Source organism: Castellaniella sp. GW247-6E4 (genome assembly GCF_040276065.1).
Taxonomy (GTDB): Bacteria; Pseudomonadota; Gammaproteobacteria; order Burkholderiales; family Burkholderiaceae_B; genus Castellaniella.
In genome coordinates, this window is sequence record NZ_JBELOI010000003.1 from 1 (window position 1) to 57120 (window position 57120).

53 protein-coding genes (1 of these 53 only partly in view) are annotated in these 57120 nt (G+C 67.3%); 18 read left to right on the forward strand and 35 right to left on the reverse strand.

What is annotated here, in order from left to right:
• The first annotated feature begins 198 nt into the window (after nt 1–198).
• Nucleotides 199–1668, forward strand: a complete 1470-nt coding sequence (gene rng / locus ABS761_RS05220; protein WP_350407061.1) for a ribonuclease G — start codon at nt 199–201, stop codon at nt 1666–1668.
• A 21-nt stretch (nt 1669–1689) separates the two neighbouring features.
• Here the strand turns inward: rng and ABS761_RS05225 are convergent, their stop codons facing one another.
• Together ABS761_RS05225 and msbA are read right to left on the reverse strand one after the other, a co-directional pair.
• Nucleotides 1690–2121, reverse strand: coding sequence for a hypothetical protein (locus ABS761_RS05225; protein WP_350407063.1), 432 nt, complete (start codon nt 2119–2121; stop codon nt 1690–1692).
• A 78-nt stretch (nt 2122–2199) separates the two neighbouring features.
• Nucleotides 2200–3972, reverse strand: coding sequence for a lipid A export permease/ATP-binding protein MsbA (msbA, locus tag ABS761_RS05230; RefSeq protein ID WP_350407064.1), 1773 nt, complete (start codon nt 3970–3972; stop codon nt 2200–2202).
• A gap of 74 nt (nt 3973–4046) precedes the next feature.
• Between msbA and ABS761_RS05235 the strand changes: the two genes are divergently transcribed.
• A complete protein-coding gene (locus ABS761_RS05235) occupies nt 4047–5033 on the forward strand; it encodes a glycosyltransferase family 9 protein (RefSeq protein WP_350407065.1) in 987 nt (328 codons plus the stop codon).
• Nucleotides 5030–5794, forward strand: a complete 765-nt coding sequence (locus ABS761_RS05240; protein WP_350407066.1) for a YdcF family protein — start codon at nt 5030–5032, stop codon at nt 5792–5794. The genes ABS761_RS05235 and ABS761_RS05240 overlap by 4 nt, the downstream gene beginning before the upstream one ends.
• Here ABS761_RS05240 and ABS761_RS05245 read toward each other — a convergent pair.
• From ABS761_RS05245 to hrpA, 8 genes are all read right to left on the reverse strand, one after another.
• Nucleotides 5770–6960 carry a glycosyltransferase family 4 protein gene (locus tag ABS761_RS05245; RefSeq protein WP_350407067.1) on the reverse strand — a complete coding sequence of 397 codons (1191 nt, stop codon included), beginning with the start codon at nt 6958–6960 and terminating at the stop codon, nt 5770–5772. The two genes, ABS761_RS05240 and ABS761_RS05245, sit on opposite strands and share 25 nt — an antisense overlap.
• A gap of 71 nt (nt 6961–7031) precedes the next feature.
• The gene (locus tag ABS761_RS05250) at nt 7032–8138 is read right to left on the reverse strand and encodes a glycosyltransferase (protein WP_350407068.1); all 1107 of its coding nucleotides are present in this window, start codon (nt 8136–8138) and stop codon (nt 7032–7034) included.
• Between the two features lie 24 nt (nt 8139–8162).
• Nucleotides 8163–8957, reverse strand: a complete 795-nt coding sequence (locus ABS761_RS05255) for a polysaccharide deacetylase family protein (RefSeq protein ID WP_350407069.1) — start codon at nt 8955–8957, stop codon at nt 8163–8165.
• On the reverse strand, nt 8954–9706 hold the full coding sequence (locus tag ABS761_RS05260; RefSeq protein WP_350407070.1) for a glycosyltransferase family 2 protein: 753 nt from the start codon (nt 9704–9706) through the stop codon (nt 8954–8956). The genes ABS761_RS05255 and ABS761_RS05260 overlap by 4 nt, the downstream gene beginning before the upstream one ends.
• 41 nt (nt 9707–9747) lie before the next feature.
• On the reverse strand, nt 9748–10584 hold the full coding sequence (locus tag ABS761_RS05265; RefSeq protein ID WP_350407071.1) for a polysaccharide deacetylase family protein: 837 nt from the start codon (nt 10582–10584) through the stop codon (nt 9748–9750).
• Entirely contained in the window at nt 10572–11678 is a 1107-nt protein-coding gene (locus ABS761_RS05270; protein WP_350407072.1) for a glycosyltransferase family 4 protein, read from the reverse strand. The genes ABS761_RS05265 and ABS761_RS05270 overlap by 13 nt, the downstream gene beginning before the upstream one ends.
• Nucleotides 11675–15151: a DNA polymerase III subunit alpha gene (gene dnaE / locus ABS761_RS05275; RefSeq protein WP_350407073.1), complete on the reverse strand. Its 3477-nt coding sequence runs from the start codon at nt 15149–15151 to the stop codon at nt 11675–11677. Before dnaE ends, ABS761_RS05270 begins: the two co-directional genes overlap by 4 nt.
• 62 nt (nt 15152–15213) lie before the next feature.
• Complete coding sequence (gene hrpA / locus ABS761_RS05280; RefSeq protein ID WP_350407074.1) at nt 15214–19026, reverse strand: ATP-dependent RNA helicase HrpA; 3813 nt, start codon at nt 19024–19026, stop codon at nt 15214–15216.
• A 121-nt stretch (nt 19027–19147) separates the two neighbouring features.
• Between hrpA and argA the strand changes: the two genes are divergently transcribed.
• Genes argA through ABS761_RS05305 form a run of 5 tightly spaced genes read left to right on the forward strand, consistent with a single transcriptional unit; the run spans nt 19148 to nt 23623 of the window.
• On the forward strand, nt 19148–20503 hold the full coding sequence (argA, locus tag ABS761_RS05285) for an amino-acid N-acetyltransferase (protein WP_350407075.1): 1356 nt from the start codon (nt 19148–19150) through the stop codon (nt 20501–20503).
• Between the two features lie 16 nt (nt 20504–20519).
• Entirely contained in the window at nt 20520–21299 is a 780-nt protein-coding gene (locus ABS761_RS05290) for a glycosyltransferase family 25 protein (RefSeq protein ID WP_350407076.1), read from the forward strand.
• Complete coding sequence (gene rfbB / locus ABS761_RS05295) at nt 21296–22381, forward strand: dTDP-glucose 4,6-dehydratase (RefSeq protein ID WP_350407077.1); 1086 nt, start codon at nt 21296–21298, stop codon at nt 22379–22381. Before ABS761_RS05290 ends, rfbB begins: the two co-directional genes overlap by 4 nt.
• Nucleotides 22378–23319 carry a dTDP-4-dehydrorhamnose reductase gene (rfbD, locus tag ABS761_RS05300; RefSeq protein ID WP_350407078.1) on the forward strand — a complete coding sequence of 314 codons (942 nt, stop codon included), beginning with the start codon at nt 22378–22380 and terminating at the stop codon, nt 23317–23319. The genes rfbB and rfbD overlap by 4 nt, the downstream gene beginning before the upstream one ends.
• A 31-nt stretch (nt 23320–23350) precedes the next feature.
• Nucleotides 23351–23623: an oxidative damage protection protein gene (locus ABS761_RS05305; RefSeq protein ID WP_350407079.1), complete on the forward strand. Its 273-nt coding sequence runs from the start codon at nt 23351–23353 to the stop codon at nt 23621–23623.
• 1 nt (nt 23624) lies between these two features.
• On the opposite strand, the gene phoU is transcribed toward ABS761_RS05305, so the two are convergent.
• From phoU to alr, 10 genes are all read right to left on the reverse strand, one after another.
• Nucleotides 23625–24347, reverse strand: coding sequence for a phosphate signaling complex protein PhoU (gene phoU, locus ABS761_RS05310; protein ID WP_350407080.1), 723 nt, complete (start codon nt 24345–24347; stop codon nt 23625–23627).
• A 147-nt stretch (nt 24348–24494) separates the two neighbouring features.
• Nucleotides 24495–25175, reverse strand: coding sequence for a ribose-5-phosphate isomerase RpiA (gene rpiA / locus ABS761_RS05315; protein ID WP_350407081.1), 681 nt, complete (start codon nt 25173–25175; stop codon nt 24495–24497).
• Nucleotides 25176–25226: 51 nt separating this feature from the next.
• The gene (locus ABS761_RS05320; protein ID WP_350407082.1) at nt 25227–26021 is read right to left on the reverse strand and encodes an ABC transporter permease subunit; all 795 of its coding nucleotides are present in this window, start codon (nt 26019–26021) and stop codon (nt 25227–25229) included.
• A complete protein-coding gene (locus tag ABS761_RS05325) occupies nt 26018–26932 on the reverse strand; it encodes an ABC transporter permease subunit (RefSeq protein WP_350407083.1) in 915 nt (304 codons plus the stop codon). The genes ABS761_RS05320 and ABS761_RS05325 overlap by 4 nt, the downstream gene beginning before the upstream one ends.
• Entirely contained in the window at nt 26929–28053 is a 1125-nt protein-coding gene (locus tag ABS761_RS05330) for an ABC transporter ATP-binding protein (RefSeq protein ID WP_350407084.1), read from the reverse strand. The genes ABS761_RS05325 and ABS761_RS05330 overlap by 4 nt, the downstream gene beginning before the upstream one ends.
• A gap of 4 nt (nt 28054–28057) precedes the next feature.
• A complete protein-coding gene (locus ABS761_RS05335) occupies nt 28058–29155 on the reverse strand; it encodes a polyamine ABC transporter substrate-binding protein (protein ID WP_350407085.1) in 1098 nt (365 codons plus the stop codon).
• 66 nt (nt 29156–29221) lie between these two features.
• Entirely contained in the window at nt 29222–29974 is a 753-nt protein-coding gene (locus tag ABS761_RS05340; RefSeq protein ID WP_350407086.1) for a 3-deoxy-D-manno-octulosonic acid kinase, read from the reverse strand.
• Nucleotides 29975–29999: 25 nt separating this feature from the next.
• Complete coding sequence (gene radA / locus ABS761_RS05345) at nt 30000–31364, reverse strand: DNA repair protein RadA (RefSeq protein ID WP_350407087.1); 1365 nt, start codon at nt 31362–31364, stop codon at nt 30000–30002.
• 2 nt (nt 31365–31366) lie between these two features.
• Nucleotides 31367–32083 (reverse strand): SDR family oxidoreductase, encoded by a 717-nt coding sequence (locus tag ABS761_RS05350; RefSeq protein ID WP_350407088.1) that lies wholly within the window; start codon nt 32081–32083, stop codon nt 31367–31369.
• Nucleotides 32084–33235, reverse strand: coding sequence for an alanine racemase (alr, locus tag ABS761_RS05355; RefSeq protein ID WP_350407089.1), 1152 nt, complete (start codon nt 33233–33235; stop codon nt 32084–32086).
• Nucleotides 33236–33300: 65 nt separating this feature from the next.
• Here alr and hpnC point away from each other — a divergent pair, with 65 nt between their 5' ends.
• From hpnC to hpnE, 3 genes are read left to right on the forward strand one after another with little or no spacing between them, the layout of a single operon-like run.
• The gene (gene hpnC, locus ABS761_RS05360; RefSeq protein ID WP_350407090.1) at nt 33301–34188 is read left to right on the forward strand and encodes a squalene synthase HpnC; all 888 of its coding nucleotides are present in this window, start codon (nt 33301–33303) and stop codon (nt 34186–34188) included.
• On the forward strand, nt 34185–35051 hold the full coding sequence (gene hpnD / locus ABS761_RS05365; RefSeq protein ID WP_350407091.1) for a presqualene diphosphate synthase HpnD: 867 nt from the start codon (nt 34185–34187) through the stop codon (nt 35049–35051). Before hpnC ends, hpnD begins: the two co-directional genes overlap by 4 nt.
• Nucleotides 35048–36340 (forward strand): hydroxysqualene dehydroxylase HpnE, encoded by a 1293-nt coding sequence (gene hpnE / locus ABS761_RS05370; protein WP_350407092.1) that lies wholly within the window; start codon nt 35048–35050, stop codon nt 36338–36340. Before hpnD ends, hpnE begins: the two co-directional genes overlap by 4 nt.
• Before the next feature lie 62 nt (nt 36341–36402).
• Here hpnE and thrC read toward each other — a convergent pair whose 3' ends face one another.
• The 3 genes from thrC to alaC are packed head-to-tail and all read right to left on the reverse strand — an operon-like array spanning nt 36403 to nt 40288.
• On the reverse strand, nt 36403–37803 hold the full coding sequence (gene thrC, locus ABS761_RS05375; protein WP_350407093.1) for a threonine synthase: 1401 nt from the start codon (nt 37801–37803) through the stop codon (nt 36403–36405).
• Nucleotides 37800–39104: a homoserine dehydrogenase gene (locus ABS761_RS05380; RefSeq protein ID WP_350407094.1), complete on the reverse strand. Its 1305-nt coding sequence runs from the start codon at nt 39102–39104 to the stop codon at nt 37800–37802. Before ABS761_RS05380 ends, thrC begins: the two co-directional genes overlap by 4 nt.
• Entirely contained in the window at nt 39101–40288 is a 1188-nt protein-coding gene (gene alaC, locus ABS761_RS05385; protein WP_350407095.1) for an alanine transaminase, read from the reverse strand. The genes ABS761_RS05380 and alaC overlap by 4 nt, the downstream gene beginning before the upstream one ends.
• Before the next feature lie 194 nt (nt 40289–40482).
• Here alaC and ABS761_RS05390 point away from each other — a divergent pair, with 194 nt between their 5' ends.
• Genes ABS761_RS05390 through pdxA form a run of 4 tightly spaced genes read left to right on the forward strand, consistent with a single transcriptional unit; the run spans nt 40483 to nt 44128 of the window.
• On the forward strand, nt 40483–40929 hold the full coding sequence (locus ABS761_RS05390) for an Mth938-like domain-containing protein (RefSeq protein ID WP_350407096.1): 447 nt from the start codon (nt 40483–40485) through the stop codon (nt 40927–40929).
• Complete coding sequence (locus ABS761_RS05395; RefSeq protein ID WP_350407097.1) at nt 40926–41396, forward strand: peroxiredoxin; 471 nt, start codon at nt 40926–40928, stop codon at nt 41394–41396. The genes ABS761_RS05390 and ABS761_RS05395 overlap by 4 nt, the downstream gene beginning before the upstream one ends.
• Before the next feature lie 24 nt (nt 41397–41420).
• Complete coding sequence (locus ABS761_RS05400; RefSeq protein ID WP_350407098.1) at nt 41421–43106, forward strand: PhoH family protein; 1686 nt, start codon at nt 41421–41423, stop codon at nt 43104–43106.
• A 14-nt stretch (nt 43107–43120) separates the two neighbouring features.
• Nucleotides 43121–44128, forward strand: a complete 1008-nt coding sequence (pdxA, locus tag ABS761_RS05405; RefSeq protein ID WP_350407099.1) for a 4-hydroxythreonine-4-phosphate dehydrogenase PdxA — start codon at nt 43121–43123, stop codon at nt 44126–44128.
• Between the two features lie 32 nt (nt 44129–44160).
• Here the strand turns inward: pdxA and ABS761_RS05410 are convergent, their stop codons facing one another.
• The 9 genes from ABS761_RS05410 to ABS761_RS05450 form a co-directional block, all read right to left on the reverse strand.
• Nucleotides 44161–45534 (reverse strand): replicative DNA helicase, encoded by a 1374-nt coding sequence (locus ABS761_RS05410; RefSeq protein ID WP_350407100.1) that lies wholly within the window; start codon nt 45532–45534, stop codon nt 44161–44163.
• 143 nt (nt 45535–45677) lie between these two features.
• Entirely contained in the window at nt 45678–46133 is a 456-nt protein-coding gene (rplI, locus tag ABS761_RS05415) for a 50S ribosomal protein L9 (protein ID WP_350407101.1), read from the reverse strand.
• Nucleotides 46134–46149: 16 nt separating this feature from the next.
• The gene (gene rpsR, locus ABS761_RS05420; RefSeq protein ID WP_013741556.1) at nt 46150–46422 is read right to left on the reverse strand and encodes a 30S ribosomal protein S18; all 273 of its coding nucleotides are present in this window, start codon (nt 46420–46422) and stop codon (nt 46150–46152) included.
• Nucleotides 46423–46468: 46 nt separating this feature from the next.
• Nucleotides 46469–46762, reverse strand: a complete 294-nt coding sequence (gene priB / locus ABS761_RS05425) for a primosomal replication protein N (RefSeq protein WP_350407102.1) — start codon at nt 46760–46762, stop codon at nt 46469–46471.
• Between the two features lie 25 nt (nt 46763–46787).
• Nucleotides 46788–47171 carry a 30S ribosomal protein S6 gene (gene rpsF, locus ABS761_RS05430; RefSeq protein ID WP_350407103.1) on the reverse strand — a complete coding sequence of 128 codons (384 nt, stop codon included), beginning with the start codon at nt 47169–47171 and terminating at the stop codon, nt 46788–46790.
• A 110-nt stretch (nt 47172–47281) separates the two neighbouring features.
• The gene (gene folE2, locus ABS761_RS05435; protein ID WP_350407104.1) at nt 47282–48094 is read right to left on the reverse strand and encodes a GTP cyclohydrolase FolE2; all 813 of its coding nucleotides are present in this window, start codon (nt 48092–48094) and stop codon (nt 47282–47284) included.
• Nucleotides 48091–49953, reverse strand: coding sequence for a 1-deoxy-D-xylulose-5-phosphate synthase (gene dxs, locus ABS761_RS05440; protein ID WP_350407105.1), 1863 nt, complete (start codon nt 49951–49953; stop codon nt 48091–48093). Before dxs ends, folE2 begins: the two co-directional genes overlap by 4 nt.
• Nucleotides 49954–50005: 52 nt before the next feature.
• Nucleotides 50006–50920, reverse strand: coding sequence for a polyprenyl synthetase family protein (locus tag ABS761_RS05445; RefSeq protein WP_350407106.1), 915 nt, complete (start codon nt 50918–50920; stop codon nt 50006–50008).
• Entirely contained in the window at nt 50917–51192 is a 276-nt protein-coding gene (locus ABS761_RS05450; protein WP_350407266.1) for an exodeoxyribonuclease VII small subunit, read from the reverse strand. The genes ABS761_RS05445 and ABS761_RS05450 overlap by 4 nt, the downstream gene beginning before the upstream one ends.
• Nucleotides 51193–51392: 200 nt before the next feature.
• Between ABS761_RS05450 and ABS761_RS05455 the strand changes: the two genes are divergently transcribed.
• Complete coding sequence (locus tag ABS761_RS05455) at nt 51393–52526, forward strand: aromatic ring-hydroxylating oxygenase subunit alpha (protein ID WP_350407107.1); 1134 nt, start codon at nt 51393–51395, stop codon at nt 52524–52526.
• Nucleotides 52527–52533: 7 nt separating this feature from the next.
• Here ABS761_RS05455 and ABS761_RS05460 read toward each other — a convergent pair whose 3' ends face one another.
• Nucleotides 52534–53400, reverse strand: a complete 867-nt coding sequence (locus tag ABS761_RS05460) for a sulfurtransferase (protein WP_350407108.1) — start codon at nt 53398–53400, stop codon at nt 52534–52536.
• A gap of 2 nt (nt 53401–53402) precedes the next feature.
• A complete protein-coding gene (locus ABS761_RS05465) occupies nt 53403–54302 on the reverse strand; it encodes a DMT family transporter (RefSeq protein WP_350407109.1) in 900 nt (299 codons plus the stop codon).
• Nucleotides 54303–54393: 91 nt separating this feature from the next.
• Between ABS761_RS05465 and htpX the strand changes: the two genes are divergently transcribed.
• Together htpX and ABS761_RS05475 are read left to right on the forward strand one after the other, a co-directional pair.
• The gene (gene htpX, locus ABS761_RS05470) at nt 54394–55272 is read left to right on the forward strand and encodes a protease HtpX (RefSeq protein ID WP_350407110.1); all 879 of its coding nucleotides are present in this window, start codon (nt 54394–54396) and stop codon (nt 55270–55272) included.
• Between the two features lie 39 nt (nt 55273–55311).
• Nucleotides 55312–56973, forward strand: a complete 1662-nt coding sequence (locus ABS761_RS05475) for a Na/Pi cotransporter family protein (RefSeq protein ID WP_350407111.1) — start codon at nt 55312–55314, stop codon at nt 56971–56973.
• Between the two features lie 10 nt (nt 56974–56983).
• Here the strand turns inward: ABS761_RS05475 and polA are convergent, their stop codons facing one another.
• Nucleotides 56984–57120, reverse strand: partial view of a DNA polymerase I gene (gene polA / locus ABS761_RS05480; protein WP_350407112.1) — the 3' end only. The gene runs 2584 nt beyond the window's last position; the window shows 137 of its 2721 coding nt (coding positions 2585–2721); its start codon lies off the right edge, out of view; its stop codon occupies nt 56984–56986.

Consider the following 57120-nt stretch of genomic DNA (forward strand, 5'->3'; position numbering starts at 1 on the left):
TGACCGGGTTAACCCGAGGGGCCGGGCAGCAAAGAAGCGTGACTATACCATAGCCGGAAAACAGCTCGCAAACGGACCATGAAAAAATGCGGTGGGCGCGCCGGAAGGCCATAATATGGGCCAAGGCCGTCGCCACTACATTTCGCGGGCCCGCCCTTTCGCAAACCCGCGCGGGCGCTCGGCAAGCACACCCAAACCATGACCGAAGACATCCTCATCAACATCACCCCCTTTGAAACCCGCGTGGCGATCACCGCCAACGGCATCGCCCAGGAGCTGCACATCGAGCGCAGCATCCAGCGCGGCCATGTCGGCAACCTGTACCTGGGGCGCGTCGCCCGGGTGCTGCCGGGAATGCAAAGCGCTTTCGTCGACATCGGCCAAGAGCGCGCCGCCTTCATACACGTCTCGGATCTCAGGCAAAACCGCCTTGGCCGCGCCGGCACCGAGGCGATCGCGCCGACCCCCATCGAAAAACTGCTGTTCGAGGGCCAGTCGCTGCTCGTTCAAGTCATCAAGGACCCCTTGGGCACCAAGGGCGCGAGGCTCTCCACCCACATCAGTATCGCCGGGCGCATGCTGGTCTACTTGCCGCACGAGCCGCACATTGGCGTGTCCCAGCGCATCGGCTCCGAGGACGAGCGCAACGCACTACGCGACCGCCTCCAGGCCCTGCGGCCAACCGACGAGACCGGGGGATTCATCGTCCGCACCCAGGCCGAGGGCGCCACCGACGAGGAGCTCGCCGCGGACATCGCCTACCTGCGCATCCTGTGGGCCGAGATACAAGCCCGGATCAAGCGCCAGCCGGCGCCCTCCACCGTCTACACCGACCTGACCCTGGCACAGCGTGTCCTGCGCGACATGGCCTCGCCCGACACGTGTTCGATTTCAGTCGATTCCCGCGCCGTCACCCAAGAGCTGATCGACTGGGCGGGCCGCTATACCCCATCGATTGTCGATCGCATCCACCACTACGGCGGCAACCGCCCGCTGTTCGACACTGCCAACGTGGACGAGGAAATCGCCCGCGCCCTGTCGCGCCGCGTCGAACTGAAATCAGGCGGCTACCTGATCATCGACCAGACCGAGGCCCTGACCACCGTGGACGTCAACACGGGCGGTTATGTCGGCGGCCGGAACTTCGACGATACGATTTTCAAGACCAACCTCGAAGCCGCGGTCGCCATCGCCCGGCAATTGCGGCTGCGCAACCTGGGCGGCATCATCATCCTGGATTTCATCGATATGGACGACGAGGGCCACAAGGCCTCGGTCCTCGACGAGCTCAACAAGGCGCTGAGCCGCGACCGCACCCGCATGACCGTGAGCGGGTTCAGCCAGCTCGGCCTGGTCGAGATGACGCGCAAGCGCACGCGGGATTCGCTCGCCCACCAGCTCTGCGAGCCCTGCCCCACCTGCGCCTCGCGGGGCAGCGTGCGCACACCGCGCACGCTGTGCTACGAAATTCTGCGCGAGATCCTGCGCGAAGCCCGCCAGTTCAATCCCAAAGAGTTTCGGATCGTCGCCGCGCAGGCCGTGATCGATCTGTTCCTCGAGGAGGAAAGCCAGCACATGGCGATGCTGGGGGATTTCGTGGGCAAGCCGATCTCGCTGCAGGTCGAGGCCGCGTACGCCCAGGAACACTACGACATCGTCCTGCTGTAGCGCAGCGGCGCACGCCCCACCTCAGTGACTGAATGAGTTTTCCCAACCCTCGGCGATGCCGCACACCTCGGGTTTCATCATGGCGCTGAACATGCGATAGACGATGTCGAGCTGGCCAGCATAGTAGCTGTACGCCTTGGCATTGACGCTGCGATTATGCAGCAGGACCAGGCTGATCACGACGCTCTGTTCCCAGCCGGCACCGGGCGTCGGCCGGTACACCACCCGCCCGTACGAGGAGGCGTCGGGCTCCATCTCGAACACGAAGGTCTCTCCGCACAGTGCCTGATGCTTGAACAGGGCCTGCTGGACCGCGGCGAAATCGACCGGCAGGCGCCGCCGCTCGGTGACCAGATGCTGGGGTGTCTCAAGCTCGCGAAGCGTCAGCGCGCCGGGCTGGGTCGCGCAGCCCGCGAGGCCGGCCATGAGGATCGAGGCAATCAGGACTTTCATGAAGACTCCGTATCCGCGGACCGGCCGCGAACAATAAAGAGGGGCCACCCGGGGCATTGGGCGGCATGCAAGGCATTCCTAGGCATCCTGGAACTGCAAGCGGTAGAGGGACGCGTACAGCCCGCCGCGCGCCAACAGAGCATCGTGCGTGCCCTGCTCGACAATGCAGCCTCGGTCCAGGACCACGATGACGTCCGCCTTTTGCACGGTGCTGAGGCGATGGGCGATCACCAGCGTGGTGCGTCCCGCCATCAGCCGCTCGAGCGAGGCCTGCACCTGACGCTCGGATTCGTTGTCCAGGGCCGAGGTGGCCTCGTCCAGGATCAGAATGGGCGCGTCCTTGATCAGCGCGCGCGCGATCGCCAGCCGCTGGCGCTGGCCGCCCGACAGCATGCTGGCATTGCTGCCGACCTGCGTGTGCAGGCCCTCGGGCAGGCCATCGACGAAATCAAGCAAATTAGCGGCCTCGAGCGCGGCCCGGATCTGGCGGTCATCGACGTTGCTCAGCGCCCCGTAGGCCACGTTCTCGGCGATCGTGCCATCGAACAGCACGACATCCTGGCTGACGAGCGAGAGCTGCGCCCGCAGCGAGCGCAAACACAGCTCGGCGATGTCGATGCCGTCGATCCGGACGGATCCGGCGCAGGGCTCCACGAAGCGCGGCAGCATGTTGACCAGGGTCGTCTTGCCGCTGCCGGAGCGGCCCACCAGTGCGACGGTCTGTCCCGGCGTGACTTCGAGGGACACCCCGCAAAGCGTATCCGTGGCGGCATCGGGAAAGCGATGGCTCACCTCGCGAAAACTCACGCGCCCGCTCGCGCGCCCCTCGAAGCGCCGCGTGCCGGACTCGGCCTCGACCGGCTCGTCGATCAGGGTGAAGACGCTCTCGGCGGCCACCAGCATGCGCTGCATGGCGCCCGCGATGTTGGTCAGGCGCTTCATGGGATCGAAAATCTGGCCCAGAGCCGCCATGAAAGCGGCGAAGCTGCCGACCGTCAGACTCTGGTGGTTGGCCTGGTAGAGCGCCATGGCCACCACAGCGGCGACCGACAGCGCGATGAAGAACTGTGAAATCGGCGACATGGCCGCATCCGAGCCGACTGCCCGCATGGCGAACCGGCGCAGGCGCCCATTGACGTAATCGAAGCGCGAGCGCTCGCGCTCGTACCCATCGAAGAGCTTGATGACCCGTTGTCCGGAAATGCCTTCGCCGACCACGCGGGTCAGCTCGGCGTTCATGTTGATGGTGTCGCGGTTGATGCGCCGCAGGCGGCGGATGAATATCCTCGCGGTCGCCACCGACAGCGGTAACATCACCAATACGATGAGGGTGAGCTGCCAGGACATGTACAGCAGGACGGCCAGCAGCGCGACTACAGTGAGCGATTCGCGCACGATCACCATGATGACCTCGGTCGCCAGGCCGCTGACGGTCCCGGCATCGATGGTGAAGCGGTTGAGCAGGCGGCCATGATCGCCGCGCCGGTAGGTCTCGTCGGACAGGCCCAGCAGGCGCTCGAACATGTCGCGCCGCAGGCCCAGCAGCATATTGTTGGCGATCCAGGACAACAGGTAGGTGCTGAAGAACGAGCAGAAGCCGCGCAGCAGCATCAGGCCGATGACGGCCAGCGGAATGGACCAGATGTAGGACGGTTTGGCCCCTGAAAAGCCGTCATCGAGCAGGGGCTTCATGATGACGGCCAGCACCGGCTGGGTGGCCGAGGCGACCGTCACCAGGAGCAGGGCCAGCAAGGCGGCCTTCCAGTCCTTGCCCAGGCGGCTGTAGATGCGCCGCCAAAGGAGAAACTTCGGGGGGTGGCCATCGGCCGCTTGCTCTCGATCGGACTTCACCCGACGCACTCTCTTATATACTTGTGAATCATGCATTTTAGCCTGCCGACCCGTTGGCTTCAGTGATACCGTCCATGCCCGCCTCCGCCGCGCCCACGCTCCACGCCATCTACGTCCGGTTGCCGAACTGGGTGGGGGACGTCTGCATGAGCCTGCCCTGCCTGGATACCCTCATCGCCACCGGCGCACCGGTGGTGGCCTGCGCCCGACCGTGGGCGCGGGACCTGCTCTCGGCCTACGAACTGGCCGGCTTCGTGCCCATGGCGGGGAACTGGCGCGCTGATCGCAGTGCGGTGCATGCCTGGCGCAAAAAATCCCACCACGCCCGCACCGTGGGTCTGCTGCTGCCCGACTCACTCTCCAGCGCGATGGTGTTCCGCTTTGCCGGCGTGCCCTGCGCGGGCTACCGCGACGACGGCCGCAGCCTGATCCTGCGCTGGCCCATGACCAAGCCGCGCGCCCCGATGCACGCGGTGCAGTCATGGTTCCACCTGACGCGCCTGGCCCTCGAGCGCTGGGGCCTGCCCGCCGGCTCCCCGACCCCGGAGGACGCGCTCGACTGGCGGCCGGCCGGCGAGCACATCCAGGCGGCGCGCGCGGCGGCCGAGGCGGCCGGCGTCGCGGACACGCCGTTCGTGCTGATCGCGCCCACGGCGGTTGGCCTGCACAAGGGCCGGATCAAGGTCTGGCAGGGCTTCGACTCACTGGCCCAATCGCTGCAGGCGCGGGGCTATCCGGTGCTCATGGCGCCGCCACCGGCCGAGCGCGACGCGGCGCTCGCGGCCGCGCCCACGGCACAGTGCCTGCCGCCCTTGCCGCTGGGGGCCTTTGCCGTCCTGACGCGCCTGGCCGCAATGACGGTCTGCAACGATTCCGGGGTTTCGCACATCGCCGCCGCCGCCGATGCGCGCCAGATCACTTTGTTCGGCGTCACCGATCCCGCGCGCACCGGCCCCTGGTCACCCCGAGCCATCCGGCTGGGCGGTCCGGGCGCCTGGCCCACCGCGCCCGAGGTGCTGTCCGCCGCCCTGTCCCTCCTGGAGCCTCCGCAAGCCGCATGAACGTCCCCAGCCTGCTGGCCAACCTGATCGTCCCGCTGAACCTGTCCGTCACGCTGCTGCTGCTGGCGGTCATCCTATCCATGGCGCGCTGGCGCAAAACAGCCGCCCTGATTGCGGCGACGTCCGTCGGCTGGGTGCTGTTCTGGTCGCTGCCGACCTCCTCGCTGTGGGCCGGGGGCCTGCTCGAGCAGCGCTACCCCTCCATCCAGGCCGACCGGCAGCCCACTGAGCAAGCGATCGTGGTCCTCGGCGGCAACACGGCCAACAACCGCGACAACTGGTTCGAGCCCTACGACCGGTCGACCGCCGTGCCGCGCACCGAGACGGCTCTGGCGCTCTACGAGGCAGGCCGCGCGCCCATGATCATTGTGTCGGGAGCCGCCCTGGACGGCGGCCAGAGCGAAGCGCACATGATGGCCATGGCCCTGCGCAACCGGGGCGTCCCGTCGTGGGCGATCATCCAAGAGGGCCGCAGCTTCACGACGCGCGAAAACGCCGTCTACACAGCCGAGCTGCTGCGCCGCCTGAAGATCGACCGGGTTCTGCTGGTGACCTCGGCCCTGCACATGCCGCGCGCCATGGCCAGCTTTCAGAAAATGGGAATCACGCCCGTCGCCGCCCCGTCCCCGCCCCAGATCGTGGTCCCCGAGCAGCCGGATTTCTCGTTCTGGGAACCCGACATGCGCACGCTCGACGCCAGCCGCTCGATCGTCAAGGAATACCTGGGTCTGCTGGTTTATTGGGTCCGCGGCTGGATCTGAGCCGCACGCTCATCCAGGATGCGCGCATACAGCGCCAAATACTGGCGCGCCACCTCGGGCCAGGCATGACGCTCCAACAATTGCTGGGCACCCGCGCCGAGGCGGCACCGCAGGCCGGCGTCGGTGCGCAGGCGCTCGATGGCCTCGGCCAGCTCGTCGGCGTGTTCGGGGTGCGAAATCACCAAGGCATCCTCGCCCGCGCGCACGTACTGGGCGAACCCGCACCACGGCGCGGGGCTGAGTACCACCGGCAGGCCAAAGGACATGGCCTCGAGCGGGGCCATCCCAAAGCTATCGTTCAAGGTGGGGTGCACGTAGCAGTCGGCCGCCTGGTAGTAGGATGACACATCCGAGGTTTCGCCCACCAGCCGCACGCGCGCGCGCACCGGCTCGGGCGCGCCCCGGACCTCGTCTCGGGCGGCGGCATTCGCCCCCACCACCAGCAGGTGGACGGCCGCGGGCAGGCGCGCGAGCGCCCGCAGCGCCGTGGGCAAGCCCTTGCGCATCGGATTGCGCGCGACCAGCAGGCAGACATGAGCATCCGCGTCCAGTTTCAACTCGTCCCGCGTCGCGGCACGCCGGTCGGGCGCGCGCGCGTCCGGACGTGAGACCCCAGGCGGAATCACCGGCACGCGCAGCCGCTCGCCGTACGCCTGCAGCAGCTGGTGGGCGATGAGGGCGGACACCGCCACCACCTGATGCCCAGGCCGTGTCGCGACCCGTCGCGCCTCGAGGCCCAGATAGGTCCGTACACGCGGACTGAGGTACGAGAGCGCGCGCTTGGCCACGGACATGGGCTGGACGCGCCAGCGGTAGCGCACCGGGGTGACGTGCACCACCTCGACGTCCCCGCACCAACCGTTCATATGGGAATGGACGATGTCGAAGCCCGAGCGCGTCGCCCGCGCTGCGCGCCGCGCAAACAGGAACACCCGGATCCAGCTCGGCCAATGGCGGCTCGTGACAATCGGCACGAAGGGCAGCGTCAGGCCACAAGCCTCGTCGTACTCACGGGCGAAAACGGTGATCCGATGACCCGCCGCGGCCAGCTCGCGCATCAGCGCCACCCCGTAGGCCTCGGCGCCGCCGAAGCGGGCGCCGAAACGATCGACGACAAAGGCGATCGCCAGTGGCCATGGGTCGGCGGCGGGTGCGGGCTCGGGCATTGGGCTCAGGCGCCCTGCTCTGGGCAGGCGGGGATGGGGCTCATGAGCGGATTATATCGGCCCGACTCGCATCAGGCGCAGACTTCACGGTAAAAATCCATCGTCCGTCGCGCAAAGACCGGCAGGGAGAACAACTCCAGCGCACGGGCGCGCGCCGCCTCGAGGAGGCCATGCCCAGCCGGCGCCGCCAGGCGCTCCAGCAGCCAGGCATGGGCGGCCTCGGCGCAGCCCTTCGGGATGACCCAGCCGTCCACCTCGTCGCGGACCAGTTCCGGCAGGCCGCCGGCATCGGAGACCAGCGTCGGCAGCCCCATCGCCAGGGCCTCGCAAACGGCATACGATCCCGCCTCATGCAGGGACAAGACGAAACTCATGTGGCAAGCCGCCAGCACTTGACGCGGATCGGCCACGAGCCCCGGAAACCGCACCGCCTGCTCCATGCCCAGTTCGCGAACCTCGCGCCGCAAGGATTCGGGGGGCGGATTGCCCGCCACCAGCAGGCGCAGGCGCGCGCGCGAATGCGGCGGCAGGCGGGCCGCCGCCCGCACGAGGAAGATCCAGCCCTTGTCGTGGTCCGTTCCCCCAACGCTGCCCAGCACCAGCGCATCGTCCGGGAGCTCGCCCAGCAATGCCCGGCGCGCACTCTGCGCGGCCTGTGGCGAGGCGGGCGCAAAATAGTCGGTATCGACCCCCAGGCGTATGGTGTGGATCGGACGGCGGCCGTAGGGCGAATCGCGCAACTGGCGGCTGACGAAATCACAGACGCCGATGGTGCCGTGCGTGCCAAGCCCGGCTCGGATCCAGTTGCCCGGGCTGCCCACCGGTTTGGTGTTGTGCTTGGTCCAGACGATGCGGGGCGCGTGACGCAGCCCCAGGCAGGCCAGCATCACCTGCCGGTGATCCGCCGATCCGTTGACGTGCACGAGGTCGAATTTGCCGTGGCGCAGCAGGCGCCGCATCCGACGGACCTCGCTCAGCATGGGCCACAGCCGCGTGCTGTAGATCGTGTCCAGGCAACGCACGCCGGGAATCCGTCCGGCCAGGGCGAATAGATGGCTGGTCCCCGGAGTCGCCAGCGCGACCTCATGCTCGCCCTGGAAGGTGCGGGCCAGATTGAGGATGTAGGGAGCATGACCGCCGCTGCCACGCGGATGGAAATTGGTGTAGAGGATCTTCATGCAGTCGCAAGGGCGCGGGCCGGGTCAGTAGGATGTCCTGTCAGGGTGGGATTCATCCGCGGCCGCCGGCAAGGTCCGCTCGGCGCGGATACGCTTGCCGTCCTCGAGGCGCGTCAAGCATTTCTGCAGGAAGCGCAGCAGCAAGGTGGACCGCACCACCGCGACGCGCGGCAAAACGAACGGATCGTCGTCCGGGCGGGCCAGCCCGCGGGCGGTGGTCGTGGCGCTGTCATAGCCGCTCTCGCGCACGCAGTCTGCCAGCGCCGGCGTGAATTTGCCGTAAGGGTAGCAGAACGCGGTCACGGGCGCTCCGGCGACCTGCTCGAGGGCGTCGCGCGAATCCCGGATTTCGTTGGCGGCCAACTCGGGGGAGAGTCGCGGCAAGACAGGATGGTTCAAGGTGTGGGAACCGGCCTCATGGCCAGCCGCCACCCAGGCCCGCACCCCCTGGGCATCCATCAGCGGCGAAGGCGGCACGCCTTCGTCGCGGTCCCAGATGTTCGAACCGCCCAATTGGCGGGCGACGAAATAATTGGTCGCGTGAAAGCCGCAGTCCTCGAGGATCGGCACGGCATGATCGAGCACATTGCAATAGCCGTCGTCGAAGGTGATGCCGATGACCTTGCCGTGCTTCTCACCCCGCAGATAGGGCATGAGTTGGGCCATCGACAGGCCCCGAAAGCCCAGGCGCCGCAACCACAGCATCTGCCGCCGAAAATCCCGCGGATGCACGGTCAGGCCCCGATAGGGCGTGCCCCGCGGGGCTGGTTCACCAATCTGGTGATACATGAGGATGGGAATCATGGACGGATTATTCATGAAGGCGGCCTGCGGCCGAGCCAGTATAGCTTCACATAGCGGTAGAAGCTGCCGGTCGCAGCCATTCCCGCCAGCACCAAGCCCTGCCAGCCGTCAAGAAATCCACGTCGCAAAACATAGTGGCGGATGAAGGTCCAGGCGCCATGCCCGAACGGCCCCAGAACGCTGGTGCGCCGGCCGCGCTCGAAGGCGGCGCGCGCCGCCTCGGTGGAATAGCGGTTGATCTTGTCGATGAAGATTTCCAGGCTGGCATAGGGATAGTGCAAGAAATGCCCGGGCAAGGTGCCGACCCGGCCTTGGACCTCGACGCGCTCGTGCACGGGCGCGTCGGTGAAGCGCCCCGCGCCGCGGCGAAACAGGCGGACGACATAATCGGGCCACCAGCCGCTGTGGCGAATCCAGCGGCCGCAAAAATTGGATAGCCGGGCGATCCGGTAGGCGTCGGCATCCGGCGCGCTCAGGATCCGCTGGATGGCCCGCGCCAGCTCGGGCGTGACCCGCTCGTCGGCATCGATCGACAGCACCCAGTCGCCCGTCGCCAGATCCAGGGCGAGGTTCTTCTGGGGACCGAAGCCCGGCCAGTCGGCCGAGGCCTCGACCCGCGCGCCGCGCGCGTGCGCGATGGCGCAGGTCCTGTCGGCGCTACCGGAGTCCAGGACGATGAGCTCGTCGGCAAAGGCCACGGAGTCGAGGCAATCTCCGATATGGGCTTCCTCGTCCCGGGTGATGACGATGACCGACAAGCGCATGCCAATCTCCTTGCGCGAGGTGGACGCCGCAACGCGCGACATCAGGCGCGCCGGCTGCGCTTCCAGCGCTTCCAGCGGTTGAACAGAGGGCCGATCACCGGGTGAGCCGCCACCTGGATGCGGCGTCCCACCGAGCTGCCCGTGGTATCGCGCACGGCGAAGCGGTAGATGTTCAGGGGATCGGCCCCAGGGAGGTTACGACCGAAAGCCTGTGTCGTATACAGGTAGCGAAAACCCGCGCGCTGCGCGATCTCGACATAATCGGCGTCGAAATAGCCTTGGGGCCAGCACAGGTGCGGCGAGGCCTCGCCCAGACGCCGGGCCAGGGTGGCGCGAGACTGGGCCAGTTCGTCGAGCATGCGCGGGTTCTTGCCAGCGGGATCGGTCTGATCCCAGCGGGTGTGCGTATGCGTGTGGCTGTGGAATTCGATCAGGCCCTGCGCGCGCATGGCCTCGATCTCGGACCAGCGCAGCATCACCTCATCCGCCCGGCCCTGGGCGATGCGCTCTTCGCAGTCCCGATGCGCCGGTGTCTCGGGCAGGGTCGCGCCCTGGCCCATGCAGGGCCGTGCGGGGCCATCGCCGATCCAGCCGGTGACGATGAATACCACGGCCTTCATGTCATAGCGGCGCAGCAAGGGGGCGGCATACACCCAATTGTCCAGATAGCCGTCGTCGAAGGTGATCAGCACCGAGCGGCGCGGGGCGCCGCCTTCGCGCAAGTGGCGCGCGAAGGCCTCGGTCCCCAATGCGGTATAGCCGCGCCGGGCCAGCCAGGCGAGCTGGTCCTCGAAATGCTCGGGCGTGGTGGCGATCATGCCGCCCTCCGGTCGAACGTGGTGGTACATCAGCACGGGAACGGTCACTATGGATGCCATGCGAGCTCCTCAAGCCAGCGCCGGTAGCAGGTCTCGGTCTCCCGCCCCAGAGCCTCGCGGGTGAAACGGTCGTCCTCGAGGCAATAGCGCCGGCCCGCCGCGCCCATGCGCGCGCGCAGCGCCGGGTCGAGGGTCAAGCGCTCCAAGGCCTGGGTCAGCGCCGGAATGTCGAACAGGGAAACCAGCAAGCCGCTGACGCCCTCCTCCATCATTTCGGGTACGCCGCCGACCCGCGTCCCCACGACAGGCAGGCCAGCCGCGCCAGCCTCCACAAAGGCCGTGCCCGACGCCTCGATATGGGTGGCCAGCGCAAAGATGTCGCAGTCCGGCAACAGGGCGGGCACATCCCCCCGGTAGCCGAGCAGGTGAATGCGCTCGCCCAAGCCCAGGCCCCGGACGTGGTCGCGCAATTGCTCGAGCGCCGGCGAGCCGCCGCCGACGATGACCAGATGCAGGTCCGGATGGCGCGCAAGCAGAGGCTGCATGGCCTCGATCATCTGGGCATGCCCTTTTTCCTTGCGCAACACCCCGACGCTGCCGACCACCACCGCCTGCGGTCCGAGGCCGAGCTCCGTCCGCAATACTGGGGCGGGCATGGGATCGGGAAAATCGACGGCCGGGTAGACCACGGCGACGTGTTCCGGCGATACGCCGCGCTCGATGAGATGGCGGCGCACGAACTGGCTGGCGGCGATCACCCGCCGGGGGACGCGGGTATAGGACAGGAGCGAGCCCACCGGCTTGGCCAGGTGCCGGGTGCGCACGATCAGCGGCACCCCGGCCAGACGCGCGGCGGCCCCCACCAGCAGGGTGTCGCGCCGGCTGTGGGTGTTGACCACATCGAACGCGCCGCGCCGCATCAGCCGCATCAAGTGTGGCAGGCCCCTGGCGTGATTCCAGGCCCCGTCCATGGGGAGGGTATCCACCTCGAAACCAGCCTCGCGCAAGGCCGGCACGAGGCGGGCGGTGGGCTGGCAGACGGCCCGCACCTGGTGCCCGCGCGCGCGCAAGGCATGCAGCAGGCGGAAAATGTATTGTTCCTGCCCGCCGAACCCCGTGGCCGCCTCGGCATGCAGGATGCGCAAAGGCCTCATCCGTAGTTCACCTGGACGTTGTCGGCGGACAGCCAGCGGCGCGCGCCGGCGATCAGTTCATCGTCCATGTGCACACGCCAGTCCTCGCCCAAGCGCAAGGCGCAGGAGAACGCGGGCCGGCTCAGCCGGATCTCGACCGGAACGCCTTCGCCGGACTGTGCGCGCCAGGGATCGAGCAAGACCCGCAGGGCGCGCGTATCGGCCGCCTCGGGCAGGACCAGTCGCAGCGACTGTGCACGCGATTCACGAATGCGCTGCAGGTCATACAGATCGTCGGCCGACACCCGCAGGCCCCCCGAATACTCGTCGTGGCTGACCCGGCCGTGAATCACCAGCAGGCGATCCTCTTTGAGACGCTGGCGATACTGCTCGTAGAGCTCATTGAAAATCGCCACCTCGATCTGGGCGGTGCCGTCGTCGAGCAGTGCATACAGCATGCGGCCCCGCCGCGTCATGCGCGGACGCACCGCCGCCAGCACGCCGGCAATCCACTGCGACCCTCGCGCTGGCGCCAGGCGGGCCAGCGGCGTGGGCGCGACGCGCCGGACCTCGTCGCGCCAGGCATCAAACAGGTGTCCGCTGAAATAAAAACCCAGGGCCGCCTTCTCCTCGGTCAGGCGGGTCTGCAGGTCCCAGGGCGCGACGCGGGCAAGCTCGCCCGCCACCACCTGGCCGGCGTCATCGTCAAACAAGGACACTTGGTTGGCGTTGCGCTCGGCTTGCTCGGCCGCCTCGACGGCGCTGCCCAGCGTCTCGATCAGGGCGGCCCGATTGGGTTCGAGCGTATCAAAGGCGCCCGCGCGGATCAGGGCCTCGATGCAGCGGCGATTGACGGCATGCCGATCGACGCGCGCGCAGAAATCGAACACGCTTGCGAACGGCCCGCCCTGCGCCCGCGCGCGCAGGATTTCCTCGACCGCGGATTGCCCCGTCCCCTTGACCGCCCCCAGCCCATAGCGGATGGTGCGCGGCGGCCGGCCGCGGGCGGTGTGCTCGTCCTCGACCGGCTCAAAGCGGTAGGCCGAGGCGTTGACATCGGGTGGCAGCACCGCCACATTGTTGACCAGGGCATCGCGCCAGAACACCTGAACCTTGTCGGTGTCATCCATGTCCGAGAGCATGGTCGCGGCCAGGAACTCGGCCGGATGATAGGCCTTGAGCCAGGCCGTCTGATAGGAAATCAGGGCGTAGGCGGCCGAGTGGCTCTTGTTGAAGCCATAGCCCGCGAACTTTTCCATGAGATCGAACAGGTGGGCCGCAAGGTCTGCGTCGTACCCCTTGGCGACTGCCCCCTCCTGGAAAGTGACCCGGTGCTTGGCCATTTCCTCGGGTTTTTTCTTGCCCATGGCGCGACGCAGCAGGTCTGCGCCGCCCAGCGAATACCCACCGATGATCTGCGAGATCAGCATCACCTGTTCCTGGTAGACGATGACCCCATACGTGCTCTTGAGGACGGGCTCGAGATCCGGGTGAAAATAATCGACCTCCGCGCGCCCGTGCTTGCGATTGACGAAGTCCACCACCATCCCGGATTCCAGTGGGCCCGGGCGGAACAGCGCCAGCAGAGCGATCACGTCCTCGAAGGTGTTCGGCCGCATGTCCTTGAGGAGCTCCTTCATCCCGCGCGATTCGAGCTGAAACACCGCCGTGGTGTTGGCTTCGGACAGCAAGGCGTAGGTCGCCGCGTCATCCAGCGGCAGGCTCATCAGGTCGAAGTCACGCTTGCTGGGATTGAACTGGCGCACGTAGCGCACGGCCCAGTCCAGGATCGTCAGGTTGCGCAGGCCCAGAAAGTCGAACTTGACCAGCCCCGCCGCCTCGACATCGTCCTTGTCGAATTGCGAGACCACGCTGGACTCGCTGCCCGGCTGGCAATACAGCGGACAGAAATCGGTCAGCTTGCCAGGCGCGATCAGCACGCCGCCGGCGTGCATGCCGATATTTCGCGTCAGCCCCTCGAGAGGCCGCGCCAAGTCGATCAGGGCGTGGATTTCCTCGTCATTGTCGTAGCGTTCCTTGAAGGCGGGCTCGTGCTCGAGCGTGCGATCCAGCGTCCAGGGGTCCGCCGGGCTGAAGGGAATCATCTTGGACAAGTGATCGCAGACGCTGTAGGGCATCTCGAGCACCCGGCCCACGTCGCGCACCACGGCCTTGGCGCCCAGCGTGCCGAAAGTCGCGATCTGGCTGACCGCCTCGCGGCCGTATTTTTCCTTGACATAGTCGATCACGCGCTCGCGGTTGTCCTGGCAGAAATCGACGTCGAAGTCCGGCATCGAGACCCGTTCCGGATTCAGGAAACGCTCGAACAGCAGGTCGTAGCGCAAGGGGTCCAGATCGGTGATGCCCAGGCTGTAAGCGACCAGCGAGCCCGCCCCCGAGCCGCGCCCAGGGCCCACGGGCACGCCGTGACTCTTGCCCCAGTTGATGAAGTCCTGCACGATCAGGAAATAGCCCGGAAAGCCCATGTCGATGATGGTCTTGCACTCGAGCTCGAGCCGCTCGCGATAGGCCGGCGCCTGGCGCAAACGCTCGGCCTCGTCGGGATAGAGCTGCGCCAGGCGCCTCTCGAGCCCCTGGCGCGCAAGCTCGTGCAGATAATCGTCCAGCGTCACACCGTCGGGCGTCGGAAAGCGTGGCAACTGCGGATGACCGAGATCCAGCGTGAGATTGCAGCGCTTGGCGATCTGCACGGTGTTGGCGAGCGCCGAGGGCACGTCGGCGAAACGCCGTGCCATGTCGGCGCTGTCGGGCATGTACTGGTCCGCCGTAAAGCGCCGCAGCCGCCGGGGATTGCCCAGCAACTCGCCCTCGGCAATACAGACGCGCGCCTCGTGCGCCCGGAAATCGGCCGGCTCGATGAACTGGATCGGATGCGTCGCCACGACCGGCAGGCCCTCGGCCGCCGCCAGGCGCAGGGCCGCCTGCACGTAGGCCTCGTCGCCCTCGAAACCCGCGCGCTGCAGTTCGATGAAATAACCGCCGGGGAAATCCGCCTCCCAGCGGCGCGCCAGCAGCGCCGCCTCGTCGGTGCGGCCGGCCTCGAGCGCCTGCCCCACGTCCCCGGCCCGACCGCCCGACAGGACGATCAAGCCGCTGGCGCCGCCGAGCCATTCGCGCCGCACCTCGGCGCGCCCCCGGTAGCCGTTCTCGGTCCAGGCCCGGGTCAGCAATTCACACAAGGCCAAATAGGCGTCGTGGCCGCTCGCGAGCAGGACGATCCGGTGGGGCTTGTCGCGGTCGGCCGGATTCTGCAGCCAGACATCACAACCCGCGATCGGCTTGATCCCCGCCTTGCGTGCGATCTTGTAGAACTTGATCAGGCCGAACAGATTACCCAAATCCGTCAGGGCCAGCGCGGGCTGCCCAAAGGCAACCGCGCGCCGGACCAGATCGGGGATGCGCGCAATGCCATCGACCACCGAGAATTCGGAATGGCTGCGCAGATGGACGAACGAGGGGGGGGCGGGGTTCATGATCATGGTCGAATTGTACCTAGTGTCCTGTCATCGCAGGCACCGGGCCAGGGGTCGCCGCGCTAGCGCGGCATGGCGGACCAGGCCTTCTGCAAGCGCTTGACCGACACCGGATAGGGCGTGCGCAGGGCCTGCGCGAACAGCGCCACGCGCAACTCCTCGAGCTGCCAGCGGAAGGTCTCGAGCCGCGAGTCCGGCGCCCCCTTCATGGCGGCGTGCGCGCGGCGCCAGGACAATGTGAGGGCCGCAACGTCCGCCATCGCGCGGGCGTCGCGCGCGGGGTCCTCACGTAGTTTGTCGATGCGCACCTGGGCGGCCTTGAGGTAGCGCGGAAAATGGCGGAGCTGCTCGTAGGGCGTATCGCGCAGGAACCCTTTGCCCATCAAGGCCGACTCCTGAGCGCGCAGATCCTCGAGGACCTCGGGCCAGGGCCTGGCCTGAGGCAGTTTTTTGTGCAAGGCGGCCCGCTCGGCAAGGATCTGCCCCGCCAGCCGGGCGATCTCCTGGGCGAGCAGGCTCAGCCGCCCCCTGCCCTGCTCGCGGCGCTGCTCGAAGGCATCGGCGTCCTCGGGCCAAGGCTCGGCCAGGCACGCCTGGTCCAGTGCACAATCGATGATCTGGTCGCGCAGCTCCTGCTGAGTCCCCAGATCCATGTACAGCATCCCCATGCGGGTCAGCTCCGGCAGGTTCTTTTCCAGGAACCTGACCTGTTCACGCAACGCGATCCGGAACAGGCGGCGCAGGCCGGCACGGTGCTCGCGTCGGGCCTCGCGCGGATCGTCGAAGACGTCCAGGTCGCAGGATTCCCCCCGGTCGCGCAGCGCCGGATAGCCGATGAAGGACTGGCCCTTGCGGTGGATCTCCAGCAGCTCGGGCAAGGGCCCGAAAGTCCAGGCCGTCAGCCCCTCGTGGCCGAGCGCCTGCGCCACCTCACGATCGCTGGCCGCGACCTGCTGAAACGAGGCCTGGGCTTGACGCCCGTGCTCGGCGCGTAACTGATCCAGATTGCGGCCGCCCGACAGCATGCGCCCATGCTCGTCGATCACCTTGAAGTTCATGAACAAGTGCGCAGGCAGGGTCTCGAGCTTGAAATCCCCCGTCTGGACACGGATTTTGCGCTGCGCCCAGATGTCCTGGATCAAGGCCGCGAGCAGGCTGATGTCCGGATCCGAGGCGCTCTCGAACCAGCGCTCGTGGAAGCCCGCCGCGTAATCAGGCAAGGGCACGCAATGGCGGCGCAGCTTCTGCGGCAGCGACTTCAGCAGCAGATGGACCTTTTCCTTGAGCATGCCCGGGACCAGCCACTCGCACCCCGCCGCGTCGATGCGGTTGAGGGCGAACAGCGGGACGGCCAGCGTCATGCCATCGCGCGGCGAACCGGGCTCGAAGTGGTAGTCCACCGCCATCTCGACACCCGCGCGCGCCAGGCGCCGTGGGAAGACGTCCGTCGTCACCCCGGCCGCATCGTGGCGCATCAGATCCTCGCGCGTCAGCATCAGCCGGGCGGCGGCCGGGGCGTCCAGCGCGCCGACCCACTTTTCCAGGCTCGCGGTCTGACAGACATCCGGCGGGATCTGCTGCTCGTAGAACGCCTGGATCAGCGCATCGTCGACCAGAATGTCCGGCCGGCGGCTCTGGTGCTCGAGCCGTTCGATCGAGGCGATCAGCTTGCGGTTGTGGACGACGAAAGGCAGTATGGTCTCGATGTCGCCGGGCACCAGCGCATCGCGAATGAAGATCTCGCGCGCGGCCGCCGGATCGACCCGGCCGTAGTGCACCCGCCGTCCCGAATACACCGGCAAGCCGTGGACCGTGCCGCGCTCGTTGGCAACCACCTGGCCCGACTTCTTTTCCCAGCGCGGGTCCGACCAGGCGCGCCGCAGCAGGTGGGCCCCCGCCCGCTCGATCCATGTGGGCTCGATACGCGCCACACAGCGCGCGTACAGGCGGGTGGTCTCGATCAGCTCGCCAGCCAGAATCCAGCGCCCGGCTTTTTTCTGCAAGGGCGAACCGGGATGGATGGCAAAGCGGATGTCGCGCGCCCCTTGGTACAGATTGGCCTCCTCGCCCTTCATGCCGATGTTGCCCAGCAAGCCGGCCAGCAGGGCCATATGGATTTGCTCGACCGTTGCCGGCGCCTGATTGAGCCGCCAGCCCTGCTCGCGCGCCAGCGTCAACAACTGCACCTGCGTATCGCGCCATTCCCGCAGGCGCACGGGGGACAGGAAACTGGCACGCAACCTCTCGACGAGCTTGCGTTGCGAGGCCTTGTGCGCCACCTGCTCGCCATACCACGCCCAGAGTTTGAGCCAGGCCATGAATTCGGACTGCTTGTCGTTGAACTTGGCATGGGCAGCCTCGGCCGCGTCGCGCGCCTGCAGGGGCCGGTCGCGCGGATCCTGCACCGAAAGGGCCGACGCGATGATGAGAATCTCGGTCAGGCACTGCTGCTCGTGGGCGGCCAGGATCATGCGCGCCACCCTGGGATCCACCGGCAGGCGGGCCAGCGACCGGCCGATGGGCGTCAGGCGGTTGCCCGCGTCCAGGGCCCCCAGCTCCTGCAGGAGCTGATAGCCATCGGCCACGGCACGGCCGGTCGGTGGATCGACGAATGGAAAGGCTTCGACATCGTCCAGCCGCAGGGCCTTCATGCGCAGGATCACCGAGGCGAGCGACGAACGCAGGATCTCGGGGTCGGTGAACGGCGGCCGGCCCTTGAAATCGTCCTCCGCATACAGCCGCAGGCAGACCCCGGAGCCGACACGCCCGCAGCGCCCGGCGCGCTGATTGGCCGAGGCCTGGCTGATAGGCTCGATGCGCAGCTGTTCGACCTTGCTGCGCCAGGAATAGCGCTTGATGCGCGCCAGGCCGCTGTCGACCACATAGCGGATCCCCGGCACCGTCAGCGAGGTCTCGGCCACGTTTGTGGCCAGCACGATGCGGCGCGCATTGCCGCGCGGGCGAAAGATCTGCTCCTGCTCGGCGCGCGACAGGCGCGCGTACAGAGGCAGGATGACAGCCCCGGCGGGATGGCGCTTGCGCAGCGCCTCGGCGCACTCGCGGATTTCGCGCTCGCCGGGCAGGAACACCAGCACGTCGCCCGGTCCGTGGCGCGCGCACTCGTCGACGCCGTCGGCCACGGCGTCTATCAGGTCGCGCTCCTCGTCACGCGCCTGCGGCGGTGCGCCGTCCTTGCCTTGCACCGCGGGCTCGGCCACCGGCCGATACAGGATCTCCACGGGGTAGAGCCGGCCCGAGACCTCGATGACCGGCGCCGGCCGCTCCTCTGTGCCGAAGTGCCGGGCGAAGCGCTGCGCATCGATCGTCGCCGAAGTGATGATCAGCTTCAGGTCCCGCCGTCGAGCGAGGAGCTGTTTCAGGAAACCGAGCAGGAAATCGATGTTCAGGCTGCGCTCGTGGGCCTCGTCGATGATGAGAGTGTCATAGCGGCGCAGCAGCGGATCGCGCTGGGACTCGGCCAGCAAAATTCCGTCGGTCATGAGCTTGATGGCCGTGGATGGCCCCGCCCGCTCGCTGAAGCGGATCTGATAGCCGACCCAGTCGCCCAGTTCGGTGTCCAATTCCTCGGCAATGCGCTGCGCCACCGAGGTTGCCGCCAGCCGCCGGGGCTGAGTGTGGCCGATCATGCCCCGGCGGCCGCGCCCCAGCTCGAGGCAGATCTTGGGCAGTTGCGTCGTCTTGCCCGAGCCAGTCTCGCCGCAGACGATCACCACCTGGTGCCCGGCAACCACGCGCGCGATGTCCTCGCGCCGGGCGCTGACGGGCAGCTCCTCGGGATAATTCAGGGCCGGCAGCGGCCGATCGGGGGCGGCGGCCGGAGCGGCGCGCCCTTGTGGTTTTTCAGACGAATTCATGACGTCCCGGATGTTACAGTCAGGAGAATGCCGTGGACGAGGATCGACACACGACACCGGGGATGATCGGTCATTATAATTTTGGCTCGACTCCCCCACGGCCACGACCTCACGCCCCCTCATGACGACGCCAGACACCGACACCTATTCCGCCCAGGACGCTCCCGAATTCGCCCCCGCGCAATTCGTGCGCTGGTTCCGCGAAGTCGCGCCCTATGTACACGACTTCAGGGGCAAGACCTTTGTGGTCGCCTTCGGCGGCGAGCTGATCAACGACGGCGCCCTCGAGCCCCTGGTGGCCGACCTGTCGCTGCTGTCGGCCCTGGGCATCCGCCTGGTGCTGGTCCATGGATCGCGCCCGCAGGTCAACGAGCAGCTCCGGCTCAAAGGCTTCCCCATCCAGTTCAGCCGCGGCGTCGAGCCCACTGGCGCCGAGGCCCTCGAGTGCGCCAAGGAGGCGGCCGGCGAGATCCGCCTGGACATCGAGGCCGCCTTCAGCCAGGGTTTGCCCAACACGCCAATGTCGCATGCCAAGATCCGCGTGATTTCCGGCAATTTCGTCACTGCACGCCCCGTCGGCATCATCGATGGCGTCGATTACAAGCGCACCGGCACGGTACGCAAGCTGGACGTGGACGCCATGCGCAGCATCATCGGCCAGGGCGCCATCGTGCTGCTCTCGCCCCTGGGCTTCTCGCCCACCGGCGAAGCCTTCAACCTGGCCATGGAGGATCTCGCCACCAGCGCAGCGGTCGCCCTGCGTGCCGAAAAGCTCATCTTCCTCACCCAGAACCGCACCATCACCGAGCAGGATGGCTCGGTGGATACGGAATTGGCCCGCAAGGACGCCGACGAGCTCCTGGCCCAGGACACGCTCGACGAGGACACCAGCGCGTTCCTGCGCCATGCCTCTCTGGCGATCAAACGCGGCGTGGCGCGCGCGCACTTGGTGCCCTACACGCTCGATGGCAGCATCCTGCTCGAGATTTTCACCCACGACGGCGTGGGCACCATGGTCGTCGAGGACACCCTCGAGGACCTGCGCCCGGCGGTCGCCGACGACGTGGGCGCCATCGTCCAGCTCATTGAGCCGCTCGAGGCCGACGGCACGCTGGTGCCGCGCGGGCGCGCCGCCATCGAACGCGAGGTCGAGCGCTTCACGGTGCTCGAGCACGATGGGGTGATCTATGGCTGCGTGGCGCTGATTCCCTACCTGGACGAGGGCATGGTCGAGATGGCCTGCCTGATCGTCCAGCAGGAATGGCAGGGCGCGGGCGACGGCGAGATGCTGCTGCGCCACGCCGAATCCAGCGCCCGCGCCATGGGTGCGCGCCGCCTGTTCGTGCTGACCACGCGCACCTCGCACTGGTTCATCAAACGCGGCTTCGCCCAGGGCGGGATTTCCGACCTGCCCAAAGGCAAACAAGCACACTACAATCGTTCGCGCAACAGCCTGGTCTTCATCAAACGGCTCTAAGAGCGATCGACACCGCATGACCGACGCCCGCATCCCGATCCACATCGTCAACCTGCCGTCACGCACCGACCGCCGTGCACGACTCGCCGCACAAATGGCGCTGATGGGCGATTATCCCTATAGCTTCTTTTCCGCGGTGCATGGCGCCCGGCAGCCGGATCACCCGCTGTTCCGGCACTACGACCCCGCTGCGCGCGAGCGCGTCAAAGGCCATGGCAGCCCGCTCAAGCCCTCCCAGCTCGGCTGCTTCGCCAGCCACTACCTGCTGTGGCAGGAATGCGTCGAATCCGGCGCCCCGCTGATCGTCATCGAGGACGACGCCATCCTCGGGCCCAATTTCGCCAAATTCCTCGAACATGCGCCCGCCATCGCGCGGCGCTGGCCGCTGGTGTGGCTGCATGGCAACGACAAGCCCGGGCGCGACCCCAGCATCGCGGTCGACCGCGAGGGGGCCTTCGTGCTGCACAAAAAACTCAAGGGCCACTTCCGCACCGTCGCCTACCTGATCACACCCGCGGGGGCTCAGGCCCTGCTGCGCCACTGCGAGACCTGGATCTATCCCGTGGACGACACCATGATCCGTTTCTATGAGCACGGCGTCGAATCAATCGCGCTGCGGCCCGCCTGCGTGACGCACGACGACGCCTCCGAATCCGACATCCGCGGCCCGGCCTCGCGCGCGCGCCGCGGCCTTGGCGACACGCTGCGGCGCGAGGCCTTCAGGCTGCGCGACAATCTGCGCAAGACGCTCCACAACACCGTGTTCCGCCTGCATCACAGGCGCCTGCGGACATGAGGATCCTCGTCACCGGCGGCGCCGGGTTCATCGGCTCCGCCCTGGTCCGCCACCTGATCCTGAACACCAGCCACTCGGTCATCAACGTCGACAAGCTGACCTACGCCGGCAATCTCGAATCCCTGCGTCCGATCGGGAACGATCCGCGCCACGTGTTCGAACACCTCGACATCTGCGATGCCGAGGGGATGGACCGAATCTTTGCACAGCACCGGCCGGACACCGTGATGCACTTGGCGGCGGAATCCCATGTGGACCGGTCGATCGATGGCCCAGCGGCCTTCATCCAGACCAATATGGTCGGCACCTATACGCTGCTTGAGGCCGCCCGCCGCCACTGGGGCACGCTGGACGCACCCGCGCGCGCGGCCTTCCGTTTTCACCATGTCTCGACCGACGAGGTCTACGGCGACCTCGGTGCGGACGGCGGGCTGTTCACCGAATCGACCCCCTATGCCCCCAGTTCGCCCTATTCCGCCAGCAAGGCGGGATCCGACCACTTGGTGCGCGCCTGGCACCGGACCTACGGCCTGCCGGTGCTGGTGAGCAACTGCTCCAACAACTACGGACCCTACCACTTCCCGGAAAAGCTCATCCCCCTGATGATTCTCAACGCTCTCGAGGGCAAGCCGCTGCCGGTGTACGGCGAAGGCCTGCAGGTGCGCGACTGGTTGTACGTCGAGGACCACGCACGGGCCTTGCTGCACGTGGTGGAGAACGGCACGCCTGGACGCACCTACAACATCGGCGGCCACAACGAACAGCGCAACATCGACGTGGTGCGGGCGATCTGCGCCTTGCTCGAGGAGCTGGCGCCCGCCGCCACACACGGCCGGCGCCCCTATGCCGAGCTCATCACCCACGTCACCGACCGGCCGGGCCACGATGTCCGCTACGCCATCGACGCCGAGCGAATCCACCGCGAATTGGGCTGGACGCCGCGCGAGACCTTTCAGACCGGGCTGCGCAAGACTGTCCGATGGTACCTGGACCACCTGGACTGGTGCCGCCACATCCAGAACGGTGGCTATCGGCGCGAGCGGCTGGGGGTGCATGAGGCGGCGGCGTCGCCACCGCAATGACCGGCACGGAACCACCGCGCGCGCCGCCGTCGGGCCCCTTGCGCATCCTGGTGACTGGCGCCGGCGGGCAACTGGGCAGATCGCTGCGCGCCCGGGTCGCCGAATCGCCACCGCCATCGGCCGCCGTGACCTTTGCCGACCGGACGGCGCTGGACGTGACACGTGCCGATCGCGTCGCCGCGTGGCTGGACCGGCACCCGGCGGACGTCGTCATCAATGCGGCCGCCTATACGGCCGTCGATCGAGCCGCCGCGGAATACGGGCGCGCCTTGGCCGCCAATGCCGAGGCGCCCGGCCTGCTGGCGCAGGCCTGCGCGCGGCGCGGCGCGCGCCTGGTGCACGTCTCGACCGACTATGTATTCGATGGGCGCGCCGGCCGCCCCTACACCGAGGACGACCCCGTCGGCCCCTTGAACGCTTACGGCCGCAGCAAGCTCGAGGGCGAGCGCCAGGTGCTCGAACTCGCGCCGACAAGCCTCGTGCTGCGCTGTGGCTGGATCTTCAGCGCCTACGGCGGCAATTTCGTCAAGACCATGCTGCGGCTGGGCCGCGAGCGCGATACGCTGCAAGTCGTCGACGACCAGATCGGCGGGCCCACCTGGGCCGGGGATCTGGCCCAGGTGCTGCTCGAGCTTGCCATGCAACGGCCGGCGCCGGCGGGCATCTATCATTTCAGCGGCGCGCCCTGGGTGAGCTGGCACGGCTTCGCCCACGAGATTCTCCGGCAGGCCATGGAGCGGGGCCTGCTCGAGCGTCCGCCCGTTCTGAGCGCCATCGCCACGCGGGACCGGCCCCCGGCCGAACCCCGGCCGGCTGACAGCCGGCTCGACGGATCGAAACTCGCCGAGCGTCTGGGCGGCCGCCCGGCCCCCGACTGGCGCATCGGCCTGGCGCGCACGCTGGACACCCTGGCACAGGCCCCCGACGGGCTACAATGACGGTTGTACAGCCACCCGGAGACCGACACCCATGGGCCGCATGATCCACTGCCGTAAATTGAAACGCGAGGCCGAGGGGCTGGACTACCCCCCCTACCCCGGGGACCTCGGCGTACGGATCTGGCGCGAAATCTCGAAGGATGCCTGGGCCAAGTGGCTGGACATCCAGACGCGCCTAGTCAATGAAAACCACTTGAGCCTGGCGGACGCCGAGGCGCGCAAATTCCTGTCCGACCACATGCAGGCGTTCCTATTCGAGGACCGCGACGTCGAGGCCAGGGGCTACGTGCCCCCCGGCCAGTGACTCATTTCTCCTTGGGCTCGGGCGCCTCGCCGCGCGCCATGCGCTCGGTATTGCTGACGCCCATGTGGCGCACATCGTCGCCACGCACCATGTAGATCACCCGCTCGGCCATGTTCTTGGCATGGTCGCCGATGCGTTCGAGCGCGCGGGCGATGAAGACCAGATCGATTGAGCGGGAGATCGTGCGCGGATCCTCGATCATATAGGTAATCATGTGGCGCAGCGCGGCCTTCCATTCGCGGTCGACCTCCTTGTCATTGCGCACGACCTGGGCAGCAGCCACGGGGTCCTCGCGGGCGAAGGCATCCAGCGCGGCGCGTATCATGCCCGCCACGGCATCGGCCATGTGGCGCAACTCGACCACCGGCTCGTAGGACGAGTCGGCCTCGTGGAGGCGGCGCGCCACCTTGGCGACCTTGACCGCCTCGTCGCCGCAACGCTCCATGTCGGTCAGCATCTTGGAGATCGACAACAGCAGGCGCAGGTCGACCGCCGTGGGCTGGTTGCGCGCGATCAGCAGGCCGATGCGCTCGTCGATGGTGACCTCGAGCTGATTGACCTGGCGCTCGTGCTCGCGGACCTTGTCGACTAGGTCGAGCTCGCCGTCGGCCAGCGCGCGCATGCCGTCGAGCACCATGGACTCGACCAGGCCGCCCATCTGCAGGAACATCGAGCGCGTGGTCTCGAGTTCCATATGAAATTGCTTGTTCGTGTGCTCCAGCATGTCCTGACCTCGATAACGGGGAATTGCCTGACCGCAAAGCGTAGCACCCCGGGGGATGCCTTGTCATCGCCGCAGCTTACCCTGTCCGCATGACAGCTTCATGACGACGGCCCACCGCCGGCGCATCCCGCCCCATGGGCGGGGTCCTCACCAAGCGCGACGCAGGGTGCGCACGCCCTCACGGCCGGCGATCAGCGCCACATCCGCGCCCGAGATCGCAAACAGCCCGCAGCACACCACCCCGGGGATGTTGTTGATCACCGCCTCGAACTGCGCGGGCTCGTCCAGTGTCAGCCCGGCGACATCCAGGATGTGCCCGCCATTGTCGGTCACGAAGCCCTCGCGCAGGACCGGCTGGCCGCCAAGCTGCCGCAAGGCGCGCGCCACCGCCTCGCGCGCGAGCGGGATGATTTCGATAGGCAGGGGAAAGCGGCCCAGGCAATCAACGAGCTTGGACTCGTCGACGATGCACACAAAGCGATCGGCCACCGAGGCGACGATTTTTTCCCGTGTGAGCGCACCGCCGCCGCCCTTGATCATATTGAGCGCGCCGTCGATCTCGTCGGCGCCGTCGACATACCAGGCCATGGCGGGTACCTCGTTCAGGTCCAACACCTCGATCCCCGCCGCCCTCAGGCGGCGGGTACTGCGCTCGGAGCTGGAGACCGCCGCGCGGAAATCCCCCCGATGCGCCGCCAACCGGTCGATGAACAGATCGACGGTCGAACCGGTGCCCACGCCCAGGACATCCTCCGGACGCAGCAAGGGCAGGACATGTTCGATGGCCGCCTGGGCGGCCTGTTGCTTGAGCTGGTCTTGGGTCGGCATGATGGTGTGGGTTTGCGGCGAGGGGCTTATTGTACCCGGGCCGGCCGCGGCTCAATCCTGGCGCGCCTGCATGCGGTTGACCGCCACCACGACGATGCCGACCACCAGCATGAACAGCGTGGCCAGGGCATTGATTTCGGGCTTGAGGCCCAGGCGCACGCGCGAGAAGACTTCGAGCGGCAAGGTGGTGTAGCCCGGCCCCGAGAGAAAGGACGCCACCACGACATCGTCCAGCGACAGGGTAAAGGCCAGCAGCCAGGAGGCCAGCAGCGCGGGCGAGATCAGCGGCACGGTGATCAGGAAAAAGACCTTGAGCGGCGACGCGCCGAGGTCCAGCGCCGCCTCCTCGAGCGAACGGTCCAGGTCGCGCACCCGCGACTGGATGATGACCGCCACATAGGCCATGCACAGCGTGACGTGCCCGACCCAGATGGTGAAGATCCCGTTGCCATCGGGCCAGCCTGTCAGCTTGGACACCTCGACGAACATCAGCAGCAGGGAAATCCCCAGGACGACCTCGGGCATCACCAGCGGCGCGCTCAGCATGCCAACATACAGGCCAAAGCCGCGAAAGCGACCCATGCGCGCGAGCACGTAGCCGGCCCAGGTGCCGATCGCCACGGCCGTGGTCGCCGTCAGAGCGGCGATCACGAGCGACAGGCGAGCCGCCTCGAGCAGCGCCTTGTCCTGAAAGAGCTCGACATACCAGCGCAGCGAGAACCCTGACCACGACGTCATCAGGCTCGAATCGTTGAAGGAAAACGCCATCAGGCAGGCAATCGGCACGTACAAGAAGGCGTAGCCGATCACGAGAACCACGAAGCGCAGGACCGGATTGCCCCTCATCGCCGCCGCTCCTTCTCGAGCTGGCGCGCCTGGTTGTACTGAAAGATCGTCAGCGGCACCAGCAGCAGCAGAACCATGACGCACGTCACCGCCGCCGCCATGGGCCAGTCGGCGTTGTTGAAGAACTCGGTCCACATGACGCGACCCATCATCAGGGTATCGGCGCCGCCCAGCATCTCGGGGATCACGTACTCACCCACCGAGGGGATGAAGACCAGCATGGCCCCCGCGATCACCCCCGGCATCGACAGCGGCAGAGTGATCTCGAGGAACGCGCGCCAGGGCCGGGCCCCCAGATCGTAGGCCGCCTCCAGCAGCCGGTGGTCAAGCTTGACGAGGTTGGCGTACAGCGGCAGGATGAAAAACGGCAGATAAGCATAGACCAGGCCGATATACACCGCCAGGTCGGTGCGATAGATCTCGAGCGGGGCGTCGATCAGGCCCAACCCCATCAGCAGGCCATTGAGCAGCCCATCGCTGCGCAGGATCCCCACCCAGGCATACACCCGCAACAGCAGCGAGGTCCAGAACGGCAGGATCACCCCCAGCAGCAGCAGGTTGCGCACCGCGGGCCGCGAGCGCGCGATCTGGTAGGCCATGGGATAGCCGATCAGCGCGCAGCAGGCCGTGGTGATCAAGGCCATCTTGACCGAGTTCAGATAGGTCGCCAGATACAGGTTGTCGGTGAACAGCAGCGCATAGCCGCGCAGGTGCACCGACAACTGCAGGGTGTGGTCCTCGAGGGTCGCCAGCGGCGTGTAAGGCGGGATGCCGAACTGCAGGTCCGCAAAGCTGATCTTGAGCACCAACAGGAACGGCAGCAGCAAGAACACCATCAGCCACAGGTAGGGTACCCCGACGGCCCATTGGCGGGCGGAGGGGCGGACAGACGCGGGCAGGCGCAGGTTCATGAAGACAGCACCGTGCCGGCATCGTGCGCCCAGGAGACGTAGACCTCCTCGTCGATGCCCGGCGCCTCGGCCTGATTCCAATCCAGGCTGGGGACGCTCGCCTCGATCACCTGTCCGGCGTCGAGACGGATCTGATAGCGCGCATAGCTGCCCATCCAGGCCACGTGCGAGACCATGCCGTGGCCCCAGTTGGAATCCGCCGCGGGCTGCTCGCGCAGCACGCGGATCTGCTCGGGACGGATCGAGACGTGGACCTCCATGCCCATGGGCTCGCTCACCCCATGACTGACGTACAGGGGCCGCGACAGGGCGTCGCTGCCGATCAGGACGTGATCGGGTTCGTCGACGACGATGGTGCCAGTGAACAGATTGGTCGAGCCGATAAAGCCCGCCACGAAACGCGTACTCGGAAAGGCATAGACCTCGTAGGGTGTGCCGCACTGCACGATCTGCCCCTCGGTCATCACGGCCAGGCGGCTCGCCATCGTCATGGCTTCCTCCTGGTCGTGGGTCACCATGATGCAGGTGACGCCGACCTGGTCGAGGATCTTGACCAGCTCGATCTGCGTGGCCTGGCGGATTTGCTTGTCCAGGGCCGACATCGGTTCGTCGAGCAGCAGGAGCTTGGGACGCTTGACCAGGCTGCGCGCCAGTGCCACCCGTTGCTGCTGACCGCCCGAGAGCTGCTGCGGCTTGCGCCGCGCATAGCCCGCCATCTGGACCAGATCCAGGGCCTCGAAAACACGCTCGTGGATCTCGTGGCGCGGCACGCCCTCCTGGCGCAGGCCGAAGGCGACGTTCGCCTCGACCGTCATGTGCGGAAACAGGGCATAGGACTGGAACATCATGTTGACCGGCCGCCGGTGCGGGGGCAACTGGGTGATGTCCTCGTCGTCGAGGACGATGCGCCCGGAGGTGGGCTCCTCGAAGCCCGCCAGCATGCGCAGCAGCGTCGACTTGCCGCAGCCGGAGCTGCCGAGCAAGGCGAAGATCTCGTGGCGACGCACCGAGAGGTTGACGGACTGTACCGCCACCGTGTCGCCAAAAATCTTGACCACATCCTCGATGCGCACGAAATCGTCGGCCTCGCCCTGACGGGGCATGCCGCGTACATCCTGCATGCCGCTAGCGCCCGGACTTCAGTTCAGCCCACATGCGCGTCTGCAGGCGCTGGATGGGCAGGGGCTGGGGCTTGATCACGAACAGCGTGGCGGCCACCTCGGCGGGCGGATAGATCATGGGATTCTCGGCGACCTCTTTGATCACATGCTTGCGCGCCTCCATGTTGGCGTTCGGATAGAACATGGTGTTGGTGATCGCGGCGTGCACCTCGGGCGTCTCGATGTAATTGATGAAGGCGTGCGCCTCGTCCACATGCTCGGCGCTCTTGGGGATGGCCATCGTGTCGAACCAGGCGGGCGCGCCGCCCTGGGGGATGAAATAATCGATCGCGTAGGTCTTGCCGGCCTCGCGGGCGCGCGCCGAGGCGATCATCACATCGCCCGAATACCCGTAGACCATGCACAGGCCGCCGGCAGCGAGCTCGTCGATATAGCCCGAGGAGCTGAACTGGCGCACATACGGACGGATGGTCTTGAGCAAGGCCAGCGCAGCCTCGTAGTCCTTGGGCTCGCTGCTGTTGGAGTTCTTGCCCATATAGTGCAGGACCGCGGGAAAAACCTGGGCGGCCTCATCCAGGATGGAAATTCCGCACCCCTGCAGCTTGGCGGCGTTCTCGGGCTTGAACAGCATGTCCCAGGAGCCCAGCGGCGCGTCGGCGCCCATCAGTTCGCGGACCTTGGTCACGTTGTAACCCAAGCCGTTGGTACCGTAGCCCCAGGGCACCAGATATTGATTACCGGGGTCGACCGAGGCCACCAGCGCCATCAGGGCCGGGTCTAGGTACTTCCAGTTGGGAATCTTGGAGCGGTCGAGCTTCTGGAACAGGCCGCCCTCGATCTGACGCGCCGCATAGTTCGTCGAAGGCACGACCACGTCGTAGCCCGACTTGCCGGTCAGCAGCTTGGCCTGCAGCGTATCGTTGCTGTCGTAGACGTCGTAGCGGATCTTGATTCCGGTCGCTTTCTCGAACCCGGAGACCGTGTCCGGCGCGGTGTATTCGGCCCAGTTATAGACATTGACGACGCGCTCCTGCGCGCCTGCGGATGCGGCCGCCATCAGCGCGCCGGACACAAGAATGGCATGGGTGATGCCCAGTTTCATGGCAAAGCCCCCTCTCGTAGTGAAAAACGGGAAAAAAAGGACCGACTCATGCCGCCGGCATGGCGTTCAGCAAGGCGGACGCCCATAGGCCGAACGCAACGCGTCCCACCACCGCGCACCGGGCGCGCCGCACACCTTAACCAAAGAGCGCCGCAGACGCAACAGGTTTTTCCGGCGCTGTCCCTGGGACACCACACCCACGACCGCCCGATCGAAATCGATCAGCCAGACCCGCCCCTGTTCGTCAAGCAAAATATTATGCGCATTCAGGTCGGCGTGCGAGACCCCCGCCTCGTGCATCGCATGGATGGCGCGGGCCACGGGCAGTGGATCCACGGCGTCAACCGGCCCGGCGGCGCGCGCCGCATCGGGGACGGCAGTCGCGCCGAGACATCCGGCCAGGGTCCGCGCCCCCGGAACCCGCGCGACCAGGATGGCGGCCCGATAGCCAAAGCCGTGACGCCAATAGGCCGCTCCGAGCGGCTCGGGCACCGCCACGCCCGCCGTCCGCAGGCGGGCCAGGACCGCATACTCGGCGAACGAGCGCGTGCGCGCCGCCCCCAGCCAGAAATATGCTTCCCGCCCCAGGCGGGCACGCAGACCGCCGCGGCGGTAATGGCGCAGCACGGCCGCGCCGAAAGGCCCCTGGACGAACCAGGCGGCCTGCCTGCCGCCCTCGCCGACAGGCAGGCCGCCGACAGCCTGCGGATCGAACCACTCGGGGCCGGCGCTCTTCGCCAGGAACCCGGGCACGCACAGCGCGCCGCCGTCGAACGCGAGGACGTGCCCCCGCTCGGGCCCGCATCCGATCAACGCCACGCGCTCCGCGCCCCGGTGTCGCGCCTCATGCCCCATCCTCATCGAACACGTGCAATGCATCCTCGATGCGTTCGATGGCGTGGATGCGCAGGCCCTCGATAGGCTGGCGCGGCAGGTTGGCCTTGGGGATCACGGCCCGCCCGAAACCGAGCTTGGCGGCCTCGCGCAGGCGCTCCTGGCCTCGGGGCGCAGGTCGCACCTCGCCCGCCAAGCCGATCTCGCCAAAGGCCAACAGGCCCGCCGGCATCGGCCGGTTGCGCATGGACGACAGGATCGCCAGGCAGACCGCGAGGTCGGCGGCGGGCTCCATGATGCGCACCCCGCCCACCGCATTGACGAAGACGTCCTGGTCGAACGTCGCCACCCCGGCATGCCGGTGCAGCACCGCCAGCAGCATAGCCAGCCGCGCGCTCTCGAGCCCCACGGACAGACGCCGCGGGTTGGGCACGTGCGCGGTGTCGACCAGCGCCTGGACCTCCACCAGCAGCGGGCGCGTGCCTTCCTGGGTGGCCATCACGCAGGATCCCGCCACGTCGCGCGCGTGCCCCGAGAGGAACAGCGCGGAGGGGTTGCTGACGCCCCTCAGGCCGCGGTCCGTCATCGCGAACACCCCGAGTTCGTTGACCGCGCCATAGCGGTTCTTGATCGCGCGCACCAGGCGGAAGGATGAATGGGTGTCGCCCTCGAAATACAGGACCGTATCGACAATATGCTCGAGTACGCGCGGGCCGGCCAGCGCGCCGTCCTTGGTCACGTGGCCGATCAGGATCAGGGTCACGCCGGTCTGCTTGGCAATCCGGGTGAGTTGGGCCGCACATTCCCGCACCTGCGAAACCGAGCCCGGTGCCGCGCTGAGTTCGCCCGAATACAGCGTCTGGATCGAATCAATCACGGCGACGTCCGGCTGGCGTTCGACCAGCGCCTGGGTGATCAACTCGAGGCGGATTTCAGCCAGCAAGTCGACACCCTCGCCCGAGACCTCCAGGCGCTGCGCCCTCAGCGCCACCTGCTCGGCGGATTCCTCGCCCGTGACATACAGGACCGGCCCCGCGCGCGCCATGCTGGCCAGCGCCTGCAGCAGCAGCGTGGATTTACCGATGCCCGGATCGCCACCGATCAGGACCACCGCCCCCTGGACCAGCCCGCCGCCCAGGACGCGGTCGAATTCGGCGATGCCCGTGGGATTGCGCGCCTGCTCGCGCGCCTCGATCTGTGCCAGGCTGCGCACCGGTGTGGCTGCCGCCAGCGGCGCGAAGCGATGCGCCGGACCGGCGGATTGACGGGATTCCTGCAGCGTGTTCCAGGCCCCGCAGTGCGGGCAGCGACCCTCCCATTTCGGGGTCTCGCCGCCGCAGTCCGCGCAGACGAACAGCGTCTTTGCCTTGGCCATGATCAGCGGCCCGCGAGGCTGCCACCCCCGTCCACCCCGAGTTCCTGGCCCGTGATGTAAGCCGCCTCGTCCGACAGTAGAAACGTGACGGCGGCCGCCACCTCGGCCGCCTGGCCCAGGCGGCCCATGGGAATGGTGGCGAGCACGTCGCGCTCGGCATCGCTGCCCACGGGGTACTCCGCGCGAAACAGGCCGGTTTCGATCGGGCCGGGCGACACCGCGTTGACGGTGATTCCGTGCGGCGCCAATTCCAGGGCCCAGGTCCGGGTACAGCCCAGCAGCGCGCTCTTGGCGGCCGAATAGCTGGTGTGTCCGGCGGACCCGTGGACCGCGCGGCCGCAGATATTCACGATCCGTCCTGACTTGCGCGCCTTCATCGAGGTCGTGAAGGCCTGCACGACCTGCACCGAAACGCGCACGTTCAAGTCGAAGGCCTGGTAGAGGGACGCCAAGCCGACCTCGCCCAACGCCTCGGGCAGGGCCGGCCCGACGCTGTTGACCAGCGCATCGACCGGGTACTTTTCCCGGATGACGCGCAGGACCTCCTCGGTCTCACCGGCATTGGAGAGATCGCACCCGTACAAATATCCGGGAAAGTCGATGTCCTGGACATTGCGGGCCAAGCCCACCACATGGCAGCCCTGATCGGCCAGCCGCTGGCTGATGGCCCAGCCGATACCCTTGGTCGCGCCCGTCACCAGCACACAATTGTTTTTCACTTACGGCCCCTCGTCGGAAGATGGCGCGGCGCCCGCGCCCTGGACGCGCCTCGGGACCCGCGGGGCCACGGCGCACAGGAGTTCGTAGCCGATGGTCCCGCAGGGGCGGGCCACCTCGTCGACGGAAGGCCCGCCCTCCCCCCAAAGCACCACCGGCGACCCGACGCGCGCCTGCGGCACGGGGTCGAGATCGGCCACCAGCATGTCCATGGATACCCGGCCCAGCACGCGCGTGCGCACGCCCTCGACGGTGATCGGGGTGCCGGTGGGGGCATGGCGCGGATAACCATCCGCATAACCGCAAGCAACCACGCCCACCCGGGTGGCACGCTCGGCGACGTAACAGTGACCGTAGCCGACGGCGCCGCCGGCGGGCACGGTGTGCGTGCTGATCAGCCGGGAGCTCAAGGTCATTGCCGGGCGCAGCCCCATGGATTCTGCCGAACGCTCGTCGAACGGCGAACCGCCGTACAGGCAAATCCCCGGGCGCACCCATTGCTCGCCCCCCGAGACCCCGGCAGCCAGGCCCTCGGTGAGGGTCGCGGCCGAGTTGCAGACGCTGACCGGCCCAGGCAAGCCCTCGGTCACCTGGGCGAAAACCCGCAACTGTCCGGCGGTCTCGACCGGGTCGTCGTCGGCCCGTGCAAAGTGGGTCATCTTGCCGACGGCGCCCAAAACGCCCTCGGCCTGCAGATCGAGGGCGCGCCGATAGGCCGCACGATACTGATCGGGCTGAAATCCCAGGCGATGCATGCCGGAGTTGAGCTTGACGAAGGCGTCCAGGGCGTGGCGCACCTGGCCCGCCTCGAGCATCTCGAGCTGCTCGGCGCAATGGATTGCGGTCGTGATCCGGTAGTGATCCAGCACCTCGATGTCAGCCGGCTCGAAGAACCCCTCGAGCAGCAGCAAGGGGCCGCTCCAGCCGTGTTCGCGGCAGCGCACCGCCTCGTCGAGATCCAGCATCGCCAGTCCATCGGCCTGGGCGAACCCTTCGACCGCCGGCTCGATCCCATGGCCGTATGCATTGGCCTTGATCACTGCCCACACCGAGGGACGCGGCACCGTGGCGCTCCGGCTCAACATGCCGGCGACGGTTTCCAGATTGTGGGACAAGGCTGGCACGTGGACGGTGGCCAGGATCGGGCGCGGCATGGAATCCCCCAAGACGAGAAGAACGGCAGCTACCTGATAGCCGCCGCTCAGTATACTGCCTGATTATGGCTGTCGATCATTATGAAAATTTCCCCGTCGCCTCGCTGCTGCTGCCCGCAAGGCTGCGTCCGGCGGTGCGCCACGTCTACGCCTTTGCCCGCGCGGCGGATGATATCGCCGACGAGGGCGAGGCGTGCGTCGAGGAGCGCGCGCGCCAGCTCGAGGCCTGGCGCGCCGCCCTGCATGCGCTGGCCGCGCGGCGCGATCCCTGTGCCGGCCTGGATCCCGCCCATGGGCCGATCTTCCACAACCTCGCCGGGACGATCGCCCGCCACAGCCTGCCCATCCAGCCGTTCCTCGACCTGCTCTCGGCATTTTCGCAGGACCTGCGCACGACGCGCTATGCCGACGAGGCCGGGCTGCTGGACTACTGCCGGCGCTCGGCCGATCCGGTGGGCCGCATCATGCTGCACCTGTTCGGGGCCGCCGACTCGCACAACCTCGGCCAGTCCGACGCCATCTGCACCGGGCTGCAGCGCGTGAATTTCTGCCAAGACGTCGCCATCGACTGGGCCAAGGGCCGGCTCTACATCCCACAAGACAGCCTGGCGCGCCACGGCGTGGACGAATCCTACATCGACGCCTGCACGCGGCAACCGCCGGACCGGCCCTCGGAGGCCTGGCAGGCCCTGATGCGCGAGCAGGCCGCCCAGGCGGGCGCCGCGCTGGTGGCGGGGGCCGCCCTGGCTTGGCGGCTGCCCGGACGCATCGGCCTGGAGCTGCGCCTGGTGGTGCACGGCGGCCTGCGCATCCTCGAGAAGCTCGAGCACCGCGGCTATGACGTCTTCGCCCAGCGCCCGACCCTCACACGCGGCGATGGCTTGCTGCTATGCTGGCGCGCGTTGTGCACCGCATGCCCCACTCCTCGCCCGTTTCCCGACCCCAGACGATGAATCCCGACGACTACTGCCAACAAAAGGCCGCGCGCAGCGGCTCGAGCTTCTACTACGCCTTTCTGTTCCTGCCGCCCGAGCGGCGCAAGGCGATCACGGCACTGTACGCGTTCTGCCGCGAGGTCGACGACATCGTCGACGAGACCTCCGAACCCTCGGTCGCCCGGATGAAGCTCGCCTGGTGGCGCACGCAGGTCGAACAGATGTTCCAGGGTTCGCCCGATCACCCGGTGGCCATCGCCCTGGCGCGTTACATCGAGCCCTTCGGCCTGCGCCCCGACCCGCTGTACGCGGTGATCGAGGGCATGGAGATGGATTTGGACCAGTTCCGCTACCCGGACTGGGCAGCCCTGCGCAAATATTGCTGGCACGTGGCCGGCGTGGTGGGCGAGCTCAGCGCGGCGATCTTCGGCCACACCGATCCGCGCACGCTCGTATATGCTGAAACGCTGGGCCTGGCCTTCCAGATGACCAACATCATCCGCGATGTGGGTGACGATGCGCGCCGCGGCCGGATTTACCTGCCGGCCGACGAAATGGAGCGCTTCGGCGTCACGGTGGACGACATCCTCGATGCCCGCCACTCCGAGCGGTTCGAAGCCCTGATGGCCTTCCAGACGCAGCGCGCCCGCGATCTGTACCGGGATGCGATGCGCGCCCTGCCCGACGCCGACCGGCGCGCCCAGCGTCCGGGGCTGATGATGGCCGCGATCTACCACGCCCTGCTTGGCGAGATCGAGCGCGACCGCTGGCACGTCCTCGACCAACGCATCGCCCTCACCCCGATCCGCAAGTTCTGGCTCGCCTGGAAAATCTGGGTCACCGGAGGACACGGACTGATCGGGCGGCTGGCCGGCCCATGAGGGTCGCCGTCATCGGCGCGGGCTGGGCCGGCCTGGCCGCCGCCCTGCGGCTGCGGCGGATGGGCTGCGAACCATGGGTCTTCGAGGCCGCGCGCCACAGCGGCGGGCGAGCCCGCGCCGTGTCCAGGCCCGGCCTGGGGACGATCGATTGCGGCCAGCACATCCTGTTGGGCGCCTATCGTGAAACGCTGGACCTGATGCGCGAACTCGGCGTGGACCCTGACACGGCGTTTCACGCCCAGACCCTGCGGCTGGCCTCGGCCGATCGACGGTTCCAACTGGGCGCCTGGCCCCTGCCCGCCCCTGCCCACGCCTTGGGCATTCTGTTGGGCGGGCGCGGCCTGAGCGCGCGCGAACGCTGGAGCCTCGCCCGCATCCTGGGCGCGCTCGGCGCCCGCGCGGCCGACCCTGTGGACACCGACACCGTATCCCGCTGGCTGGGCCGGCTGGGCTGCCCCGAACGCCTGCGCCGACTGCTGTGGGATCCCTTGTGCCTGGCCGCGATGAACACCCCCTCAGAGGTCGCCGACGCGCGCCTGTTCGTCCGGGTGCTGCGCGACAGCCTGGGCGCCGGTGCGCACGCCAGCCGCCTGCTGATCCCGCGCGGCACCCTGGACGAGCTGTGGCCCGACCAGGCTCGCGCGCGCCTGCCACGGCTCGCCGTCGGCCATCGCGTGGGCGCGCTGGAGGCCGTGCCCAGCAGCGGCTATCGGGTGGATGATGCGGTCTTCGACGCGGTGGTCCTGGCCACGCCGCCCAGCGAAGCGGCACGCTTGCTCCAGGGCCTGCCGGGCGGCGCACAGTGGCTCGCCGACTGGCCCCAGTGGCGCTTCGAGGGCATCGGCACCGTCACCCTGCGCCTCGAACACCCCTGGGGCTCAGGCGAGGCCATGCGCATGCTCGAGGAAAAATCCGACCACGGGGCATACGGACAATGGCTGTTTGACCGCAGCGCCGTCACGGACGGAGCGGCCGCCTGCCTGGTACACACCGTCATCAGCGGGGCCAGCCGCACGACCGGCCGCGACACGACCGCCATCATTGAGGGGGTGATCGGGCAGATTCGCGAGCAGGCGCCCGAGCGGCTGCCCGCTGTCCTCGCCAGCACCCTGATCACCGAAAAGCGCGCCACCTTCAGCGCGGTTCCCGGCCTGCGCCGGCCCGCGAACCGCACGCCCTGGCCGCGCCTGACGCTAGCGGGCGACTGGACCGACACAGGCTATCCCGCCGTCCTCGAAGGCGCCGTGCGCAGCGGCCACCGGGCCGCCGAAGCGCTGGCGCTCGACTGAGGACGCCCCTCGGGGGCCGGGCGCGCCTTCCGCGCCTGTCGATCGAACCGCGGCGGCGCGCGCTACAGGCCGTGGCGATCCAGGTAGTCCGCGACCAGCCGGGCATCGCAATCCATCACCTGCACGCGCTGCGGGCGCTGCTGCAGGTCGCGCAAGGCCTCGGGCACCGGTGGCGCCTCGCCAATGGCTTCCTGGATGGTTTCGGCGAACTTGGCCGGCAAGGCGGTCTCCAGAACCAGCATCGGCACGCCGTCCTCGAGATGTTCGCGAGCGACCTTGACGCCATCGGCGGTGTGGGGATCCACCAGCACCCCAGTCTCGCGATACAGGCCGCGAATGGTGTCCAGGCGGTCGGCATGCGTGCTGACGCCGGCCACGAAGCCATAGCGCTCGGTGAAGGTCGAGCGGAGTGCGGACAGGTCGAACTGCCCGTCGCGCGCCAGTGCCGCCCACAGGGCGCTCACGCGCGCGGGATCCTGGTCCACCAGGTCGAATACGAAGCGCTCGAAGTTGGAGGCGCGCGAAATGTCCATCGACGGGCTGGACGTGGCGTGCGTCTGGCTGGCCGGCCGTGGACGATACACGCCCGTGCGGAAAAATTCCTCGAGCACGTTGTTCTCGTTGGTCGCCAGCACCAGGCGCCGGATGGGTACGCCCATTCGGCGGGCGATATGCCCGGCCAGAATGTTGCCGAAGTTGCCCGACGGCACCGCGAAGGACACGGGCTGCCCCGGCCGCTCGGTGGCGCGCAGCCAGCCCCAGACGTAATACACGATCTGTGCCGCGATGCGCGCCCAATTGATCGAGTTGACCGCCCCCAGGCGGCGGGCGCTCTTGAAGTCCAGGTCGCCGGCCAGGGTCTTGACGATGTCCTGGCACTCATCGAACACGCCGCGCACAGCGATGTTATGGATGTTCTCGTCCTGCAGGGAATACATCTGCGCGCGCTGGAACGCGCTCATGCGGCCATGGGGCGAGAGCATGAACACCGCCACGCCACGCTTGCCGCGCAAGGCGTACTCGGCGGCCGAACCGGTATCGCCCGAGGTCGCCCCGAGAATATTGAGCACCTGGTTCCGGCGCGCGAGAACATGCTCGAAGGCCTGCCCCAGGAACTGCATGGCCATGTCCTTGAACGCCAGCGTCGGCCCCTCGGACAGACCCAGCAGCGCCAAGCCGGGCTGCAGGGGCTTGATCGGCGCGATCATCGGAAATACCTCGGGTGCATAGGCCGCCCGCGTCATGGCCTGCAGGTCCTCACGCGTGATGTCGTCGATGAACAGACCCAGCACGCAGGCCGCGAGGCCGGCATAGTCAAGCTCGCGCCAGGCCTCGAGGGTGTCCGCATCCAGGCGCGGCAGCGACTCGGGCAGGGTCAGGCCACCGTCGGGCGCCAGGCCCTCGAGGAGGATGTCGCAAAACGGCAGAGGGGCCATGCCGCCCCGGGTCGAACGGTATTTCAATTGATGTTCTCCACGCGCAGGCGCGTGACGCCGGAATGGACGAAGGGCATCCCGCGGATCACGTCCAACGCCTCGTCGACGTCGCCCTCGCGCGCCTCATGGGTCAGGAAAATAATGTCGGCCTGATGCTCGCCGTGCGGCTGCTGGAACATGGAGCCGACCGAGATTCCGGCCTGGGAGAGCACCCGCGCCAGATCCGCGAGAACACCGGGCCGGTCGTCGACGCGCAACCTCAGGTAGAAGCTGGTGCGCACCTCGGCCATCGGCAGGACGGGAATATCCGCCATGGCATCGGGCTGAAAAGCCAGGTGCGGGACCCGGTGCTCGGGATCGGCCATCTGCAGGCGCGTGACGTCAACCAGATCGGCCACGACCGCCGAGGCCGTCGGCAGGGCACCCGCGCCCTGCCCATAATAGAGCGATGGTCCCACCGCGTCGCCGCGCACCAGCACCGCGTTCATGGCACCCTCGACATTGGCCAGCAGGCAATGATCGGGCACCAGCGCCGGGTGCACACGCAGCTCGATGCCGTCGGGCCGGCGGCGCGTGATGCCCAGCAGCTTGATACGGTAGCCCAGGCGCTGCGCATGCACGATGTCCTCGGAGGCCAGCCGGGAAATGCCCTCGACATAGGCCTTGTCGAACTGCACCGGAATGCCGAAGGCGAGCGAGGCCAGCAAGGTGAGTTTGTGCGCCGCGTCCACCCCCTCGATATCGAAGGTGGGATCGGCCTCGGCATAGCCCAGGCGCTGAGCCTCGGCAAGGACCTGATCGAAAGGCAGGCCGCGGGCGCGCATCTCGGACAGGATGAAATTGGTGGTGCCGTTGATGATTCCCGCCACCCACTGGATCCGGTTGGCGGTCAGGCCCTCGCGGATCGCCTTGATGATGGGGATCCCTCCAGCGACGGCGGCCTCGAAGGCGACCATGACGCCGCGCGCCTGCGCCGCGGCGAAGATCTCGTCGCCGTGAACGGCCAGCAGCGCCTTGTTGGCGGTGACCACGTGCTTGCCGTGGGCAATGGCCTCGAGAATGCACTGGCGCGCCAGCGTGTCGCCGCCGATCAGCTCGACGATGATGTCGATGTCCGGGTCGCGGGCCAGCGCCAGGCCGTCGGTGGTCACGTGCACGTCGGGGCCGACCAGGGCGCGCGCCTTGGCGACGTCGCGCACCGCCACCGCCACCACCTCGAGGCTGCGGCCCGCGCGGCGGGCAATCTCGGAGCCATTTTGCATGAGGACGGTCCAGACCCCGCCGCCCACGACTCCCAGACCCAGCAATCCGATGCGTATCGGCTTCATTTCAACAACCCATCCTTACGAAACATGTCCTTGATCCCCCGCACCGCCTGGCGCGTCCGTTGTTCGTTCTCGATCAGTGCAAAGCGCACGTACTCGTCGCCATAGTCGCCAAAGCCGATGCCCGGCGAGACGGCGACCTTGGCGTCCGCAAGCAAGTGCTTGGAAAATTCCAGCGAGCCCCGCGATCGATAGGGCTCGGGAATGCGTGCCCAGATGTACATCGAGGCCTTGGGGACGTCGACGTCCCAGCCCGCCTCCTGCAGGCCGCGGGCCAGCACGTCGCGACGGTTGCGGTATTGCTCGACCACTTGGGCGACGCATTCCTGGGGGCCCTCGAGCGCGGCGATGGCGGCCACCTGGATGGGTGTGAACGTGCCGTAGTCGTGATAGCTCTTGATCCGCGCCAGAGCATGGACGAGCTCGCGGTTGCCCACCATGAAGCCGATGCGCCAACCCGCCATGTTGTAGCTTTTGCTCATGGTGAAGAATTCGACAGCCACCTCGCGCGCGCCCGGCACCTGCATGATGGACGGCGCGACATAGCCATCGAAAGTGATGTCCGCATAGGCCAGGTCGTGCACCACCAGGATACCGTGCTCGCGCGCCAGGGCCACGATGCGCTCGAAAAACGACAGTTCCACGCACTGCGCCGTGGGATTGCTGGGAAAACCCAGAATCATCATCTTGGGCTTGGGAATGGCCTCACGCACGGCGCGCTCGATTTCCTCAAAGAAATCCAGGCCCGGAGTCATGGGCACCGAGCGGATGTTGGCGCCGGCGATGACCGCCCCATAGATATGGATGGGATAGCTAGGATTGGGCACCAGCACCGTGTCGCCCCGGTCCAGCGTGGCCAGCATCAGGTGCGCCAGGCCCTCTTTGGAGCCGATGGTGACGATGGCCTCGGAATCCGGGTCGATGTCGACCTGGTAGCGACGCTGGTACCAGCCCGAGATCGCGCGGCGCAGGCGCGGAATCCCCTTGGAGACCGAATAGCCGTGCGTGTCGGGGCGGTTGGCCACCTCGACCAGCTTGTCCACGATGTGCCGGGGCGTAGGGCCGTCCGGATTCCCCATGGACATGTCGATAATGTCCTCGCCTCGCCGGCGCGCGGCCATCTTGAGCTCGCCCGTGATGTTGAACACATAGGGAGGCAGACGCTCGATGCGCGGAAAGGTGGTCATGATGGTCCTCGAAGGGGGTGTGGCCCGGGAAAAACGCCGTTTGCAAGCGTGGCTGCGGTGCAGCAAATCCAATAATCTAGCGCAAGCGATGGAGACTCGCAAATAGCGGGCGCCGGAACGGCCGGACGCCGGAGCATCCGTCACAGGAATCGCGGGAGGATTGCGCTATGATCACAGGAGTAACGGAGCCGTCTGTGCAACTGCAAAAAGATTCCAACCCCGCGCTCAACACCGTCACCGCTTATGGCGACGATTACCTGGAAATCAACCGGGTGCGCTTCCGGACCGCTGTCAGCTTCACCCCCGAAGGCCCCATCCGCAGCCTCGAGCTCGTATCGCCGGCGGATATCGACGCCGCGCTGCTGCGCGGCCTGGTCGGCTTGCAGGACACCCACCGCGATCCGCTCGCCTTCCTCGACGACGCGCCCCCCACCCTCCCGCCGGGCGCACCCGAGGTGGTGCTGATCGGCACCGGCTCCCGGCACACCTTCCTGCCGCCCGCGGTGACCAGCGCCCTGCTGGCCCTGGGCATCGGCATCGAAACCATGACCACCCAGGCGGCCGCGCGCACCTACAACATCCTCATGTCCGAGGAGCGTCGCGTGCTCGCCCTGCTGCTTCCCGGAGACCCCGAACCATGACACAGATCGCCACCGGCCGGCCCCTGCCCGCCTTCACCGCCTCGTCCACCGCCGGGGACATCGACAGCCGCACGCTGCACGGCCGCCCCTTCGTCCTGTATTTCTATCCCAAGGACAACACCCCGGGCTGCACCACTGAATCCCAGGACTTCCGCGACCTGTACGCACAGTTCCAGGCGGCGGGCTGCGCGGTCCTCGGCGTGTCGCGCGATTCGCTGAAATCCCACGAGGGATTCATCGAAAAGCAATCCCTGCCCTTCCCCTTGATCAGCGATCCGGACGAGGCCCTATGCACGCTGTTCGACGTCATGAAACTCAAAAACATGTACGGCAAACAGGTGCGCGGCATCGACCGTAGCACCTTCCTCATCGACAAGGACGGGGTGCTGGTGCGCGAATGGCGCGGCGTCCGGGTGCCGGACCATGCGCTCGAAGTCCTCCAGACCGTCCAGACTCTCGCGGCCTGACCGCAAGCCAGGAGCCTCGCCTCTATGCCCCTACCCAAGCAGCCTACCCGCATGGGTTCCGTCGTGCAGGTCGACCCCACCCCCATCGAGGCAATCTCCAAACCGGCAGCCCCGGCAGCCCGCGCCCCAGAGCCCGCGGCCAAGGCCCCGGCCCGTCGCACGGCGGCCATCCTGACCAAGGTCCGACAGCCGCCGGAGGCACCCGCGGCCGACGCCAAGCCTCGCGAGGCACCCGCCGCTGCCCCCGCCAAGGCCCCCCTGGCGCCGCCGCGCCCCAAAAAGAGCGTCGCCGCGGCACGGCGCCTGCCGGTCGCGCAGCGCAAGCTGTTCGTGCTCGATACCAACGTGCTGCTGCACGACCCCACCTCGCTGTTCCGCTTTGCCGAGCACGACGTCTTTCTGCCGATGATCGTCCTCGAAGAGCTCGACCACCAAAAGAAAGGCATGTCCGAGGTGGCGCGCAACGCGCGCCAGGTCAGCCGCTACCTAGATGACTTGATCGGCACCGAAAACCTCGCCAAAGGGGTGCCCCTGGACACCCTCGGCAACCAAGAGGCGCTGGGCACCCTGTATTTTCAGACCTCTGCCAAGGACACCCGGCTGCCGATCGAGCTGCCCATGGGCAAGGCCGACAACGTGATCCTCGGCATCGTCCATAGCCTGCAGCAGGAAAATCCCAAACGCGAGGTCGTGCTGGTGTCCAAGGACATCAACATGCGCCTCAAGGCGCGTGCCCTGAGCCTGCCCGCGGAGGACTACCTGAACGACCACGTCCTCGACGACTCGGACCTGCTCTACGATGGCGTCATGCCGCTGCCCGAGAACTTCTGGGTGCGGCATGGCAAGAACATCGAATCCTGGCAGCAGGGCGGCATCACCTACTATCGGGTGCGGGGGCCGCTGTGCACCGAATTCATTGTCAACGAGTTCGTCTACTACGAAGGCGAGATGCCTTTGTACGCCCAGGTCAAGGAGGTCACCGGCAAGAGCGCCGTGCTGGCCACGCTGCGCGATTACAGCCATGCCAAGAACAGCGTCTGGGGGGTGACCGCGCGCAACCGAGAGCAGAATTTCGCCCTCAACCTGCTGATGAACCCGGAAATCGACTTTGTCTCGCTGCTGGGCCAGGCGGGCACCGGCAAGACCCTGCTGGCCTTGGCCAGCGGCCTGGCTCAGACCCTCGAGACCAAGCGCTACAACGAGATCATCATCACCCGCGCCACCGTGCCCGTGGGCGACGACATCGGCTTTCTGCCCGGCACCGAAGAGGAAAAAATGCTCCCCTGGATGGGCGCGCTCGAGGACAACCTCGAGGTCCTGCATCAAGGCGCCGGCAACCTGGGCGCGACCAGCAACGGCGGCCCGGACTGGTCCAAGTCGCCGGCCATGGACCTGATCCGGGCGCGCATCAAGGTCAAGTCCCTCAACTTCATGCGCGGGCGCACGTTCCTGAATAAGCTCCTGATCATCGACGAGGCCCAGAACCTCACGCCCAAGCAGATGAAGACCCTGGCCACGCGCGCCGGCCCCGGCACCAAGATCGTCTGCCTGGGCAACATCGCACAGATCGACACGCCCTATCTGACCGAGGGCAGCTCGGGGCTGACCTATGTGGTCGACCGCTTCAAGGGCTGGCCGCACGCGGGGCACATCACCCTGCAGCGGGGCGAGCGCTCGCGCCTGGCCGACTACGCCAGCGACGCTCTCTAGGGCCGGCTGGCGCCATGGACACGCCCCCGCGCCACGGCCGCCCCCTGGCCTTCACCATGGGCGACGCCGCCGGCATTGGCCCCGAACTGATCCTCAAATTGTTCGCCGAGGGCCTGCCGCACCCGGCGGTGGTGTACGGCGACGCGGGCGTGCTGCGCGCCACCTGCGAGCGGCTCGGGCTGCGGGACCGGCTGCGGATCGAGGCCCTGGATGCTCCCGGGCCAGGCGCCGCGCACGGCACGGTGGGGGTGCTCAACCGCTGGGCAGCCCTGCCGCCCGGCTTGATGCCGGGCCACCTGGACGCGCGCGCCGGGCGCGGCGCCTACGAGTACCTTTGCCACGCCATCGACGACGCCAAGGCCGGGTGCGTGCGGGCACTGGTGACCGCGCCACTCAACAAGCTCGCCATGCTGGCGGCGGGCCTGGATTTTCCCGGCCATACGGAAATCCTCGCCGAACGCACCGGTACGGCCGACTACGCCATGATGCTCGCCAATCCCGAGTTGCGCGTCATCCTGGCAACCATCCACATCCCGCTCTCGGCCGTGCCCGGCAGCCTGGACGCCGAATCCCAGCGGCGCATCATCGGCCTCGCCCACCGCGCCTGCCGCGGCGAGGGCATCGCCCGGCCGCGCATCGCGGTGGCCGGGCTGAATCCGCATGCCGGCGAAGGCGGCAAGTTCGGCGACGAGGAGGCCCGCCACATCCTGCCCGCCATCCAGCGGGCGCAGGCCGACGGGCTGGATGTGAGCGGCCCATGGCCGGGGGACACGGTCTTCATGCGCGCCCGTCGGGGCGAGTTCGACATCGTCGTGGCGCAATACCACGACCAGGGCCTGATTCCCGTGAAATACATGGGCCTCGAGGAAGGCGTCAACGTCACAGTCGGCCTGCCCTTCGCGCGCACCAGCGTGGACCACGGCACGGCCTTCGACATCGCCGGCCAAGGGATCGCCGACCCGGCTTCGCTGCGCGCTGCGGTGCGGATGGCCCTGCGCATGAGCAGCACCGAGGTCGAATAGGCAAGCCGGCCAGGCCGGCGCGAGTGCCCTGGCTAGAAACCGGGCGCGGTCGAGAAATTCAGGAAACGGGTGCTCGCCCCCTGAAAGGTCAGCCGCACGGTGCCGATCGGGCCGTTGCGCTGCTTGCCGACGATGATCTCAGCCGTCCCCTTGTCGGGGGAATCGGGGTTGTAGACCTCATCGCGGTAGATGAAGATGATCAAGTCCGCATCCTGCTCGATGGCGCCGGATTCGCGCAGATCGCTCATCACCGGGCGCTTGTTGGGGCGCTGTTCCAGGCTGCGGTTGAGCTGCGACAAGGCGACCACCGGGCAGTTCAGCTCCTTGGCGAGGCTCTTGAGCGAGCGGCTGATCTCGGAGATCTCGGTGGCCCGGTTCTCGCCCGAGCCGCTGGCCGACATCAGTTGCAGGTAATCGATGATGATCATGCCCAATTGCCCGCATTGGCGCGCCAAGCGGCGCGCACGGGCGCGGACCTCCATCGAGGTCAGCGCGGGGGTCTCGTCGATATAGATCTGCGCCTCCTGGACGCGCTGCACGGCGTGCGTCAGGCGCGGCCAGTCCTCCTGACTCAGCTTGCCGGTACGCATGCGGTGCTGGTCGAGCATGCCCACCGATCCCACCATGCGCATGGCGAGCTGCACCGCGCCCATCTCCATCGAGAACACCGCCACCGGCAGGCCTTGCTCGATCGCCACGTGCTCGCCGATATTCATGGCCAAGGAGGTCTTGCCCATTGATGGGCGCCCGGCCACGATCACCAGGTCGCCGGGCTGCAGGCCGGAGGTCATCCGGTCGAGATCGGTAAACCCCGTGGGCACGCCGGTGACATCGGAGTCGCCCTCGCGATGATAGAGTTCGTCGATGCGGCTGACGACCTGCGACAGCAGCGGCTGGATTTCCTGGAAACCGGCGGTGCCGCGCGCACCCTCCTGGGCGATCTGGAACACCCGCGACTCGGCCTCGTCGAGAATCTGACGCGCCTCCTTGCCCTGTGGGTTGAACGCGGTCGATGAGATCTCGTCGGCGACCGAAACGAGTTTGCGCAACATGGCGCGCTCGCGCACGATCTCGGCATAGCGCCGGATGTTGGCGGCCGATGGGGTGTTGTGCGCCAACGCATTCAGGTAGGCCAGGCCGCCGCATTCCTCGGCCTTGCCGGCGATGGCCAGGGATTCGTGCACGGTCACCACGTCGGCCGGGCGCACCAAGCCCACCAGCCGCGTGATGTGCTGCCAGATCAGACGGTGGTCGAAGCGGTAGAAATCATCGTCGACCAGAACGTCCGCGATCCGGTCGAAAGCCGAATTATCCAGCAGCAGGCCGCCCAGCACCGATTGCTCGGCCTCGACAGAGTGCGGGGGTACGCGCAAGTAATCCAGTTGCGCATCCGTATCGATATCCACGCCCAATCCTCGCTGTGCCGCCTCGAGCCATCAAAGGGAAAATCAAAAAGCCGGCGAGGCGCCGGCTTTTCCTGGCGCCATGCCCATCCCCCCGCAAAGGGGAATGTAAGCATAGCACCCCATGGGATTCCCCCGCAGGGCGTTCAGGCCATCTCGCCTTGCACCACGACGGTGATGTCGGCCACCACGTCGGCGTGCAGCACGACTTGCAGCGGGAACTCGCCCACCGCCTTGATGGCACCGTCGGGCATGCGGATCTGGCCCTTGTGCACGCCCGCGAAGCCGGCCGCCAGCAAGGCGGAGGCGACGTCCATGGTCGTGACCGAGCCGAACAGGCGGCCATCCACGCCGGCCTTTTGGCTGATCACCAGGTTGTGGCCGACGAGGCGCTCGCCGACGGCCTGGGCCGCGGCGAGTTTCTCGGCCTGGTGCTTTTCCAGCTCGGCGCGGCGCGCCTCGAATTCCTTGAGGGCGGCCTCGGTCGCACGGCGCGCGATGCGCTGCGGAATCAGGTAGTTGCGCGCATAGCCGTCGCGCACACGCACCACATCCCCGAGATTGCCGAGATTGGCGACTTTTTCAAGCAGAATGACTTGCATGACGGATGACCTCGGATCAGTTGTGGTTGTCGGTGTACGGCAACAAGGCCAGGAAACGGGCGCGCTTGATGGCGGTATCCAGTTGGCGCTGGTAGTGCGCCTTGGTGCCGGTCAGGCGGGCGGGAATGATCTTGCCGTTTTCCTGGATGAAATCGCGCAGCGTGTCCAGGTCCTTGTAGTCGATCTCATCGACGTTGGCAGCGGTGAAGCGGCAGAACTTGCGGCGCTTGAACAGCGGGTTCTGCTGGGTGAATTTGCGTTTTTCCTTGGACTTTTTGAAGTAAGCCATGATGTATGCCTTTAACGTGTGTCGGGCCTGTGCCCGAAGTATTCATTCATGAACGGCGGGACGCCTGGCGGATATGCAGGACCAAGCGGGAGGAGCCTTTGCGCGACGGTGCGAGAAACCCTTCGACGTCCATGCCGCAACCCAACGGTGTGTCGGACAGCAGCAAGGCCATTTCGCCCAGAGCCACCGCTGGAATTTCCAGTTCGACCCGGCGCGGATGGCCGGCCTCGGAGAGCTCGGACTCATGGGCCAGCTGCATGTGCAGCACCGGAACGCCCGCCGGAGTATGCCGCAGCGCATCGATCGCCAACACGCGCGCGCCCAGTTCCAGACGGTTCAAGCCCGTACCCGCCCCAGTTTCCGGATCAGGATTGCGTCGCCGCCGCGGGCGCCTCGGCCGAGGCCGATGCCTTGCGGGCCTCCTCGCGCTCGACCGACTTCATCATGAGCGAGGGGGTGGTGTGCGCGGCCTTGGTCTTGATGAACAGGTAGCGCAGGATCGCGTCGTTGTACCGGAACGAATGCTCGAGCTCGTCCAGGGCAGCCTGGCCGCACTCGATGTTGAAGCAGACGTAGTGCGCCTTGACGAGCTTCTGGATCGGGTAGGCCAACTGGCGGCGACCCCAGTCCTCGAGACGATGGATCTTGCCGTCATGGGCGGTGACCATGGCCTGGTAACGCTCGATCATGGCGGGCACCTGCTCACTTTGATCGGGATGCACAATGAACACTACTTCGTAGTGACGCATGGATAGACTCCTTGTGGATATCTGCAGTATTGACAGACAGCCCGTCGACACGGAAAAATCCCGGGCGATCGAGCAAGAAAACCGCTTATTCTAGCAATAAGCCAAAAGGATCACAAGTCGCTGGTGACCAAGGCGTAGGCAGAATGGTTGTGGATGGACTCGAAATTCTCGGCCTCGATCCGGTAGCCCTCGACGCCGGGCAGCGCGCGCAGCATGACCGCCACGTCGCGCACCAGGTCCTCGACGAATTTCGGATTGTCGTAGGCTCGCTCGGTGACGTATTTCTCATCCACGCGCTTGAGCAGCCCCCAGAGCTCGCACGAGGCCTGACCCTCGATGCCCCGGATCAGGTCCTCGAGCCCGGCGTGCGCGGGCGCGGCATAGTCGACGCGCACACGTACATGCGAGCGCTGGTTGTGCGCCCCGTATTCCGAGATCGATTTCGAGCAGGGGCACAGGCTGGTGACCGGAACCTGGACAGCCATCGAAAACCGCACAGCCTCCCCCCGACGCGCTGTCGCTATCCAGCGCACCTGATAATCCATGAGGCTGCGCACGCCGGACACCGGCGCGGCTTTGTCCATGAAATAGGGAAACGAGGCCGTCATATCGCCCTGCGGCGCATCGAGCAGCTCGAGCATCTCGCCGGCCATGCGGCAAAAGGCCTCCGGAGTCGCCGGCGTCGCGCGATGCTGCTCGAGCAAGGCCATGAAACGCGACATGTGCGTACCCTTGTCCGTCGATGGCAGGGCCACGGTCAGTTCCCAGTCGGCAATCGTGGCCTGGGGCTCGCCGGCCCCGCCCAGCAGCGTGAGCGGATGGCGCACACCGCGCACACCGACCCGCTGGATCGGAATCTGGCGGGTGTCCTGACTGCTTTGCACATCCGGCATGGAAGCCGGCGGCTCGGTCACGATGGTCATTGCAATTCCTTTGAAAAACGCCGGCGCACCGACGCCTCGATCCCCTTGCCGTCCAGGCCGAGCTCGGCCAGGATAGCCTTCTGGTCCCCGTGATCGATGAACAGGTCCGGCAAGCCAAGCTGCAGGAGCGGTCGCTCGATCGCGGCCTGGTTGAAATACTCCTGGACGGCGCTGCCGGCCCCCCCCATGATGGCGGCCTCCTCGACGGTGACGAAGGCCGCGTGGTCCTGAGCCAGGCGCCCGAGCAGATCCTCGTCCAAAGGCTTGACGAAACGCATGTCCACCAACGTCGCACCCAGGGCTTCGGCCGCCAACCCGGCCTCGTGCAGCAGCGTGCCGAACACCAGCAGCGCGATCCGCCCGCCCTCGCGGCGCACCACGCCGCGGCCGATCGGCACCGGCTCGAGGCCCGTGCCCGGATCGGCGCCACTGCCGGCGCCGCGCGGATAACGCACCGAGGCCGGTCCCCGATACAGGAAACAGGTGTTCAGCAGCAGGCGCGCCTCGTGTTCGTCCGATGGCGTCGCCACCACCATATTGGGCACACAGCGCAAAAAGGCAATGTCGTAGTTGCCGGCGTGGGTCGCCCCGTCGGCGCCCACGATGCCGGCGCGGTCCAGGGCCAGCGTCACATCGAGATCCTGCAATGCGACATCGTGGATCAACTGGTCGTAGCCGCGCTGCAAGAAAGTCGAATAGATGGCCACCACAGGCTTGCAGCCTTCGCAGGCGAGGCCGGCCGCAAATGTGAGCGCATGCTGCTCGGCGATCCCGACATCGAAATAGCGGCTCGGATAACGGCGCTCGAACTCGACCAGGCCGCTGCCTTCGCGCATCGCGGGCGTAATGCCGATCAGCCGCGGGTCGGCGGCCGCCATATCGCACAGCCAGCGTCCGAATACCTGGGTGAATGTTGTGCGCGCCGGCGCGGAGGGCGCCTGGATGCCGACACTGGGGTCGAACCGGCCGGGGCCGTGATACAGCACGGGATCCGCCTCGGCGAGCTTGTACCCCTGCCCCTTGCGGGTCACGACGTGCAGGAACTGCAGGCCGCCCAGCGAACGCAGATTCTCGAGAGTGGGCACGAGCACGTCCAGGTCGTGCCCGTCGATCGGTCCCATGTAATTGAAGCCGAGCTCTTCGAAGAGCGTGGCCGGCGACAGCATGCCCTTGGCATGGCCCTCGAGCTTGCGCGCAAGCTCGAGCACCGGCGGCACGTGTTGCAGCACGGCGCGGCCCATAGTCTTGGCACGCGCGTAAAACTGCCCCGACAGCAAGCGGGCAAAGTAATAGTTCAGGGCGCCGACCGGCGGCGAAATCGACATGTCGTTGTCGTTCAGCACGACCAGCAGGTTCACATCGGGTGTCACCCCGGCGTTGTTCAGGGCCTCGAAGGCCATGCCGGCGCTCATGGCGCCGTCGCCGATTACCGCGATGTGCTGGCGCCGCACGCCGGCGTTGCGCGAGGCTACCGCCATGCCCAGCGCGGCCGAGATCGATGTCGAGGAATGCGCCGTGCCGAAGGCGTCGTAGGAGGATTCACTGCGCTTGGGGAAACCGGAAATGCCGCCGCGCTGACGCAGGCCCGCCATCTGTTCGCGCCGGCCAGTCAGGATTTTGTGCGGATAGGACTGGTGCCCGACGTCCCAGATCAGGCGGTCCTCGGGAGTATCGAACACGTGATGCAGCGCCAGCGTGAGCTCGACCGTCCCGAGATTCGAGGACAGGTGGCCGCCGGTGCGCGACACGGACTCGAGCACGAAGGCGCGCAGCTCGGAGGCCAGTGCCTTCAATTCGCGCCGGTCCAGTCTGCGCACATCGGCCGGCGAGGCGATCTGCTCCAGCAAGCTTGTGGTCATACCTTCAGACATCATCGTATCCATGGGGAGTCGGCTCAAGGCCCGTCTATATCTAGTGCGAACGGCCGACGATGAAGTCGGCCAGCTCGCGCAGCCGGCAGGCGGAGGGCCCCAGGGGGCGCAAGGCCTCGTGGGCCTGTTCGCGCAGGGCATCGAGCAAGGCGCGCGAGCCCTCGAGGCCCATCACGGACACATAGGTGGGCTTTGCGCTGGCGGCGTCCTTGCCGGCGGTCTTGCCCAGCGTGGCCGTATCGCCGGTCACGTCCAGGATGTCGTCGACCACCTGAAAGGCCAGGCCAATGGCGCCCGCATAGGCCTCCAGGCCCTCGCGCACCGTCGACCCGGCACCCGCCACAATCCCACCCAGCAGCACGCTCGCCTCGAGCATGGCGCCGGTTTTCATGCGGTGCATGCGCTGCAATTCCTCGATCGGCAGACTGTGGCCGACGCTCTCGCAATCGATCGCCTGGCCGCCGGCCATGCCGAAGCTGCCCGCCGAACGGGCAAGCAATTGTACTGCCTGCACGGTGAGTGCCGGCGCGATGGGCATCTGGGCCAGCAAATCGAAGGCCAGGGGCTGCAAGGCATCGCCCGCCAGCATGGCCAGCGCCTCGTCGAACTGGCGGTGGACCGTGGGACGGCCCCGCCGCAGATCATCATCGTCCATGCAAGGCAGGTCGTCGTGCACCAGGGAATAGGCATGGATGAGCTCGACCGCCGCCGCCGCATAATCCAGAGCCAGTTCCTGCGCCGTCGCGGCCGAGCCAGCCTGCAGGCTGGCCTCGCCCGCCGCGTGGACCAGCGCCGCCCGGACTCGCTTTCCAGGCCCCAGAACGGCATAGCGCATGGCCTCGTGCAGCCGCGCAGGCCCCTCGTCGACAGCAGGCAGGAGCTCATCGAGCACGGACTCGGTGTGCTCGACGGATGCCTGCAGCCATTGATCGAAGGCGATCTGGACCGCGCTCATGGATCCTCCGGGGAATCGGCCTCGTCCAGCGGGCGCAGCAACTGACCTTGCAATACGCTGACCTGGCGCTCGGCCGCCTCGAGGCGCTGCTGGCACACGCGTGCCAGTGCGACGCCGCGCTCGTAGGCAGCGATGGATTCATCCAGGCTCATGTGGCCATCGCCCATCCGCCCGGCGAGGGCTTCGAGCTCGGCCAGGGCGTCTTCGAAATCGGTGGGCAGCGCCCGGGCGGGCGGCGGCGCGGCATCCGGCTTGGTGTGCTTGTCGACCATGTGCTTCGTCAAAAGGGTTCCATCCCGGATTGTACGGGAACCCTGGTTGCGGATAAAACGGGCCCCTCCGCCACCCAGGGCGCATGGGGTACAATTTTGGTCCCATTTTCGGAAAACCTCCGGTCACTCCGATTTTTTCTTCGCAGCGGCATGGCCCCGGCGGCGGTCATGTGCCCGTTTTCATTTTTGCGGGGGGAGTCATGACCAATTCATTCGGTCAACCCACGGTCGACGCCGTGACCCAGCTATCCGTGCATCATTACTTCGACGAAGCGGTCCTTGCGCGCGAACGCGCAAGGATATTCGCGCACAGCGCCTGCTACGTCGGCCACCAGAAAATGGTCCCCGAACCCGGGGATTGGCGCACCCTCGTCCACGAGGGCGGCGGGCGGGTGCTATTGCGCGACGCGCAGGGCGTGCGCCTGCTCTCGAACGTCTGCCGCCATCGCCAGGCCCTGATGCTGGGCGCCCAGCGCGGCGAGGACGCGGCCTGCTCCAGCGGCACGCTGTGCGCCACCGGTGGCAATATCGTGTGTCCCATCCACCGCTGGACCTACGACCCCCAGGGCCGGCTGCTGGGCGCACCGCTGTTCCCGGAAAAACCCGAGCTGCACCTCCAGGAGTACCCGCTGCGCGACTGCCACGGACTGCTCTTCGAAGGGCCGCGCGATCCCCTGGCCGACCTCGGTGGTTTGTTCGGCGCTCCCGAGTTCGATTTCTCGGACTACGTCCTGGACCACGTCGAGGTGCATCGCTGCCACTACAACTGGAAGACCTTCATCGAGGTCTACCTCGAGGACTACCACGTCGGGCCATTCCACCCGGGCCTGGGGCGCTTCGTCACCTGCGACGACCTGAGCTGGGAATTCGGCGATTTCCACAGCATGCAGCGGGTGGGCATCCACCAGGCGCTGGGCCAGCCCGGCACCGACGTCTACCGCCAATGGCACGAGCGCCTGCTGCAATACCGTTCGGGCGCCGCACCCGGCTTCGGTGCGATCTGGGTGACGTATTTCCCGACCCACATGATCGAGATCTACCCGCACGTCCTCGTCCTCTCGACCCTGCATCCGGCCGGCCCCCAGGAGACCGTGAACGTCATCGAGTTCTACTACCCCGAGGACATCGTTGCCTTCGAGCGTGAATTCATCGAAGCACAACGGGCGGCCTACATGGAAACCGCCATCGAGGATGACGAAATCGGCGAACGAATGGACGCGGGGCGCCTCGCGCTGATGCGCCGCGGCGCCGACGAGGCGGGCCCCTACCAGAGCCCCCTCGAGGACGGCATGGAGCATTTCCACGCCTGGTACCGCCGCATGATGGACGCGTGAATCCGGATCACGCGTCCCGGGCCACGGGATGCGCCGGATCGCTGCACCATTCGCTCCAGGAGCCCGGATATAGGGCCGAGCCCCTCAGGCCGGCCAACTCCATGGCGAGCAGATTGTGGCAGGCCGTGATGCCCGAGCCACACTGATGGACCACGCCATGGTCCAGGCGGTCGCCCAGCAGGGCTTCGAATTCGGCGCGCAGGCGCGCTGCGGACTTGAAGCGCCCGTCGAAGTCCAGGTTGTCCTGGAACGGCCGGTTGAGCGCGCCCGGAATATGCCCGCCTACCGGGTCGATGGTCTCGGCCTCGCCGCTGTAGCGGTCGGGGGCCCGGGCATCCAGGACGGTGAAGCGCGGCTCGTCCAGGTTGGCCAGCACCGCGCGCGCATCCACTTGGGGCATCGAGGGCTTGCCCGCGAGCGCGGTGCCCTGGATGGCCTGGGCCTCGCTCAGGGCGGGATCGCGCCAGCCGGCCTGCGACTCGCCCCCAGCGGCCAGCCACGCCGCCCAGCCCCCGTCGAGCACCGCCACCGCCTCGTGTCCCAGCCAGCGCAGCATCCACCACAGGCGGGCGGCAAACATGCCGTTGCCGCCGTCATAGACCGCCACATCGGTACGCGCGGTCAGGCCCTGCGAGCGCATCAGGGCGGCGAACTCGCCGCGCTCAGGCAGCGGATGGCGGCCGTTACGGCCCGTGCGTGGCGCGCTGAGCTGGGTTTCAGGGTCCAGGTGAAGCGCGCCCGGGATGTGCCCGGCCTCGTAGGCCCGCCGGCCCGCCTGGTGATCGGCCAGGTCGTGGCGCACATCGAATACCAGGCAGCCGGGCCTGGCCAGCCGCTCGCGCAGCTCGTCGGCTTGGATCAATAAGGTATTCATGGCTATCGCACCTCCTGGGTGTTCGTTGATGGGGACGGATCGACACCGCGCAAGACCCGCCCTTCGGTGTACGTGCGCCAGATCGACAACAGGCCCGATCCGATGATCAAGGCCATGCCGGCCCAGGCGAGGATCGCGGGATGATCGCCCCAGAATACGACCCCGATCAGGGCGGCAAAGATGATGGTGGTGTACTGCAGCGCCGCCGTCAACAGCGTCGAGCCCAGGCCGAAGGCCCGGGTCATCGCCAATTGCCCGATCAAGCCGGCGCCACCCAGCACCGTCAGCGCGCCGATCGTCTGCGCGTCCAGCACGCGCCAGCCAAGGATACTCTGTCCGGTCAGTCCGCTCGCAAGCACACCAACGGAAAACAGCAGCACCGTGCGCCACTCGGCCTCGCCCAGCCGCCCGAGCTCGCGGATCTGCATCATGGCCACCGCCGCGAGCGCGCCCGCGCCCAGCCCCATCAAGGCGGCGAACCACTGGTCGCGCTCGACACTGGGGCGCAACACGCCCAGGACCCCCAGAAAACCGGCCAGCACCGCCAGGATGCGCACCGGATCGCGCTGCGATCCGCCCCAGATCAGCATCCAGCCGGCGATGAACAGGGGCGCCGTGTAGTTCAGGCTGACGGCGGTGGGCAAGGGCAAGCGCGCCAGCGCAAAAAAGCCCAGCCACATGGAGGCGATGCCGCTGACGTTGCGCCAGACGTGCAGCCGCCAGTTGCGCGGCCGCAACGTGCGCCGGGTGGCCCGCGCCCAGACCAGCAGCAGCAGTACCGAAGGGATTCCGCGAAACAGGACGATTTCAGGCAGGCTCGCCCCCAGGTCCGCAGCCACCTTCACAAACGCGCCCATGATCGCGAACATGGCGCACGCCAACAACATCCACAATGACTGCATGCTCGTCGTACGTCGCGGAGAACACAAACCAGGAAGTCGATACTATACACTTTGGCTATCGCGTCATTGTCCTCCCGCGGGGTTTCACTTCATGAAAAGAATCGTCCTGTTCCTGGCGACCAACCTGGCCGTCATGCTGGTGCTCAGCATCACCATGAATATCCTGGGCGTCGGCCGCTATCTCACCGCCAACGGCATCGACCCGGTCCAGTTGCTGATCTTTTCCGGCATGATCGGGTTCGTCGGCGCGTTCATCTCGCTGCTGACCAGCAAGTGGATGGCGAAAATGAGCACCGGCGCCCAGGTCATCGACCCGCGTGCGCCGCGCAACACCCGCGAGGCCTGGCTGGTGGACACGGTGCACCAGCTCGCCGATCGGGCCGGAATCGGCCGCCCCGAGGTGGCCATCTACGAGGGCGCACCCAACGCCTTTGCCACCGGCGCCTTTCGCAACGATTCGCTGGTGGCGGTCTCGACCGGCTTGCTGTCGTCCATGAGCGAGGAGGAGGTCGCCGCGGTGCTGGGCCATGAGATCGCCCACATCGCCAACGGCGACATGGTGACCCTGACCCTGATCCAGGGCGTGGTCAATACCTTCGTGATCTTCCTCTCGCGCATCGTCGGCTACTTCGTCGACCGCGCGATCCTCAAGAATGATCGCGGCGTGGGCATGGGCTATTACCTCACCGTCATCGCCTGCGAGATCTTCTTCGGCATCCTGGCCTCGATCATCGTCGCCTGGTTCTCGCGGCGGCGTGAATTCCGCGCGGACGCTGGCTCCGCCCGCCTGCTGGGCGCGCGCGAGCCGATGATCCAGGCGCTTGCCCGGCTGGGCGGCCTGCAGGCGGGCGAGCTGCCCAAGTCCTTCCAGGCCTCGGGCATCGCGGGGGGCGCGATCGGCGCCCTGCTTGCCTCGCACCCCCCCATTGAAGCCCGCATCGAAGCCCTGCGCCAACTGCGTAATCAGTAACCCCGCCGGCCGCCCGCGGCCCGCCACTTGACGAATCCAATGAGGGAACTCCAGGTCATCCTCGGTTTCGGCGGCTATGTCGCCCTGCTGCTCTGGGGCGTGCACATGGTGCAGACCGGCGTGCAGCGCGCCTATGGCAAGGCGCTGGGAATCTGGCTCGCCCGCGCTATGGGCCATCCGCCGCGCGCCTTCCTGACCGGGTTGGCCATCACGGCGGCCATCCAGAGCAGCACCGCCACCGGCCTGATGGTCACGAACCTGGCCTCGACGGGGCTGGTGAACCTGGTGCCGGGCCTGGCCGCCATGCTCGGCGCCAATGTCGGCACGACCCTGATCGTCCAGGTGCTGTCCTTCAATCCGACCTTCCTGGCCCCCGGATTGATCCTCGTCGGCGTCTGGATGTTCCGCCGCCACGCGCCGGGCCGCGCCCACGACCTGGGTCGCACGCTGGTGGGCCTGGGGCTGCTGCTGCTTGCCCTCGACCAGTTGGTGACAATGTTCGAACCCCTGCAGAACGCGCCGCTGCTGGCGGTCGCCCTGCAGGCGCTGGAACAGACGCCGGTGATCGCGCTGGCCGCCGCCGCCGCCCTGGCCTGGGCCTCGCACTCGAGCGTGGCCGTCGTGATCCTGATCATGTCGCTGGCACACCACGGGCTGGTGCAGCCGGCGCTCGCCTACGCGCTGGTCCTGGGCGCAAATCTCGGAACAGCCGTCAACCCGGTCCTCGAGGGTGTCAGCGACAACAACCCGGCCTCGCGCCGCCTGCCCCTGGGCAACCTCGGCACCCGCCTGGTCGGTTGCCTGCTGGGCGCCGCGGCGCTGCCCTGGGCCCCGGACCTCATGGGCCTGCTCGGCGACGATCCCGCCCACGCCGTGGCCAATTTCCATGTCCTGTTCAACGTGTTGGCCGCCGCCTGTTTCATGCCCTTGCTGCGTCCCTATGCGCGCCTGCTCACGCACCTGCTGCCGCAGCGCAGCGATCCCAATGATCCCGCGCGGCCGATCTATCTGGAGGTTTCGGCCCGCGAGGTTCCGGCGGTGGCGCTGGGTCAGGCCGCGCGCGAAGCCCTGCGCCTGACCGATCTGTTCCAGGAGTCCCTGCAATCCACGCGCGAGGCCCTGCTGAGCGAGAATGTACAGGCCGGTAGCCACGCCCGATACCTGAACAACGCCATCGACCAACTCGACCAGTCGATCACCGGCTATCTGGCCAAACTCGACCAGGAAACCCTCAGCCAGGACGACCAGCAATACCTGAAGACCATCCTGACCTTTTCCATGAACATCTCCCACGCCGCCAGCCTGTCGGGCATGGGGCTGCTGGGCCACGCGGCGCAATTGCGCCGTAAGCACTGGCTCCTCGACCCGGCTCAGCGAACGGAACTGGATGCCACCCTGGAGCGCATACGGCGCAACCTGCAGCAGGCGGCCGCCCTGTTCGTCTCGGGCGACCGCGAAACCGCGCGGCGCCTCGCTTACGAAAAGGATTATTTCCGCACACTCGAGGCCGAGGCAACACAGCGCCACATCGAGCGCATCCAGGTGGGTCGCCTGGAGGCCGCCGACGTCGGTGCCTTTTACCTCGACATCCTGCGCGATGCCGGCGGCGTGAACGCCTACCTGATCAACGCCTCGGCCTACCCCGTCCTCGAGCGCCACGGCGAGTTGCGCCCCAACCGCCTGCGCGATCCCGCGCCCTGAGGGCTCAGGCTCAGTGAGCCTCGCCCCAGTTCGCGCCGACCCCGACCTCGGCCACCAGCGGCACGGCCAGCTCGGCCACGCCAGCCATCAAGACCGGCACGCGCTCGCGCAAGCGTTCAACCTCGTCCTCGACCGCATCGAACACCA

Bases quoted from the DNA above. Each gene is read 5' to 3' on its own strand.
- rng (WP_350407061.1), top strand. From the start codon at position 199: ATGACCGAAGACATCCTCATCAACATCACCCCCTTTGAAACCCGCGTG.
- ABS761_RS05225 (WP_350407063.1), bottom strand. From the start codon at position 2,121: ATGAAAGTCCTGATTGCCTCGATCCTCATGGCCGGCCTCGCGGGCTGC.
- ABS761_RS05235 (WP_350407065.1), top strand. From the start codon at position 4,047: ATGCCCGCCTCCGCCGCGCCCACGCTCCACGCCATCTACGTCCGGTTG.
- ABS761_RS05240 (WP_350407066.1), top strand. From the start codon at position 5,030: ATGAACGTCCCCAGCCTGCTGGCCAACCTGATCGTCCCGCTGAACCTG.
- ABS761_RS05245 (WP_350407067.1), bottom strand. From the start codon at position 6,960: ATGCCCGAGCCCGCACCCGCCGCCGACCCATGGCCACTGGCGATCGCC.
- ABS761_RS05250 (WP_350407068.1), bottom strand. From the start codon at position 8,138: ATGAAGATCCTCTACACCAATTTCCATCCGCGTGGCAGCGGCGGTCAT.
- ABS761_RS05255 (WP_350407069.1), bottom strand. From the start codon at position 8,957: ATGAATAATCCGTCCATGATTCCCATCCTCATGTATCACCAGATTGGT.
- ABS761_RS05260 (WP_350407070.1), bottom strand. From the start codon at position 9,706: ATGCGCTTGTCGGTCATCGTCATCACCCGGGACGAGGAAGCCCATATC.
- ABS761_RS05265 (WP_350407071.1), bottom strand. From the start codon at position 10,584: ATGGCATCCATAGTGACCGTTCCCGTGCTGATGTACCACCACGTTCGA.
- ABS761_RS05270 (WP_350407072.1), bottom strand. From the start codon at position 11,678: ATGAGGCCTTTGCGCATCCTGCATGCCGAGGCGGCCACGGGGTTCGGC.
- dnaE (WP_350407073.1), bottom strand. From the start codon at position 15,151: ATGAACCCCGCCCCCCCCTCGTTCGTCCATCTGCGCAGCCATTCCGAA.
- hrpA (WP_350407074.1), bottom strand. From the start codon at position 19,026: ATGAATTCGTCTGAAAAACCACAAGGGCGCGCCGCTCCGGCCGCCGCC.
- argA (WP_350407075.1), top strand. From the start codon at position 19,148: ATGACGACGCCAGACACCGACACCTATTCCGCCCAGGACGCTCCCGAA.
- ABS761_RS05290 (WP_350407076.1), top strand. From the start codon at position 20,520: ATGACCGACGCCCGCATCCCGATCCACATCGTCAACCTGCCGTCACGC.
- rfbB (WP_350407077.1), top strand. From the start codon at position 21,296: ATGAGGATCCTCGTCACCGGCGGCGCCGGGTTCATCGGCTCCGCCCTG.
- rfbD (WP_350407078.1), top strand. From the start codon at position 22,378: ATGACCGGCACGGAACCACCGCGCGCGCCGCCGTCGGGCCCCTTGCGC.
- ABS761_RS05305 (WP_350407079.1), top strand. From the start codon at position 23,351: ATGGGCCGCATGATCCACTGCCGTAAATTGAAACGCGAGGCCGAGGGG.
- phoU (WP_350407080.1), bottom strand. From the start codon at position 24,347: ATGCTGGAGCACACGAACAAGCAATTTCATATGGAACTCGAGACCACG.
- rpiA (WP_350407081.1), bottom strand. From the start codon at position 25,175: ATGCCGACCCAAGACCAGCTCAAGCAACAGGCCGCCCAGGCGGCCATC.
- ABS761_RS05320 (WP_350407082.1), bottom strand. From the start codon at position 26,021: ATGAGGGGCAATCCGGTCCTGCGCTTCGTGGTTCTCGTGATCGGCTAC.
- ABS761_RS05325 (WP_350407083.1), bottom strand. From the start codon at position 26,932: ATGAACCTGCGCCTGCCCGCGTCTGTCCGCCCCTCCGCCCGCCAATGG.
- ABS761_RS05330 (WP_350407084.1), bottom strand. From the start codon at position 28,053: ATGCAGGATGTACGCGGCATGCCCCGTCAGGGCGAGGCCGACGATTTC.
- ABS761_RS05335 (WP_350407085.1), bottom strand. From the start codon at position 29,155: ATGAAACTGGGCATCACCCATGCCATTCTTGTGTCCGGCGCGCTGATG.
- radA (WP_350407087.1), bottom strand. From the start codon at position 31,364: ATGGCCAAGGCAAAGACGCTGTTCGTCTGCGCGGACTGCGGCGGCGAG.
- alr (WP_350407089.1), bottom strand. From the start codon at position 33,235: ATGCCGCGCCCGATCCTGGCCACCGTCCACGTGCCAGCCTTGTCCCAC.
- hpnC (WP_350407090.1), top strand. From the start codon at position 33,301: ATGGCTGTCGATCATTATGAAAATTTCCCCGTCGCCTCGCTGCTGCTG.
- hpnD (WP_350407091.1), top strand. From the start codon at position 34,185: ATGAATCCCGACGACTACTGCCAACAAAAGGCCGCGCGCAGCGGCTCG.
- hpnE (WP_350407092.1), top strand. From the start codon at position 35,048: ATGAGGGTCGCCGTCATCGGCGCGGGCTGGGCCGGCCTGGCCGCCGCC.
- ABS761_RS05380 (WP_350407094.1), bottom strand. From the start codon at position 39,104: ATGAAGCCGATACGCATCGGATTGCTGGGTCTGGGAGTCGTGGGCGGC.
- alaC (WP_350407095.1), bottom strand. From the start codon at position 40,288: ATGACCACCTTTCCGCGCATCGAGCGTCTGCCTCCCTATGTGTTCAAC.
- ABS761_RS05395 (WP_350407097.1), top strand. From the start codon at position 40,926: ATGACACAGATCGCCACCGGCCGGCCCCTGCCCGCCTTCACCGCCTCG.
- ABS761_RS05400 (WP_350407098.1), top strand. From the start codon at position 41,421: ATGCCCCTACCCAAGCAGCCTACCCGCATGGGTTCCGTCGTGCAGGTC.
- pdxA (WP_350407099.1), top strand. From the start codon at position 43,121: ATGGACACGCCCCCGCGCCACGGCCGCCCCCTGGCCTTCACCATGGGC.
- rplI (WP_350407101.1), bottom strand. From the start codon at position 46,133: ATGCAAGTCATTCTGCTTGAAAAAGTCGCCAATCTCGGCAATCTCGGG.
- rpsR (WP_013741556.1), bottom strand. From the start codon at position 46,422: ATGGCTTACTTCAAAAAGTCCAAGGAAAAACGCAAATTCACCCAGCAG.
- rpsF (WP_350407103.1), bottom strand. From the start codon at position 47,171: ATGCGTCACTACGAAGTAGTGTTCATTGTGCATCCCGATCAAAGTGAG.
- folE2 (WP_350407104.1), bottom strand. From the start codon at position 48,094: ATGACCATCGTGACCGAGCCGCCGGCTTCCATGCCGGATGTGCAAAGC.
- dxs (WP_350407105.1), bottom strand. From the start codon at position 49,953: ATGACCACAAGCTTGCTGGAGCAGATCGCCTCGCCGGCCGATGTGCGC.
- ABS761_RS05445 (WP_350407106.1), bottom strand. From the start codon at position 50,920: ATGAGCGCGGTCCAGATCGCCTTCGATCAATGGCTGCAGGCATCCGTC.
- ABS761_RS05450 (WP_350407266.1), bottom strand. From the start codon at position 51,192: ATGGTCGACAAGCACACCAAGCCGGATGCCGCGCCGCCGCCCGCCCGG.
- ABS761_RS05455 (WP_350407107.1), top strand. From the start codon at position 51,393: ATGACCAATTCATTCGGTCAACCCACGGTCGACGCCGTGACCCAGCTA.
- ABS761_RS05460 (WP_350407108.1), bottom strand. From the start codon at position 53,400: ATGAATACCTTATTGATCCAAGCCGACGAGCTGCGCGAGCGGCTGGCC.
- ABS761_RS05465 (WP_350407109.1), bottom strand. From the start codon at position 54,302: ATGCAGTCATTGTGGATGTTGTTGGCGTGCGCCATGTTCGCGATCATG.
- htpX (WP_350407110.1), top strand. From the start codon at position 54,394: ATGAAAAGAATCGTCCTGTTCCTGGCGACCAACCTGGCCGTCATGCTG.
- ABS761_RS05475 (WP_350407111.1), top strand. From the start codon at position 55,312: ATGAGGGAACTCCAGGTCATCCTCGGTTTCGGCGGCTATGTCGCCCTG.